Here is a 55,770-nt window from a genome sequence, read left to right as displayed (position 1 = left end):
GAGCAGGGCGTCCACGTCGACCGCGCCGGACGCCAGAACCTCGATGGCCTCCTCGAACCGGGTGCCCGGGCCCATCGACGCCTGCACGCTGAGGACCTTCAGCACGACGTGGTGCGGGGCCATCGGTCCGACCTCCTCCAGGCGGTAGCCGACGAGGCCGACGCGCCCGCCCGGCCGGACGGCCTCCATCGCCTCCTGTACCGCCGAGGGATAGCCGGAGGCTTCCAGGACCACGTCGGGTGTCGTCCGGGGGTCCCTGCGTGTCAGCCCCACCAGTGCGCCCGGTTCTCCCGACACCGCTACCGGCACACCGATCGCCCGTGCGGCGTCCCGCCGCTCGGGGACAGGCTCGGCGACCGCGGTGACGATGCCCCCCCGCAGGCGGGCCGCGAGGACGAGGAGAAGTCCGATGCCGCCGGCCCCGGTGACCGCGACCTTCTCGCCCGGAGCGACGCCGAACCGGTCGACCGCGTTGAGCGCGACCGCGAGGGCTTCCGCCTGGCAGGCGGAGCGCAACGGCAGCGTGTCCGGCAACCGCTTGAGGTTGGCGACCGGAATGGTCATGTACTCGGCGCAGGCACCGTCGCGGGTGAAGCCGAGTTCCTGGAGGTCCTCGCAGAGGGTGGGCGTACCGGCCACGCAGTGCGCGCATGCCCCACAGGAGCACGTCAGGTCCCCGACCACGTTGCCGCCGAGCAGTTCCGCCCCTTCCGGCCCGTTCACCTCGACGACCGTTCCGCTCCATTCGTGGCCCGGTACGACCGGATACGTAGAGCCGTGCCACACCCCTTTGTAGAACGACAGGTCGCTGCCGCAGATCGCGTTGTAGGCGATACGGACGAGGGCCTCGCCAGGAACCGGGGTGGGCATATCCCGGTGCGTGAGCACGGCTCGCCCGGGGGCTTCGAACACCAGAGCCTTCATCGAACCGAACCTCCATGGTCAGGAGCGTCCGGAGGTTCTCCGGACGGGGGTTTATTCGCTTAAGCGGATGAAGTCGGGAGCGATCGTAAGCTGAGAGGGCGTCAAGTTGTCAATGAGAGCTGGTAGTTGTCAAATAAATGGCTGAGTAACGCCCGCTGTAGCGGTCGGCCGTCCAGGAGTACAGTGGGTGCGCCCGCCGTCGACGAAGCGAGGGGAGTGGGGATGTCGGACAGCGGGAAGGCCGGACCAGGGTCCCGGTTGTCGCAGCGACCGCTCCTGCGCAAGTTCGATCAGCGTCTCAACGAACTGATCGCCGCCCTGTATCCGGACGAACGCAAGCGGCCGGGATACGCCCGCTTGGCGAAGGAGATCAGGGAGACCACCGGTGGCACCATCTCCGGCACCTACCTCTGGGAACTCGCCACGGCCCAGAAGTGCAATGTCACCCTCGAACTGCTGGACGTCCTGGCGGAGTTCTTCGGGGTGCCGGCCGAGTACTTCCTCAACGAGGACACGGCCGACCGGGTCAACGCGCAACTGCGGCTGGCCGTGGCGCTTCGCGACGCACGGGTGCGCAACCTCGCCCTGCGAGCCGAAGGGCTCTCCGCGGAAAGCCTCGACGCACTGTTGATCATGGTCGACGCGGCCCGCAAAGTGCAGAATCTCGCCTCCGTCGAGGACGAGGAACAGGCCACTGCGCCGGACGGGGACTGACCTCCCTTCCGTACGCGGCGGGAACCGGCCAGGGGCGTGGGGCAGGGCCGGGACGAACCACTGGGCAGACCAACGGGGGTACTGAACCATTGGCCGCAGGCGTCGGGGGCGAGAGACGCCATGCAAGGGGAGGCTGTCATTCTTTACCGCATCGACTCGTGGGGCCGTCGGACGAGACCAGCCGAGAAGCCTGCCCCGTGTCCTTTCCTCGGGCGGCCGGGACATCGAGGAATCTTCTTCTTCGACTCGTTCTCTCCGTAGCGCAGTCGCGGGCTGCCACAGGCACGCCGCGCGACCTGAACCCATGGCCGCCGCCGGCCATCCGCCCGCCTGTCTTCACCGCGATCCCACCCAGGAGCGCTCGCCGGCGTGACACCGGCGCGCCGACCATACGGGCCCGGCCCTCCGCTTCACCCCGGAGACCACCGGAACGGAGCGGCTCCGCAGCGCACGCCAGGCGCACGCACCCCGCCCGGAGTGGACCGGCCGTCTCGTCGCGTCGCACGGCAGCCCCGTCCTCGCCGGGCCGCCGCAACAGCGGACGACCGTACGCCGGGTCGATCGCGTGCTCGGCGAGATCGGGCACGGATGCAGGCAAGGCTCGCATGTCCACACCCGCATCGCCGAGGAAGGCCGAACGGTACACACCGGATGTCGTACAGAATCGCTATGCTGCGTCGGCGCTGCCAGCCGCTGCTGGCCCAGCTCGATCTCCCCCACCCCTTCGCCATCGAGACGACGCGGGCGCACCTCTCGGCGCGCAGGGGCCGCCCTCTGCACCTTCACCAGCTGCCCGGCAAGGCCGCCGCCGCCGGGGCCTGCGGCCTGTGGATAGCCACTGACACCGACGATCACATCTTCTACGAGCGGCGCACCGCTCGTTCCCACCAGGAGCACATCGTCCTGCACGAGATCGGGCACATGCTTCTCGATCACCACTCCACCACCGGATCCGGCCTGCCCGGCGGCCTGCCCGGCAGCCTGTTCAACGACCTCAGCCCCCATCTGATCCACCGCATCCTGGCTCGCGCAAACTACTCCACCCTTCAGGAGCAGGAAGCCGAGATGCTCGCCAGCCTCATCCGCACCGGCGAGACCGGGGCCGGGCACCGCGAACCGCTGGACACATATGGCAAGTTGCACGCCGCTCTCGGGGTGAGCAGCGACCATGAACTCTGATTTAGCGGACGGCTGGGGTCCCGCCCTGGCCGTGACGGGCGTCTGTCTCCTCTGGACGGCGGTGCTGCTGCGCTTCCGCGCCGCGATCCACCACCCCTACCAGCGCACCCTCTGGCTCGCGGTGCTCGCGGCGGCGTCCGCGATGACCCTCGCCCTGGATCCCGTGTGCGACCAGCTCGTCCAGTTCACCGGCTCCGCCCGATGGGTATCCGTCACCAGGAACCAGGTCGGCATCGTGTCAGCGGGCGCGGTCCTGTACTTCTCCGTGCACACCACCGGCTCCCGCCGCTGCGGCACGGTCCTGCTGGCCACCCTCGGCATCGTGGCCGTCCTGCTGGTGCTCGCCACCCTCGGATCCGGACCGCAACCCCACGGCCCCCCCTTCACCCTGACCCAGGCCCCCTCCGCCGCGTACTGGCTGATCGTCATCGTCACCCACCTGGTGGCCTGCGCCGCCTGCGTCCGCGTCTGCTGGGTGTACGGCCGGCACTGCGCCAGCCCCTGCCTCAGCCTGGTCCTCGGGCTGTTCGGTTGGGGCACCGCCCTCGCCGGAGTCTTCTGGCTCGGTCACCTCGTGCTGCTTGCCACCGGCGCCGTCCCTGGGCGCGCGCTGCATCTGCTGCTCTACCCGCACGCCTGTCTGCGCGCGGCCGCGCTGCTCGTCCCCACGGTCGTCGAGCTGCGCCGATCCCTCATCTGCGCCCGCACCATCTGGCGGATCTGGCCGCTCTGGCGGGACCTGGTGGACGCTGTACCTCAGGTCAAACTCGACGACAGCGGCAGCCGGGTGCTGGCCATTCTTCAGCCGCATCTCTCCTGGCGGCTCGTCGCCTACCGGAAGTCCATCGAGATCCGCGACGCCCTTCTCACTCTCGCTCACTATGCCGATCCGGCCATTTCTGACAGCGCCCGCGCCCAAGTGGCACGCCACTGCGACCCGGCCGACCGGCAGGACATTCTTGTGAAGGCGTGCGAACTCCGCCGCGCCCGCGCGGCCAAGCTCGCCGGCGCCGCCCCCAATCCAGTCGGAGACGGGCTCGCCCTCAGTCAGGACACCGGGGACATGGCAGCCGAGATGGCGTATCTGCAGCTCCTCGCGGTGGCCTACTTCTCGCCCTGCGTACAGTCGTTCGACCCGACGGATGAGGCGACGTTCGTGGCGCGCGCAGGTCGCCGCGACAACGAGTGTCCGAAACCGTACGGGGCCCGTCACAACCGCCCGGAAGGCGCTCCCCGCTCTGCCATGATGCCGTTCATGAACAGCACGTTACGCAGCAAATACCCGCACCACGAATGGACCCCCGTGAGTGAGGGGGACTCGGGCGCCTTCGTCTACCACCTCACCGGACACGGGCCCGAACTCTATGTGAAGGTCGCTCCACGCACCGCTGAGGACGCCCCCGGGAACTGGGCCTTCGACCTGGCCGGCGAGGCGGACAGGCTGGCATGGCTGGCCCGCCACGCCATCCCGGCTCCCCGCGTCGTCGAGCGCGGCGCCGACGACACCTCCACCTGGCTGGTGACCGAGGCGCTGCCGGGGGTGGCCGCCTCCGAGGAATGGCCCGAGCACCAACGCCTCTCGGTCGTCGAGGCGATCGCCGACCTGGCCCGGACCCTGCACGAGCTGCCCGTCGACGACTGCCCCTTCGACCACCGGCTGGACGTGGCCGTCGCCGAGGCCCGGCACAACGTGCGCGCCGGCCTGGTCGACCTCGACGACCTCCAGGAGGAACACGAGAACTGGACCGGCGAACAGCTCCTCGCCGAGCTCGACCGCACCCGTCCGGACTCCGAGGACATCGTCGTCTGCCACGGAGACCTCTGCCCCAACAACATTCTTCTCGACCCCGACACCTGCCAGGTCACGGGCGTGATCGATGTCGGCCGCCTCGGACGCGCCGACCGCCACGCCGACATCGCCCTGACCATCCGCGAACTGGCGATCGACGAGGACCCCTGGTTCGGCCCCGCATACGCGGAGCACTTCGTCGCTCGCTACGGCCACCAGCGCGTCGAGAAGGACAAGATGGCCTTCTACCAACTCCTGGACGAGCTCTTCTGACACGGCCGAAGGGCGACCGCTGACGCACTCACGACTCCGCGCCGCGCCCGCAGCGCGCCCCGACTCGCCAGGTAGTGCCACCTGCGACCTGACTGACCGGCCTCAGCAGCTGGTAAGCATGTCTTTCAGTGCTGCTTTCTCCTGCGTGGTGATCGTCAGCTCGTAGTGGTGCTTCACTTCGATCCAGTCCGTCGAGTACTCACACCAGTACGACTCCAGCGGAGGGCGCCACTCATCCGGCGCCCTGTCGCTCTTCGACTGGTTCACGTTGTCCGTCACCGCGAACAGTTGTGGACGCGTCAGGTCGTTCGCGAACGCCTGACGCTCTGCGTTCGTCCATGCCTTCGCTCCGCTGACCCAGGAGTTTCCCAGGGGCACCATGTGGTCGATGTCGACATCGGACGGGTCCGACCACGTCCCGCCGTCGTACGGGCTCTTCCAGGTGCCGCTGGTGGGGTAGCAGTTGCTGCCTGTTTCGACACCCTCGCCGTCGCGCTTCAGGACGACTTCCCGTGTGTTGCAGCTGTCGCCCTGATCGATCCAGTGGGGGTACTTGCTGCGGCTGTAACCATCCATCGATCCGCGGGCTGCCACGGTCAGTTGCTCCAGTTGCCGACCCGGGTCGGCGGCCGTCGCTGAGGTGGGGGCCGTGGGTAGCGTCTCGGAGTCGGCGGGGCTGACGGTTGAGCCGGTGTAGGCGACCAGCGCCGAGAGGGCAACGGCGGCCGTGGAGAGAACGTTCTTCATTCTTGCCTTCCTCCGCATGCTTGTTCAGGGAGTCCGTGCACTGGTGAAGGCGACGCGCGTAGACACCGGTACATACGAACTCCCTTGCTGTGGGGGGTGGTTGGGCGGGCGTGTGGAGCCCCGGCCATCGTGGCGACGTCAGGTTTCCGTGGGGTGGGTGTCAGGTAACAGACTGACGACATGTGCACGTCACATCAAGGGGTGTGCAGGGGGAGTGACGGATCGCGGGGGCGCGCGGAGCCGTCACGGGCGGTTTGCCCGGGTGGTGTTGGGCATCCCTCGGGGGCTCGGGGGCGCTCGCCGTCCCGGGCGCGCCCCCCGGGGCGGTCTCGGGAGCGGCCCTATCGTTGCCGCGTGCTGCTTCCGGTCTCCCCCGCCCTCGGCGTCGTGCTCGCCGTCCTGCTGGTCCTCGCCGCCGCCGTCGCCGCGTGGGCCTCGCTGGGCCGGTCGCGCGAGATCCTCGTCGCCGGGGTGCGGGCGGCCGTCCAACTCGCCGCCGTGTCCCTGCTCATCGGCTGGGTGGTCCGTTCCCTGGCGCCGCTTCTCGGGTTCGTGGCGCTGATGTTCGCCGTGGCCGTGTGGACCGCGGGTCGCCGGATCACCGGCAACCGCACCTGGCGGTGGGCGGCCGTGCCGATCGGGGCGGGCGTGCTGCCCGTGGTGGGGGTGCTGCTGCTGACGGGGCTCGTGCCGGTCCGGGGCCTGGCGCTCATCCCGGTGGCGGGCATCCTCATCGGCGGGGCGCTCACCGCGACCGTGCTCGGCGGGCGGCGCGCGCTGGACGAACTCGCCGGCCGGCGCGGGGAGGTGGAGGCGGGCATGGCCCTCGGGCTGCTCGACCGGGACGCCAGGCTGGAGATCGTGCGGCCCGCGGCGTCGGACGCGTTGCTGCCCGGGCTCGACCAGACCCGGACGGTCGGGCTCGTCACCTTGCCGGGGGCGTTCGTGGGCATGCTGCTGGGCGGCGCCTCACCCGTGGAGGCGGGCGCCGTGCAGCTGTTCGTCCTGGTGGCGCTGATGGCGGTACAGGTGGTCGCCGTCGCGGCGGTCCTGGAACTGGTCGCGCGCGGGCTGTTGCATCGGGAGTGAGCCCCGCTTCGAGCTGGGTCCCGCTTCCGGATGGCCCGCTTCCGGATGGCCCGCTTCGGTGTGAGGGGGGTGGCTCAGGCCTCGTCGACGTGCAGGCGGATCGAGCCGTCCTCGGCCGCCTCCACGCGCACCCGCGTCAGGTCCTCGACATGGGCGTCCGGCGCGAGGGCCGCGGCGCGCGGGCCGACCCCCACGACGCGCATGCCCGCCGCCCGGCCGGCCGCGATGCCCGCCTCGGAGTCCTCGAACACGATGCAGTCCGCCGCGTCGAAGCCCAGCTCCGCCGCGCCCTTGAGGAAGCCCTCGGGGTCCGGCTTGCTGGCCCCGACCTGGTCGGCGGTGACGCGGACTGCGGGCATCGGCAGCGCGGCGGCGCCCATCCGGGCCGTCGCGAGCGGGGTGTCGGCGGAGGTCACCAGTGCGTGCGGCAGCTCGGCGATCGCGGCCATGAACGCGGGCGCCCCGCCGATCGGTACGACGCCCTCGACGTCGGCGGTCTCCTCGGCCAGCATCACCCGGTTGTCCGCGTGGTTCTCCTCCACCGGCCGGTCCGGGAGCAGGACGGCCATCGTGGCGTACCCCTGACGGCCGTGGACCACCTTCAGCGCGGCCTCGGGGTCCAGCCCGTGGTCGGTCGCCCAGCGCCGCCAGCAGCGCTCCACCACCGCGTCGGAGTTCACGAGGGTGCCGTCCATGTCCAGCAGGAGGGCTTGTGCGGTGAGGACGGTGGGAGGCATCGGCTGCTCCAGAACGCGGGGAGGTGTGCGAACAGCCCGGGTGCGCGTGCCGCGGGGCGTGACGTGCACGGGCTGCGAAGGGTGCGCGGTACAAGGCGTGCGGTACCACGTGCGGCAAAGCAGAGCAACCCCCGCCCGCCGGTCAGGGAGTGCGGGCGGGAGCTACTTTGTTCCATCACGATACAAAAACCGGGGTCGGAACGCCAATCCCCCGGCGCGGCGCGCGGCCCCGAGGAGCTCGGTGCGCTCAGTGGGCTCGGTGGCGTCCGCGTCCGTTCGTCTCCGCCTCCAGCGCGCGCCGGGTGTTCGGCCCGTACACGCCCGTCGGATCGCCCTGGATCGCCTTGTACGACTGGTAGACCGCCACGGAGTACGCCACCTGGTCGCTGTAGGACCTCCCGTCGACCGGCCCCGAGTAGAGCCATTCCCCGACGGTCTGGAGCCGGCCCTGCAGCTCGGCGACCTCCGGGCCCCGGTCGCCCGGGCGCAGCGAGGAGCCGGCCGGCCCCGGGGGCGGATCGGCGGGCGGTGCGGCCGACGGAGCGCCGCCGTCCGCGGTGGACGACGCGCTCGCCGTCGGCGACGCGGACGGGGACGCGGTGGCGGTCGGCTCGGGCTCCCGGCTCTTCGTCGGCGAGGCGGACGCGGACGGTGATGTGGACGGGGTGGCCGAGGGGGACTGCGTGCGGGGTGACGTGGCCGAGGCGGAGGGGGACGGGGCCACCGAAGCGGCCGGTTCGTCCTCGGTGTCCGGGACGCTCGTGGTGGCCTCCGGAAGCGCCTCGTCCCCGCCGTCGTCGCCGCCGAACAGCCCGCCGGCGAAGGCCGCCGTGCCGACCACCGCGGCCACGGCCGCCCCCACGGCGAGTGCCCCGAGGGGGCGCCTGCGGCGCGGTCGCACGGGGTCGGGGGCGAAGACGGGGGCCGCGCCCGCGGTCCGCCTCCGGCTCTCGTCCGGCGCGGCGCCACTGCGGTCCGGGCCGTCCGGCGCGGAGCCCGTGCTCACGCCCAGGCCGCCGTCCGGGCCGTCGCCGCCCAGGAACAGCGGCATGGTGCTCGCCGCCGCCCCCGGATCGTTCGCGGCCCCCGTGGTCCCCGTCGCGGTCCTCTCGGCGTCGGGTGCCGACGGGCCGGTCCCGGCGGCCGCGCCCTCCCACGTACCGGACCCGGAGCGAGGCCCCCCGGCCTCGCCTCCGCCCGTCCCGGCGAGGTCCGTCAGCGTCACGTAGGGCCGGATGCGCAGCGGGTCGAAATCCTCGGCCGCGGCGATCTCCGCCGTACGGGCGGCGCGCTGTTCGTCCTCCGTGAGCTGCGGCGACGGCGTGCCGTCGCCGCACCGGCACGGCACCCGGCGCTCCGTGCCGGGCTGCCCGGCCGTCTGTCTCCCGCACTCCGGGCATGCGTGTCCGGTCATGGTGGGTCCCCTCCCCTTGAGCTGCCTGCGATTATGCAGCCCGCTCCGGGGAAGCCCAACGGCCCGCTGGGGCTCGGCCCGCCCCCGGCAGGCCATAACGGGGCGAAACGTCCAGGATGGGGGTGTAGTGGATCAGTGGACGCAGCGGATCGAGGAGACGCCCATGGCCCAGCAGCTGAGCCCGTCACCCCCGGCGCCCGGCGAGGGGCAGTCCCACCGGAGCGTCCTGGTGGCGATCGGTGCGCTGCTCCTCGGCATGCTGCTCGCGGCACTCGATCAGACCATCGTCTCCACGGCTCTCCCGACGATCGTCAGTGAGCTCGGCGGCCTCGACCACCTGTCCTGGGTGGTGACCGCCTACCTGCTGGCGGCCACCGCGGCGACCCCGCTGTGGGGCAAGCTCGGCGACCAGTACGGCCGCAAGAAGCTCTTCCAGACCGCGATCGTGATCTTCCTGATCGGCTCCGCCCTCTGCGGGGTCGCCCAGAACATGCCCCAGCTGATCGGCTTCCGAGCCCTCCAGGGACTCGGCGGCGGCGGACTCATGGTGCTGTCGATGGCCATCGTCGGCGATCTCGTCACACCGCGCGAACGCGGCAAGTACCAAGGGCTCTTCGGCGCGGTCTTCGGCGTGACGAGTGTCCTCGGGCCGCTCCTCGGCGGCTTCTTCACCGAACACCTCAGCTGGCGCTGGGTCTTCTACATCAACCTGCCGATCGGCGTCGTCGCCCTGGTCGTCATCGCGGCCGTCCTGCACATCCCGGTCCGCCGCGAGAAACACACCATCGACTACCTCGGCACCTTCCTCATCGCGGCCGTCGCCACCGCCCTGGTGCTCGTCGCCTCCCTCGGCGGCACGACCTGGGCCTGGAGCTCTCCGCAGATCATCGGGCTCGCGGTGCTCGCCGTCGTGCTGCTCGTGGCCTTCGTCGCCGTCGAGCGGCGCGCGGTCGAACCCGTACTGCCCCTGCAACTCTTCCGGATCAGGACCTTCGCCCTCGTCGCCGTGATCAGCTTCGTCATCGGCTTCGCCATGTTCGGCGCGATGACCTACCTGCCGACCTTCCTCCAGGTGGTCCACGACATCACCCCGACGATGTCCGGCGTGCACATGCTGCCGATGGTGTTCGGCCTGCTGATCACCTCGACCGGCTCCGGCCAGATCGTCAGCCGCACCGGCCGCTGGAAGGTCTTCCCGGTCCTGGGCACCGCCATCACCGCCGTCGGGCTGCTGCTGCTCCACCAGCTCGACGAGAACAGCTCCACCTGGCTGATGAGCGCCTTCTTCTTCGTCTTCGGAGCCGGTCTCGGCCTGGTGATGCAGGTCCTCGTCCTCGTCGCCCAGAACTCCGTCTCCTACCAGGACCTCGGTGTCGCCACCTCCGGCGTGACGTTCTTCCGGTCCATCGGCTCCGCGTTCGGCGTGGCCATCTTCGGGACCATCTTCGCCAACCGGCTGTCCGGGCAGCTCACGGACGCGCTCGCGGGGCAGTCGCTGCCGCCGGGTGTCGACGCGGGGCGGCTGGCCGCCGACCCCCGGGCCATCGGGCAGCTCCCGGCCGATCTGCGGCCCCCCGTCCTCGGCGCGTACTCCACCTCCATCACGGACGTCTTCCTGTACGCGGTCCCGGTGGTCCTCCTGGCCTTCGTCCTGGCCTGGTTCCTCCGTGAGGACAAGCTCCGGGGCTCGGTGACCGCCCCCGACACCAGCCAGACGCTCGCCTCCAACCCCGTCGAGCGCTCCTCGTACGACGAGTGCGCCCGCGCCCTGTCGGTGCTCGCGACCCGGGAGGGCCGCCGTGAGATCTACGAGAGGATCACCGCGCGGGCGGGGTACGACCTGTTGCCCGCCGCCAGCTGGCTGCTCCTGCGGATCAAGCGGCACGGTACCGTCGAACCCGCCCGGCTCGCTGAGACGGCACCCGTGCCCCTGCACGTGATCACCGATGCGGCCCGGCAGGTCGAGGAACGCGGACTGGCCCGCCGGGAGGGCCTGCAGATGATCCTCACCGACACCGGGGCCGAGGCCGTCGTCCGGCTCTCGCAGGCCCGCGAGGACTCCCTCGCCGAACTCCTCGGCGACTGGTGGGGCCCCGAGCGCCCCACCGACCTGGTCAGACTCGTCAGCGAACTGACCGCCGAGGTCAGCGGCTCGACCAGGGAGCGCCCCCACACCCCGCAGCCGCCCCGCGACCACGAGGCCCACCTGCGCCAGGACGAGCGCGAGGCCCACGAACGGCGTTTCGACGAGCGCGAGGGCCACGACCGGCGACCCGACGACGGCCATGAGGGCCAGTACCGGCGACCCGGCGACGGCCATGAGGGCCAGTACCGGCGGCCCGACGACCCTGACGACCTCGGCCACCGCCCCCCGCCCGCCTGAGCAATTGGCGCGTCCGCGCCTGTGCCCGGGCCCGCGCCCGTACGCAGCCGCCGCCGTCACAGCTCCTTGGCGAACCAGTGCTCCGCGTACTGATTGCGTCGGTGGAACGCCGGCACTTCCCGGTATCCGTGCTTCGTGTACAGCCCGCGTGCCTCGACCAGGTCGTCGCGGGTGTCCAGCCGCAGCAGCCGTACGCCGTACGCCCTCGCCGCCTCCTCCACCGCGGCCAGCAGCAGCCCGCCCCCGCCCGTGCCCCGGAACGCCGGGCGCACGTACACGCGCGTCAGCTCCGCCGTGCCCGGACCGGCGGACTCCGTCAGCACCAGCCCGGCGCAGCTCGCCGCCTTGCTCCCGTACCGGCCGACGACGAACTGCCCGGTCGGCGGTACGAGCAGGTCGGCCCCGTCGCCGTCGAGCCCGTCGTCGATCTCCTCGGCGGTGGCGGGCCGCTGCCAGTAACGGCTGGCGACCTCGTCGTAGTAGTCACGGCGCAGGGCGCTCGCGTCGGGGGAGTCGAATCGTTCGGCGGCCACGGTCCAGGTCATGTGGGGCATTCTTGCTGCCGCACGGCCGAACGACGACGCAATTTACCTGTAGGGGGCAGTAGTGACCGATGTGTCCGCGGCCACGACCGATGCCACGACCGACGCCATGACCGACGCCATGACCGACGCCATGACCGACGCCATGACCGATGCCATGACCGATGCCATGACCGACGCAGCGACCGATGCCACGACCGACGCCGCGTCCACGACCGGAGCCGTCCAGCGCCTCGCCGAGCGCTGGATACGGGACGGCATGGCAGCGGGAGAGGGGCCTGGCGGTACGGGGACGGGCACCGGCTTCGTGTGCTCGCCCGCCGGGCTCTGGCTCGCCCTGGCCGCCGTGGCCGCCGGTGCGCGCGGGGCGACCGCGGCCGAGCTGCGGGCGCTCCTCGGCACCGCGGACCGGGAGGCCGCGCCGGCCGTCACGGAGCTGGCCCGCGCGCTGGCCCGGACCGGGGCGCTGGGCGTGGCCACCCGGGTCTGGAGCCGGGTGGCCGTCCTCCCCGCGTTCCAGGAGGCGCTGCCGGACGTCCGCTTCGACCCGATGGACGCGGCGGCCGTCGACGCCTGGGTCCGCGAGGCCACCGGAGGGCTGATCGAGCGGCTGCCGCTGGAGATCACCGACGAGACCCTGCTCGCGCTGGTCAATGTCCTGGCGCTGAAGGCCCGCTGGGAGAAGCCCTTCGAGGCCCGGCGGACCCAGGACCTGCCGTTCACCGACGCGGCGGGGACGGTCGTTCCGGTGCCGACCATGGTCAAGGACGTGCCGCCGGCCGACGCCTGGACGGCCGGCGGGGCGTACGTCGTCGAGCTGCGCTGCGCGACGGAACCGGGTGGCGGCCCCGGGGCCCGGGTCCGCCTCGTCCTGGGGGAGCCGGGGGCCGGGGCAGGCCGGGTACTGCCGGTGGGCTGGGCGCCCCGGGCCGCGGGCGTCCCGCTGGACACCGACCGGGTGACCATCGGGCTGCCCCGGCTCACCCTGCGGACGCGGGTGCCCGTCACCGGGCAGCTGGCCTCCCTCGGCGTCCGGCTGGCTCTGACGGACGCCGCGGACTTCTCCGGTCTCTCACGTGAACCCCTCGCCATCTCCGACGTGGTCCAGGAGGCCGTGCTGAAGATCGCCGAGGAGGGCGTGGAGGCCGCGGCCGTGACGGTGGTCGCGATGCGGGCGGCGGGCGCCGCCCCCCGGCCGCGGCGGGTGCACCACATTGCCTTCGACCGCCCCTTCGGCATCGTCGTGCTGGCCGGGACCGAGGACACCCCGCTGTTCACCGCCTGGCAGGCCCAGGCCCCCGCCGGCCCGGACGCCTGAGACCTGTCAGCAGCCTCCCGTCATCCCCACGGACGACATCTTCCGGACCGAAGCAGGATGACAGTCAGGCAAAGAGGGGGTTGATTGTGTCTACCTCGTAGGGCAATGCGAGGCTTCATCCGGCATGGCCCCACTCGAAGGGGAGATGCATGGAACGGTGGGAGGGTCGGCGCAGCGTGGTGAATGCGGATCACAGTGTGCGCGGTGACGCGGCGACGGACACGGGAGGTAGAGCCGGGCTGGTCCGGGCCCTGCTCTGGCTGGTCGTGGCCGTGCTGGCGGTACGGCAGGTGGCGGTGGTGCTCCGGCAGCCACCGGGGGAACGGCTCCTCGATCTGGAGACCTGGATCGGGGAGAACGGTGTCCTGCACGTGACGGGCTCGCTGTACGACAGCGGCCGGTTCACCGGCACGCCCTTCGCCGGGCTGGTCCTGAAACCTCTCACCGCGTCGGCCCAGGAGGCCCTGGGCGTGGCGTGGACGTTCGGGTCCCTGCTGCTCGTCGTCGCCCTCGGCATCGTCGCGGCCCGGGCCCTGCCCTCGCCGGTGGGCCGCCGGACGGCTCTGCTCGCGGCCCCCGTCGCGATCAGCCTGCTCCTGCTGTCGCTGCCGGTCCGCAACACCCTGCACCTGGGCCAGACCAGCATCCTGCCCGTCCTCCTGGTGCTCCTGGCCTGCTTCGTCGTTCGGGAGCACCGGGCGGCGGGCGTCCTCGTCGGTCTCGCCGCCGCCTTCCAGCCGGTGCTGCTGCTCTTCGCCGCCCTGCTCTGGCTGACGGGCAGACGGCAGGCGTCGCTGAGCGCGGGCGTGACCTTCGCCCTCGCCACGGCCGCCGCCTGGGCGGCGGCGCCGAAGGACTCGTGGACGTACTGGGTGCACCATCTCGCGGGCGCCGGACTGGGGGAGCGGCCGGACAGCCTCGCCAACCAGTCCCTGCACGGGGCGCTGCTCAGGCTCGGCCTCGAAGGGCCCGCGGAGATCGCCGTGTTCCTGGTGCTCTCCGCCGCCGTCGTGGTCCTCGGACTGCGGCGCGCGGTGCGGTACGCGCAGGACGGGCAGATGCTCCTCGCGGTGGCCGTGACCGGCTGCGTCGTGGTCGCCGTCTCGCCGACCGCCTGGCAGCACCAGCTGCTCTGGGTACTCCTCGCGGTCGTCGGCAAGGTCGGCAAGCGGGCCTCCGACCGGCTGGTCTGGCCGTCCGTGGTGCTGCTGGCCGTCACCCTGCCGGGCACGATGCTGCTGCCGAACATCGAGGCGCTCTTCCCGGTCCGCGACAACGTGCTGCTCCTCGTGGCGCTCGGCGCGGCCTGCCTCGCCCCGTTCGTGCCCCGCACCTCGCCGTACTGGCAGCACCCGGTCCCCACCGACTACGCGAAACCGGTCGCGGCGCGCTGGAGACGCGTGCCGCTCCTGCCGTTCTGGCGCCGGGTCCTCACCCGCCCCAACCTGCTGCTGGAACTCCTGCTCATCCGGGTCGTCTACGACGCCTACGCCCAGGTCCGCCTCGCCGCCAGGGCGGGCCGCCCGCTCGCCGAGGAGCACGGCCGGCAGATTCACGCCATCGAGCAGTGGCTGCACATCGACATCGAGCACTGGGTCAACCACACGGTCGTGCAGATCACCTGGCTGCGTGAGTTCTTCGACTACTACTACTCCACGTTCCACTTCATCGTCCCGCTGACGATCCTCGGTGTGCTGTACGCGCGCCGCCCCGCCGACTACCGCTGGGTCCGCTCGTCCATCGGCTTCGCCACGCTGCTCGCGCTCGTCGGCTTCTGGCTCTACCCCCTGGCCCCGCCCCGGCTCATGCCCGGCCTCGGCTTCATCGACACCGTCCACGGGGTGCAGGACTTCGCGAAGCCCGACTACGGGACGCTGACCACCGTCACCAACCAGTACGCGGCGATGCCGTCGCTGCACTTCGGCTGGTCACTGTGGTGCGGGGTGGTCATCGTGATGCTGGCCCCGAAGCTGTGGATGAAGGCGCTCGGCCTGCTGCACCCGCTCTTCACGATCGCCGCGATCGTGGCCACCGCCAACCACTGGGTGCTCGACGCGGCCGGCGGCGCACTCGTCGTGGCGATGGGCTTCGGGCTGACGTATCTGCTGTCGGGGCCGCGGAAGCTCGTGACCGGGCAGGAGCAGGTGACCGGTACGGCGAAGGAACCGGCGGAGCCACCAGCGGCCGAGGCCTCCGTGGCCTCCAAGACCTCCAAAGCTGCCGAGGCCACGGAATCCGCCGAAGCCGAAGCCGAAGCCGAAGCCGAAGCCGAAGCCGAAGCCGTGGAATCGCCCGGACCCGCCCTCGTACCGGAGCATGAACCCGCCGAAAGAGTCGGCGGCAAGTAGCAGGCCGAAGCAGCGGCAGGCCGAAGGGGTGCCGGGACGGCTGGAATCCGTCCCGGCACCCCTTCGGCATGGACCGCCGCGTCCTCGCATGGTCCGCGCGCCGCGCGGCCGGTGTCAGGTGGCCGCGACCGTCGTCACCTGAAGCTGCTTGATCCCGTTGAGCCAGGCCGAACGCAGCCGCCGCGGGTCCTCCAGGAGCCGCAGGTCGGGCAGTACGTCGGCGATGGCGTTGAAGATCAGGTCGATCTCCATCACGGCCAGCGACTTGCCCAGGCAGAAGTGCGGGCCGCCGCCCCCGAACCCGAGGTGCGGGTTGGGGTCGCGGGTGATGTCGAAGGCCTCGGGTCCGTCGAACACCTCGGGGTCGTTGTTGGCCGAGGAGTAGAACAGCCCCACCCGCTCGCCCTTCCTGATCCGCTGACCGCCCAGCTCCAGGTCCTCGGTGGCGGTCCGCTGGAAGGAGACGACCGGCGTCGCCCAGCGCACGATCTCCTCGGCCGTAGTCTGCGGGCGCTCCCGCTTGTAGAGCTCCCACTGTTCGGGGTGGGTGAGGAAGGCGTGCATGCCGTGACTGATCGCGTTGCGGGTCGTCTCGTTCCCGGCCACCGCGAGCAGGATCACGAAGAACCCGAACTCGTCCGAGGACAGGTTCCCCTGGCCCTCCGCCGCGACCAGCTGGCTCACGATGTCCTGGGCCGGGCACTCCTTGCGGGCCGCCGCCAGGTTCATCGAGTAGGCCACGATCTCCATCGCCGCCTCGGCGCCGACCTCCTCGGTGATCGCGTACTCCGGATCGTCGTACGCGGCCATCTTGTTGGACCAGTCGAAGATCTTGGAGCGGTCCTCCTGCGGTACGCCGACGAGCTCGGCGATGGCCTGGAGCGGGAGCTCCACCGCGATGTCGGTCACGAAGTCGAAGGAGCCGTCGGCGTCGGCGGAGGCCAGGGCGGTCTCGACGATGGAGCGGGCCCGGGAGCGCAGGGCGGTCTCCAGGGAGCGCACCGCGCGCGGGGTGAAGCCGCGCTGGACGATCTGGCGGACCCGGGTGTGCTCCGGCGGGTCCATGTTCAGCATGATCAGCTTCTGGACGTCGATCTGATCGCGGCTGATCGTCTCGTTGAAGCGGATGACGGCGGTGTTGGTGTTCGAGGAGAACAACTCGGGATGCGTGGAGACGTACTTGACGTCCGCGTGACGGGTGACGGCCCAGTAGCCCTCGTCGCCGAACCCGGAGATGTTGCGGGGCTGGGTGCACCACCAGACCGGTGCGGTCTCCCGCATCATCGCGAACTCCGGGTGTGGCACGCGGGCTTGGAGGAGGTCGGGGTCGGTGAAGTCGAACCCGTCGGGCAGATGGGGGCAGCGCATGGGCACCTCTCCACTCCGGATCAGTCGGCGGACCGGCCGACGGCCGCGACTGTCTGACGCTCCATCAGAAGTTGCCCGCAAGGTAGTAACGAGTTCTACAAGTGGCAAGAGCCGTGGCCGGATCTCCTGCCCCGGGTGCCGGTGCGGGCCGTCGCGCCGCCGGAGGGGCGCACGGGCGGTGCGTGCACGCCCCTTGCGCAGCCGGGTCGCCGTCACGAGACTGCTAGCAGAACTAGAACGCGTACTAGTTTCTTCCGTGGGCGCCGGGACGCCCCCTGCGGAAGCGCGAGGAGAGGACGAGCTCATGGCCGCGGAACCCGTCATCGTCGAAGCCGTACGCACTCCCATCGGCAGGCGCGGAGGCGCACTCGCCAATCTGCACCCCGCCTATCTGCTGGGCGAGACCTACCGTGAACTTCTCGGGCGCACCGGCATCCAGGCCGACTGCGTCGAACAGATCGTCGGCGGCACCGTCACCCACGCCGGTGAGCAGTCGATGAACCCGGCCCGCAACGCCTGGCTGACCGTGGGGCTGCCGTACGAGACCGCCGCCACCACCGTCGACTGCCAGTGCGGCTCCTCGCAGCAGGCCTCCCACATGGTCGCCAACATGGTGGCCGCCGGGGTCATCGACGTGGGCATCAGCTGCGGCGTCGAGGCGATGTCCAGGGTGCCGCTGGGCAGCGGCTCCAAGCACGGCCCGGGAAAGCCCTGGCCCGACGAGTGGAACGTCGACCTGCCCAACCAGTTCGAGGCGGCCGAGCGCATCGCCCGCAAGCGCGGCCTGACCCGGGAGCGGGTCGACGCGCTCGGGCTGCTCTCCCAGCAGCGGGCCGCCGAGGCGTGGGCGGAGGAACGCTTCAAGCGCGAGACGTACGCCGTCCAGGTCCCGACCACCGAGGAGGAGCAGGCGGCAGGCCAGGGCATGTGGCGGCTCGTCGACCGGGACGAGGGGCTGCGCGACACCTCGATGGAGGCGCTCGCGGGGCTCAAGGCCGTCATGCCGAGCGCGATCCACACCGCCGGGAACTCCTCGCAGATATCGGACGGGGCCTGCGCGATCATGTGGTCCTCCAAGCGCATGGCCCGGGCCCTGAAACTCAAGCCCCGGGCCCGGATCGTGGCCCAGGCCCTCGTCGGCTCCGACCCGCACTTCCACCTGGACGGCCCGATCGACGCGACCCGGGCGGTGCTCGGCAAGGCGGGCATGACGCTGCGGGACATCGACGTCGTCGAGATCAACGAGGCGTTCGCTTCGGTGGTGCTGAGCTGGGCGCAGGAGTTCGAGGCGGACCTCGACGGCCTGGAGAAGGTCAACGTCAACGGCGGCGCGATCGCGCTGGGCCACCCGGTCGGCGCGACGGGCGCCCGGCTGATCACCACGGCCCTGCACGAGTTGGAACGCCGCGACAAGGAGTTCGCGCTCATCACGATGTGCGCGGGAGGGGCCCTGGCGACGGGCACGATCATCCAGCGGCTGTGACCCCGTGACGGCACTTCACGGTGAGCCCGGGGCCGTCCCCTCGGGCTGCTCCCCGGGCTGCTTCCCGGCTCTCCTCTCGGGCTGCCTCTCGGGCTCCTCCGGCTCCCCGAACGCCGCCCGCGCGTCGAACGCGGCGCGGCGGGTGGCCCGGCGCAGCGCCCTGAGCAGCGTCGGACCGAGCGTGACCGTCAGTACCACGGTCAGCGCCGCCCGCCCCAGGTCCCAGCCCAGCGAGGTCGTGACGTAGTACGCGAGGAAGCGCACCAGGTTCTCGTGCAGCGGGTCGTCCCCGTCGAACGAGATCCCCGAACCGAGCCCCGTGATGAGCGGCCAGCCCTGGAGGTTCATCACCACGCCGTACGCGAACGCCGCCACGCACCCGTACACCGCCAGCATCGTCAACTCGGCCCGCCCGCGCAGCCGGTCCGCCCCCGGCAGCAGCCCCGCGCCCATCGTGAACCAGCCCATCGACAGCATCTGGAACGGCATCCACGGCCCGACCCCGCCGGTCAGCAGCGCCGAGGCGAACATGGTCACCGAACCGAGGACGAAACCGAACCCCGGGCCCAGCACCCGTCCGCTCAGCACCATCAGGAAGAACATCGGCTCCAGGCCCGCCGTCCCCGCGCCGAGCGGGCGCAGCGCCGCCCCGACCGCCGCCAGCACCCCGAGCATCGCGACGGCCTTCGCGTCCATGCCGGACTCGGAGATCGTCGCCACCACCACCGCGACGAGCAGCGGCAGCAGCGCCGCGAACAGCCAGGGCGCGTCCTGCGCGTGCGCCAGCCCGGACCCGGCGTCCGCCAGCAGCGGCCACCCGAAGGCGACGACGCCGACGGCGCTGGTGAGCAGCAGCACGGCGACCGACTTCGGCCCGAGCCGCACCGGCCGGGCCGCCCGTTCCCGGACGTCGGCTTCCTTCCCGCTCATACGCCCGCCTCCAGCGCGCCGCGCACCTGGGACACGGTCAGCCACTCCTGCGGGGCCAGGATCTTCGCCGTCTGCGGGGCGAACGCGGGGGAGGAGACCACCACCTGTCCGGTCGGGCCGTCCGCGACGACCTCTCCTTCGGCGAGGATCACCACCCGGTGCGCCAGCTCCGCCGCCAGCTCCACGTCGTGCGTCGCCAGGACGATCGCGTGCCCCTCGGCCGCCAGGCGACGCAGTACGCCGACGAGCCGGGCCTTCGCCGCGTAGTCCAGACCGCGCGTCGGCTCGTCCAGCAGCAACAGCGGCGGGCGGCCCGTCAGCACCAGGGCCAGGGCCAGGGCGAGCCGCTGGCCCTCGGAGAGGTCCCGGGGGTGGATGTCGTCCCCGACGCCCGGCAGCAGCTCCGACACCAGCGCCCGGCAGGAACCCTCCGCCGCGCCCGCGTCCCGGTCGGCGGCGGCGCACTCGGCGGCCACCGTGTCCGCGTACAGCAGATCGCGCGGCTCCTGCGGTACGAGACCGACCCGGCGCACCATCGCCCGCGGGTCCGTCCGGGCCGGGGCCAGGCCGCCGACGCGCACGGTGCCCGCGGTGGGCTCGATCATGCCGACGAGCGCGCCGAGCAGCGTGGACTTGCCGGCCCCGTTGCGGCCCATCAGGGCCACCGTCTCGCCCGGGGCCACGGTGAGCGTCACCCGCCGCAGCGCCTCGACCCGGCCGCGCCGCACTCCGAGCCCGTCGACCCGGGTGACCGGATCGGCGACCGGGGCGGCCGGGGCGCCGGCCCCGCGCCCCAGGAGCCGGGCGAACCGGCCGGGCCGGGGGACGTGCACCACGGGCGGGGGCACGACGGACCGACCGGACGGCGCCTCCGGCATCCCCGGCACCTCCGGGGGCACGGGCGGCTCCTCGCCGGGGGGATCAGCCTCCGCCAGCCGCTCCCGCAGCCCGCCCGCCCCGCGCCGGGCGTCCCGTACCGACAGGGGCAGCGGGTCCCAGCCCGCGAGCAGTCCCAGCTCGGCCACCGGGGGCCGTACCGGCGACACCTTCATGATCTCGGCGGGCGGCCCCATCACGGGGGCGGCGCCCGGGGCGGGCAGCAGGACGACCTGGTCCGCGTACTGCACCACGCGCTCCAGCCGGTGCTCGGCCATCAGCACGGTCGTGCCCAGGTCGTGCACCAGCCGCTGGAGCACCGCGAGGACCTCCTCGGCCGCCGCCGGGTCCAGCGCGGAGGTCGGCTCGTCCAGCACCAGCACCCTCGGGTGCGGGGTGAGCACCGAACCGATCGCCACCCGCTGCTGCTGGCCGCCCGACAGGGTCGCGATCGGCCGGTCGCGCAGTTCGGCCAGGCCCAGCAGATCGAGCGTCTCCTCGACCCGGCGGCGCATCACGTCGGGGGCGAGACCCAGCGACTCCATGCCGTACGCCAGCTCGTCCTCGACGGTGTCCGTGACGAAGTGCGCGAGCGGGTCCTGACCCACCGTGCCGACCAGATCGGCCAGTTCGCGGGGCTTGTGCGTACGGGTGTCGCGGCCGCCCACCGTGACCCGGCCCGACAGCAGCCCGCCCGTGAAGTGCGGGACGAGCCCGGAGACCGTACCCAGCAGAGTCGACTTGCCGACACCGGAGGGGCCGACGAGCAGGACGAGTTCCCCCTCGGGGACCGTGAGATCGACGTCGGACAGCGTGGGGCGCTCCGTGCCCTCGTACCGCACGGAGACCCGCTCGAACCTGATCACGCCTGCTCCTTGCTGGGACGAGCCTGTTTGCCGGTCCCGTGCGCGGACGGCTTCCCGGCTCCGTGCGCGGACGGCTTTCCGGTCCCCTGCGCGGACGGCGGCAGGGGGGCGACCAGGGCGGGCAGCAGCCCGACCAGCACCGCCGCGGCGGGCCACAGCGGCAGCACCGGCGCGACCAGCGGTACGACACCGGGGCGCATCGCGTCCGGATTCACCGCGCCCGCCCAGATCATCGCCGCCGCGACCACCGCACCCGAGCACGCCACCAGCCAGGCCCGAACGCCCCACCGGTCGGGCCGGTACCGGGTGCGCACCGAGCGCCGCCCGCCGAGCCGCAGCCCGGCCATCGCCGTGACCAGACCGGCCAGCAGCAACGGCAGCCCGTACACCGCCCCCTGCGCGGCCAGCAGCCCGTACGTGCCGGCGCACACGCCGAGCAGCCCGCCCAGGGTGAGGACGTTGGTGGTGTGCCGGACGGCGGCCGGTACCTGCGCCGTACGCCCGTACCCGCGCGCGTCCATCGACGCGGCCACCGCCACCGACCGCTCCAGCGCCCCCTCCAGCACCGGCAGCCCGATCTGCGCCACGGCCCGCACACCTCCGGTCGGCCGGCCCCGCAGCCGGCGCGCGGTGCGCAGCCGGACCACGTCGGCCACCATGTTCGGCGCGAACGTCATCGCGACCACGACGGCGACCCCCGCCTCGTACAGCGCACCCGGCAGCGACTTCAGCAGGCGCGCCGGGTTGGCCAGCGCGTTCGCCGCACCGACGCAGATCAGCAGCGCGGCCAGTTTCATCCCCTCGTACAGCGAGAAGACCAGCTGTTCGGCGGTGACCCGGCCACCGATCCGGACACCCTGCGCCCAGTCGGGCAGCGGTAGCTCGGGGAGCGTCAGGACGGTGTGCGTCCCGGGGATCGACGATCCGAGGAAGACGGAGAACAGCAGCCGCACCGCCACGACGAACAGCCCGAGCTTGACGAACGCGCCGTACGAGCGGGCCCACGGCGCATCCGTCCGCCGCGCCGCCACCACATAGCCCGCCACCCCGACCAGCAGCCCGAGGAGCAGCGGGTTCGTCGTCCGGGACGCGGCGGTGGCCAGACCCAGCGCCCACAGCCACCACGCCCCGGCGGGCAGCGCGTTGCCGCGGTCCGCCTCGGGGGCGTGCAGGGCGCGGCGCAGCAGCCGGGCCGGAGCCGGGGCGGGGGAGGCGGTCACCGGCGGCGGCGGGCCTGGACCACGGCGGCGACGCCCAGCAGCAGGACGGCGACGATGCCGACGAGGAGCCCGACGGACGGACCGCCGGCACCCTCGGATGACCCGTCGTCCGATCCGTCGGCGGGCTTCGACGCGTCACCCGTCTCCGTGGGGGCGGACGGCTTCGCGCTGCCGTCCTCGCCGGACACCTGTTCGCCGCAGCCGGCCTTGGGGTAGCCCGAGATCGCGCAGAGCATGGCGCTGCTGTCGTACCGCAGCGGCTTCGCCACCGCGGCGAGCGCCTCCGCGCTGCTGGCGTCCGGTGCGACCTGCGCGCACGCGGTGCGCGGGGCGGGCGGCTTCTCCCCGTCAGGGGCGTCCGCCGCCGTACCGGGGTCGATCGCCAGCGCCACCCGCTTCTGCCCGTCCTTCGCCGGCGTGCCCGCGCAGATCGCCCCGAAGTCGGGGGCGCGGCGCGGCTGCGCGGCATCGCCCGAGTCCTCGCTCACGGCGAACCGGAAGCCCTGGACCGCACCGTCGTCCGGGCGCAGCAGGGACGGCCCCTGGGTGGCGTACTCCCAGTTCTTGCCGTTGCCCTCCCAGAAGGACCAGTAGCGGTAACCGGCGGCCTCGGCGCTGCCCGCCCCGAGGAGGACGGCCGAGGCGGCGACCAGGGCGGCCAGCAGGGCGACGAGAGGATTCCGCAGCCGGGCGACGGCGGGATTCCCCAGCCGTACGGCGGCGGGGTTCCGAAGCCGGGCGACGGCGGGGTTCCGCGGTCGCGCCGGGACCGTCGTACGGCTCACGGCTGCTGCTTCTTCCGGCGCATGCTCAGCACGAAGCCGATGCCCGCCCCGGCGACGAGACCGAAGCCGATCAGCCACCCCAGGCTCAGCCCGCTGTCGTCGCTGTCGGTGCCGCTGGAGGGCTGCGGGCCGGTCGGCGTGGGCGAGGGGAGGGCGGTGGCGGCCGGGGCGGGGCCCATCGTGTTGAGCTGCTTGACGAGGTTGACGCCGCCGAAGCTGCGGGCGTCCGCGCCGGTGGCGTGCGCCGCGAGGATCAGCTGTGCGGTGGCGGCCGGGCCGCTCTGCTTCGCCCAGTCGGTGGCGTTCTTCTGGAGCCAGGCGACTGAGGCCTCGGCCTTGTCCGTGTGCCCGGAGGCGGCGAGCGCGACGACCGCGTCCGCGGTGTTGCCGTAGTCGGGCTGCGGCTCGGTGTTCTCGGCGCCCGGCATCGGGGCCTGCTCCAGGTACGGCGACTTCTTCAAGGCGTCCGCGAGGAAGAAGGAGCCGTTCTGGGCGGTCTGCTCCGGGCTGAGGTCGTCGCCCTTCGTGCAGGAGGGGTCCTTGACCGCGTTGGACGTGCCCGAGGCGATGCCCTTGCCCATCAGGCCGAGCACCGAGGCCGCGGTGGCGTCCAGGTTGGCGGTCAGCTCGCCCTTCTTGCCCGGCTGGTACGCGAACGCGCCGCCGTCCTCGTCCCCGCAGGGGATGGCCAGCGACTGGAGCGCGGTGTACGGGGTGCTGCCGTCGGCGGTGGTGAGCTCGTTGACCGGGACACCGGTGCGGGCGAGCGCGCCGATCACGATGGACGTGGAGTTCGCGTCGCTCGGGCTGCCGGGGTTGTAGCCCCAGCCGCCGTCCTCGTTCTGTACGGACTTCAGCCAGTCGGCCCCGTTGTTGGCGTCGTCGCGGCGCTGGTTGATCTCGACGAGGGCCTGCACGGCGACGGCGGTGGCGTTGGTGTCCATCACCGTGGAGGCGTCACAGGGCTTGGAGGCGTCGCGGTACGAGGTGAACGCGCCGCTGTCGCACTGCTGGCCCGCCAGCCAGTCGACGGCGGCGGTGGACGGCGTGACGTATTCGATCTTCTGCGCGAGGAAGGCCAGCGACTGCCGCCACACCCCGTCGTACGTGGGGTCCGTGGTGCCGTAGAGCCCGGCCGGCAGCTCCGCCGACGGGGAAGGACTCGGCGCGGCGACCGCTACAGGTGCGGCCGCGCCCAGAAGCACGGCGGTGGTCGCGAGCGCGGCTGCGCTGCGGCGTACGGTCATGGCTGGCTGGGCCTCTCCTGCGAGGGCCGGACTCCCCGGGCACACGAGGCCCCGGGCTCCGGCCCCGTATGCCTCGACGGTGCCGGCCACCGGGGTTCCGGTGGCCCGAGCCGGTCACGCTCCGCGGCGGGCGGTCCGGCTGCCGTCGGGCGGACGGGTCACGGCTGGGGCACTGCGCCGGATTCCCACCGGCTTCCCCCTGTACGGGCATGATGACGACCTGCCCACTCTACCGGTCCGCAGCCGGCGGGCGGGGGCGTGGCCGGGGGCGCGGCCGGGGGCGTGCGCCACGGCGGTGATCGGACGGCGGCGTACGTCGCCGGGGGCGTGCGCCATGGCGGTGATCGGTCGGACGGCGGTGTACGTCGCCGGGGTGTGCGCACGGCGGTGACCGGACGGCGGCGATCAGACGGCGAGGTCAGACGACGACGTCAGACGGCGACGTCAGACGGCGATGTACGTCGCCGGGGGCCCGCCCGGCACGGCCTCCGCGCGGCCGAGCTTCACGAGCCGCCGCAGATGGGACTCGGCCTCGGAGACGGCGATGGACCGGGAGCCGTGCGGGATCTGTTCCCAGGGCCGGTTCCACTCCATCCGCTCCGCGAGCTGCCACGGGGTGAGGGGCGTGGCGAGCAGCGCGAGGAGCCCGGTCAGCCGCTCCTCGTGGTGGGCCAGCAGCTCCCGCACCCGCCCGTCCGCGTCGGTGAACGCGTACTGGTGCGCGGGCAGCACCTCGGCGACTCCGAGGCGGCCGATCCGCTCCAGCGAGGCGAGGTAGTCGCCGAGGGGATCGGTGACCGCCGTGTCGTCGGGGTCCTCGTACAGCCCGATGTGCGGACTGATCCCCGGCAGCAGATGGTCCCCGGAGAACAGCCGCCCGTGCCCCGCCAGATCCGCCGGATGCCGCTCCTCCAGATGGAGGCAGACGTGCCCCGGGGTGTGTCCGGGGGTCCAGACGGCCCGCAGCCGCCGCCCGGCGAGGCCGAGCAGCTCGCCGGGCACGATCTCCCGGTCGGGCAGGGCGGCGCGCAGACCCGGCAGGGTCCCCAGCCGCCCTCCGCTACGGGCGGCGCGCAACGGGGCGAGGTGTTCCTCCGGCGCGCCGACGGCGGCGAGCTTGCGGGTGAGGTAGTCGAGCCAGGTGCCGGGCTCGGATTCCCGGGTGCGCCGGACGATCGCGGTGTCGGCCTCGTGCATCGCGATCCAGGCCCCGGACGCCTCGCGGACCCGGCCGGAGAGACCGTGGTGGTCGGGATGGTGGTGCGTGATGACGACGCCGTGGATGTCGGCGACGGCGGTGCCGAGGGCGGTCAGCCCGGCGACCAGGGTCTCCCAGGAGGCCGGGTCGTCCCAGCCGGTGTCGATGAGGACCGGCCCCCGGTCGGTGTCGACGAGGTGGACCAGGGTGTGGCCCAGCGGGTTGTCGGGGATGGGGACCTTGATGCTGTGGACGCCTCCGCCGTGGTCGGTCACCTGCGTCACCTGCGTCATGGGCTCCCCATCTCCGTACCGGCCTCCACTGTAACGAGAACTTGTTCCAGTGGTAGCCCAGGTCTCCCAAATATTCGCCCCTGGGTGCGGTCCACGCCGTGGACTCCTCGAACGAGAACTGATATCAGTTCTGACGAACAGTCAGTCACGGTCGCGGTTACGGGTGCGCGGGTTCGCGGGAGGCAACAGCCATGACGGAACTTACGGAGCTTGCGGAGCCTGTGGAACACGGACAACTCTTCATCGGCGGGGAGTTCACCGATCCGCTCGGCACCGAGGTCATCGAGGTGATCTCCCCGCACACCGAACAGGTCATCGGCCGCGTGCCGCACGCCTCCGGGGGCGATGTGGACCGGGCGGTCGCCGCCGCCCGCCGCGCCTTCGACGAGGGCCCCTGGCCGAGGATGGGCCTGGACGAGCGGATCGCGGTGATCACCCGGATCAAGGACGCCTTCGCCGTACGCCACGAGGAGTTCGCGCGCCTGATCAGCGCCCAGAACGGCACCCCGTACAGTTCGAGCGTCATGGTGCAGGCGCTGGCCGCGATGATGGTCTGGGACTCGGCGATCACGGTGGCGCGCGACTTCCCGTACGAGGAACGCCGCGACGGCGTCCTCGGCCCCCTCCTGGTCCGCCGCGAACCGGTCGGCGTGGTCGCCGCGGTCGTCCCGTGGAACGTCCCGCAGTTCACGGCCGCCGCCAAGCTGGCCCCGGCCTTGCTGGCGGGCTGCACGGCGGTCCTGAAGGTCTCACCGGAAACCCCCCTGGACGCCTACCTCCTGGCGGAGATAGCGGCGGAGGCGGGTCTGCCGCCCGGGGTCCTCTCCATCCTCCCGGCCGACCGGGAGGTCAGCGAATACCTGGTGGGCCACCGGGACGTGGACAAGGTCTCCTTCACCGGCTCGGTGGCGGCCGGCCGCCGCGTGATGGAGGTGGCTTCCCGCAACCTGACCCGCGTCACCCTGGAGCTGGGCGGCAAATCGGCGGCGATCGTCCTCCCCGACGCCGATCTGGAGGCGGCGGTGGCGGGCATCGTCCCCTTCGCCTGGATGATCAACGGCCAGGCGTGCGTGGCGCAGACGCGCATCCTGGTCCCGAACTCCCGCTACGACGCGATGGCGGAAGCCTTCGCGGCGGCGGCGGGAGCCCTGCGCGTGGGCGACCCCCTCGACCCCACGACCGAACTGGGCCCGCTGGTGGCCCGACGCCAGCAACAACGCTCCCTCGACTACATCCGGTTGGGCCAGGAGGAAGGCGCCAAGATCCTCACCGGCGGCAACCGCCCCCCTTCCCAGGAGCGAGGCTGGTACGTCGAACCCACCCTCTTCGGCTCGGTGGACAACTCCATGCGCATCGCCCGCGAGGAGATCTTCGGCCCGGTGATCTGCCTGATCCCGTACGAGGACGAGGCCGAGGCCGTCCGCATCGCCGACGACTCCCCGTACGGCCTCAGCGGCAGCGTCTGGACAGCCGACACGGAACGCGGCATCGACGTGGCCCGCCGGGTCCGCACGGGCACGTACAGCGTGAACACCTTCAGCCTCGACATGCTCGGCCCCTTCGGCGGCTACAAGAACTCCGGCCTGGGCCGCGAGTTCGGCCCCGAGGGGTACGGCGAGTTCTTCGAGCACAAGATGATCCACCTGCCCGCCGGCTACCGGGAGGCGTGATGGGCGACCGCTGGCACGTGGAGGTCGACCGCTCGGTCTGCATCGGCTCCGGCATGTGCGTCAACCACGCGGGGGACGCCTTCCACCTGGACTCGGCCCGCCAGTCCCACCCGACCGCCGAGGACCGGGACGCGGGCGAGGAGGTCCTCGCGGCGGCGGAGGGCTGCCCGGTGGAGGCGATCACGCTGACGCTGGCGGGGTCGGGGGAGGTGGTTTTTCCGCCGGAGGAGTGAGGGGGTGGACCGCTACGGGCGGTTACTCGGATCGGGTCAGCGTTCGCCCACCGGTGGGGTGAGAGATCCTAAGGATCCGAAATCACTCTCGTTCGCGCAGTGCTCGTGCTATTTCGATGTCCTTTTGGAGTGCGCTGAGGCGAGGCGGCTCTCTCGTTTCATCCAGTACGACTGCATGCAATTGGTCACCGACCTGCGGTGGGGCTACGTCCTCCGACCACCAGGAAGGATGCTTGACCTGGTCGATAAATCCTGTGATGCCATCGGCGTAGACTTGAGATCCGACCGGCGCGACAGCGGTGATCACGACGGCTACTTCCTCTTCGTTCTTCCAAGCCATTACGGACCTCCAAAGATCGAAACCCAAGATTTCTTCTGGGTCAATTCGTTGAATCTTTCCAGTTTTCGCAGCGTCCTCGAACGCGTCCGCCGCGCGCAGCCAGTCGGTGGGAAGCGTAGAGAAATTCGCCCGGAAGGCGTCCGCCGCCTCCCCACGCCACTGACCGGCGTCGAGCTTCTTCATCCCGCCGCCGACGAGATCGAAAGCCTTCTGGAAGTCCCGGAGGTTCTTCACCGTCGCGGTGATCTTCTCCGGCATTCCATGAACCAGCTCGTCGGCTTCCTCGCTCTGCCCCAGCTGCTTCTCCCCGACCTCCGCGCCCAGCGAGGACGCGGTCTCGTCACCCCAGTCCTCGACCTTGCCGGCCCAGTCGTTCGCGCCGACCTTGTCCAGCCCCGCGCCGACCTTGTCCGTCGCCGCGTCGACGCCCTTGCCCAGGAGTTCCTTGCCCTTGTCGAGACCCCGGAGGGTCCCGTCGACGACGCCGTCGAACCCTCCTCGCCAGTCCACCATCAGCGGTCCTGCCCCCAGCGCGGCTCCTCGGCCTGAGCCACGGTCTCCTGTGACGGATCGAGGTGCTCCTCAGCCCATGCGTCGATTCCTTCACGCTGTGCAGCGTCGGCCCCCGAAGCGTCCAGCAGCGCGTCCCCGACGTCGTATCCGGTGTCCTTCCACTGCTGCTTCACCTCGCCGTGGGCCTCGGTGAACGAGTCCACGCTCCAGTCCGGGTCGTCCCAGGCGTGCTGGTTGCTGATCGAGTCCCAGCTCATGCCCTTGACCTCGTCCTCGGACAGGTAGGGGTTCCCGTTGGTGGAGTTCACCACGATCTTGAGCGAGTCCTTGACGTACTGCTCCTGCTCCGCGAACGACCCCACCGACAGGCCCAACCCGGCAGCGAGGCCGTTGCCCCGCTGGGACAGCGCTCGCACGCCCCACTCCCACCGGTTGCAGAACGCCTCGAACTTCGACGTCAGCCCGCCGTGCCCCAACTCCAGCCCGGAGAGTGCGAGATCCGAGAAGCCGCGGCCCGCCGTCGCCTGCCCGGTCATGCCGAGTTCTTTCAACTCGGTGTGCGCCAGGTCGATGCCCTTCGCGATCTGCGCCAACGTCGCCGACGGCACGTTCAGATCGGCGTTCTCCCCGCTCATCCCGTCTCCCCCAGATCGACCGCGACATGGTCGGGCACGATGCCCGCGACCGGCGGAAACAACACGCCGTCCGTGCTTCCGGCATCCAGCGCGACCCCCGCCGGACCCGGCAGCATCGGCACCATCACATCCAGCAGGCGCGCACCGAGAATCGTGCGGTACGTCCACTCCCGCTTGCCGTCGCCCTGTGCTTGAGCGAACCGTGCGAGCGCCTGCTCGTTCGAGAACGCGCAGATCCAGCGGACGCCGTTCTGATCCGCCGTCCACAGACTCCCGTACGCGTCGAACGGAACGAGGACCGCCGTACGCCGGAACTCGCCGAGCAGAATCGCGAACTCGCGCCGGGCGGAGGACAGAGCCTGCTCCGGCTCTGGCTCCGGAGGTGCGGCCTTCACCGGGGCCTCGGACACGGTCCAGTCGGCCAGATCGGCGAGCCTGGACCGGCGGCCGGGCTCAGGTATGTCATCCCCGTGGTCAGTCACCCACGGATGCTGTCACTGTGCTCTTACCTGGAGTAACGTCGAAAAGCAGTCAGGCGGGGAGGGTGAACATACCGGTCATGCAGGTCTGATCGGTACGTCCCACCCGCCCCGCAAAGTCCGGCCTCTACGCCGTACCCCGGTGGAACGAGTCAGACCGCCGGTTCGGCCTCCGGTTTGCTCAACAGCCCCTCCGGCGCCCGCCGCAGTGCGCGGATCGCCGGGACGCTCAGCATCACCGCCAGCAGGGCGAACGACATGACCGACGAGAAGATCAGCACCTCGTTCGCGCCGAACGTGTCGGCAGCCGGGCCCGCCAGCGCGCGGCCGAGCGGGATGACCATGATGGAGCCCGCGACGTCGTACGCGGAGACGCGGCTCAGGACCGTCAGCGGGATGTGCGACTGGACGCTGGTCGCCCACATCACGCCCCAGAACGCGAAGCCGTAACCCGCGATCACGTGGGCGATCGCCGTGGCCGCGAAGGACCATTCGAGCGCCGGGGCCAGGGGGTTGAGTGCGAAGCAGAGCATGGCCAGCGCGCCGGCCACCAGCGGGCGTCTCGGGCGGACCCGCATGCCGATCAGGCCGCCGATGATCGTCCCGGCGCCGTCCGCCGAGGCGATCCAGCCGTAGCCGCTCGCCCCGTGCTGCTCGATCATCAGCGCCGCGCCGAGCGGTAGCGCGGGGCCGAACACGAACAGGCCGTAGACGGACCAGACCGCGATGACGCCCCACAGCCACTGCCGGGACCGGAACTCCTGCCAGCCCGTCGCGAGCCTGCGCCACATCGGCGCGTCGCCCTCGTCGCGGACCGTGTGCAGCTTCCGCAGGGGCAGCAGGACCAGGGCGCTGAGCGCGTACGCCGCCGCGATGACCAGGTACGAGCCCGACACCTGCCAGTACGCGACGAGGATGCCCGCCAGACCGGGGCCGAGCAGCGTGCTCAGGGCCTCGGATATGCGCAGCAGCGCGTTGGCCTTCTGGATGTCCTCCGCGACCCGGGGGACCATGCTCGCCATACCGGGCTGGAACATCGCGGTCGCGGCGCCGCTGAGCGCCATCAGCGCCATGATCTGCCACAGCGGGACGCGGTCGGAGGAGAAGAGCAGCGCCGCCAGCGTGATCATGGCGAGCATCCGCACCAGGTCGGCGCAGATCATCATCAGCTGCGGGGTGAACCGGTCGGCCAGCACTCCGCCGAACAGCACCAGCAGGACGATCGGGGTCATCCAGGCGGCCAGGGCGTAGCCGACGCCGGTCGCCCCGTGGCCCGCTCCCAGCACGGCCGTGGTGAGGGAGACCATCAGCATGCCGTCGGCCAGCAGCGACGCGCTGCGGGCCGTGAAGAACAGCCGGAACCGGCCCGACCGCCAGGGGCTGGGCAGTGATTCCCGCTGCTGCGGAAGGGGTGTGCCGTCAACGCTCATGTCGTACCTGCCGGCCTCTGCCGGTCCCTTCCTCGATGATCTCCAGTCGACGCCAGGCGTCGCTCCGGTCCGGCTCGGCGGGTGGGTTCTCGACGAGTACGTAGCGGTGGGGTGCCAGGACCCCCGAACCGGCGGCCGGGATGAGGGCGGTCAGCGTCCGGTGGGCCTCCTCGGGCGTCAACGAGGTGGCGCCGCGGGCGATGTACGCCGTGAGGTGCGGTTCCGCGCCGGGCACCCCCTCCGCGGCGCCGTCCCCCGTTCCGTCCGGTCCGAGCTCCTCGGCCACCCGCACCGGCAGTCCGCCCGCCGCCCGGCCGAGGGTCTCGCGCACCGCGGCGGGCGAGACCCAGCAGCCGTCCACGCGGAGCCACGTGGGCCCGCGTTCGGCGGGACGGACTCCCGTCACCTCGGACAGCGCCTCCATCGGCACGTCCCCGGCGGCGGCAGCCTCCAGGAGGAGGGCCAGTCCGGAGAGGAACCCCTCCGCCTCTTCGGGGGTGAAGAGCGTGGGGGCCGCCCACAGAGAGATGTGCAGCTGGGGCGCTGTCCGGTACGTGAAGGCGAGCAGCCGGGTCGGCAGCGTCTGGGGCGGCCCCCAGGTCAGCTCGTGCTCGGCGTCGTCGCGGTCCTGCGTGTCGGTGCCCAGGAGCGGGGCGGGCAGGGCGCTCACATCGTTGAACACCACGTCCCGGCCGAAGTGGCTGCCGCGCTCTGCGGTGACCCGGTCGATCATCTCCCAGAGCCGTACGGAGTCGAACTGGCTGTGCCGGTAGGCGTTGAGCACCGCCCCCCAGGTCCGGGCGACCAGGGCGTCGAAGCCGGGCACCCGGACATCCAGGTGGAGCAGAGCGTCCTGGGAGGTGGTGGTCACCGAACGGGCGACCCGGGGGTGGAACCGGTTGGCGCTCGGGACGGCGGTGACACAGCTGTCCTGGCCCGCCCGGTGGGCCACCAGGGCGCACCAGGCGGCCATCAGCACGGTGGCCTCGGGGTGCCCGGTGCGGCGGGCCGCCCCGGCGAGCGCCCGGCCGCCCCGGCGGGAGCGGAGCGTCAGCCGCCGGGCCTCCTCGTCGGTCCCCGGCCTCCTGCCGCGCGGCTCCGCGAACATCTCCTGCGGCCCGGTGCGGATGATCCGCTCCCAGTACCGCAGGGAGGCCTCCGACTTCCGCAGCCCGGCCGGGGACGCCTCCACGGCGGCCAGGTCGACCGGGGGCAGGGACGTGAGCCCCGGTAGCTCCTTGCCCGCCAGCAGCTCGGCGAACTCCTCGCGCAGGATGGCCATCGCGCTGGCGTCCGCCACCGCGTGGCTCAACGCCAGCGCGACGTGGACCGGGGCTCCGGCCACGGTGAGCAGGGAGATCCGCAGCGGGAACTCCCGCTCCAGGGCGAAGCGCCCGGCCCGGGCCGCCCGGGCCACCGACTCGGCATACCGCGCGGGCTCCTCGGGGAACGCCGCGTGGTCCAGGACCGTCACCGTGAACGTGCCCTCGGCCGCCACGACCTGCTCGACCGGTGCGGACCCGGGGGCATGCGGAAACGTGGTGCGCAGCCCTTCGTGGCGCCCGGCCAAGGCGCGCAAGGCGTCGGTGACGGCCTCCACGGTGGTGCCCTCGGGGACGGGCCACACATCGTGGATGTTGATGTGGGTGGGGTCGTCCCGCAGGATGCAGCGGATCATGTTGGCCTGGCCCATGGTGAGGGGGCCCCGGCGCTCCTCACCGCCCGCGTATGCGACGGTGACCGTGGTCGTGGTGGTGTGCGGGGGGTTCGGGCGCATGGTGTCCTTGCCGGCTGCGGAGTTCATCGGTTCACGGCCCGGGCGCCCCTCGGGCCCACGTCCGCGCTCGCACGGGTCAACGCCTCCCAGCGGTCCATCAGGAGCGCGAAGTCGGCCATGTCGTCGCGGGCCTCGTCCAGGAGCCGGGAGCGGCGCTCGACGAGGACGTCGGCGACCGTCTTGTAGCGGTCGCCGAGCCGCCGGTAGGCGTCGTCGATGACGTCGAGCCGGTGGGCTCCCGACGCCCGGTCCAGGCCGGTGCTGTCCCGGACGAACCGGGCGACCTCACGGGCCCGGATGTGGCCCTCGGCGTCGAGCAGCGCGTCACCCGCCGCCGCCGTCCTCGCGTACACGGCGTTGAGATACGCCTTGGACAGCAGGAACTTCACGAAGCGCACCTGGTACGCGAGGAACCCGTCGTCCGTACGCCGTTCTGCCGTATGGAAGTTGACGATGTGCCGGTTGTGCTGGACGCCGGGCATGCGGGCGTCGTGGAGGAGGTGGATCAGGAAGTAGTCGCTGCCGATGGTGTCGGTGGCGGGCGGCAGCGGGACACGGCGGTAGACCTCGTGGTCGAGTGCGATGTTGCACATGTCCACGCGCATCGGGCTGACGGGGGCGAGCGTGGTGCGATCGCCGTCGAACGCCGTGTCCCCGGCGCCCCGGAAGGACGCGTCGATCAGATGTCCGCGCCAGATCTCCGGGTACCCCTCGGGGATCGACAGGCCGATCAGTTCGCGGTACGTGTCCGGGTCGCGTTCGCGGATCTCCGCGACGTCCACCGACATCTCCCCCACGAAGGAGCCGCCGGCCATCGTCACCCGCCGGCTCCCGGTCCCCGGCGGCAGCTTGCTCCGGGTCGTCGACTCGCGTACACCGTCGGCGCGTTGGCCCAGATAGGTGAGCTCCTCGTGGAGCGGGAAGACCGGTTCGCCGTCGAACCGCTGGTAGCGGCTGTCGGAGTCCCGGCGGTGGACGGACGTGCAGCCGAGGGCCTGGGCGATGAGGAACGCCCGGTTGGTGCAGGCGCCGTAGGAGACGCGGGACGGCAGCATCAGTTCCAGCAGCCGGTCCGGCCGGTCTCCGCCGGACCGCCCGATCACCGCGCGCAGGAAGTCCCGTTGCTCGTCCTCGTCGTGGTGGTGGACGGTGACACCGGGGGACGGGGGCAGCGCGGCGACCGCCCGCCGGTGCTCGGCGAGCACCGGCGCGGGGGAGGAGTCCAGGACCAGGAGATGCACCTCGACGCCGAACCGCCGTGCCCCGTACGCCGCTTCCTCGCCGACCGCGGCGATGGTGCCGGCGCAGGCCCGGTGCGTGGGCAGGGTCAGACAGACGCGGCGCACGAGGGCTCCCCGCTCCGCGCGGGGGGTGCCGTGTACTCGGCGTCCTCGACCGGGTCCTGCCACGAGGCGAGCCCCAGCAGCCGGCTGCCCAGGGGGTTCAGCCCGGCCGTGGGGTAGCGCTTGGCCTCGGGCAGCACCGGGTCGCCGACCAGGGTCCGGTTCCAGCGCGGGGTGCGCAGGTGGCGCCAGGACTCCACGCGGGACCTGCGGAGCCGCTCGTGCTCCTCCAGCGCGGGCATCATCGACAGGTACTGCACGGCCCGCACCCCGCTCTCGGAGAGGTTGCGCGCCACACCGTGGGCCAGCAGACCGTTCCAGATGAGCAGGTCCCCGGGGCGCAGATCCGGTCGCACGACGGGGAGTTCGCCCCGGTCGATGGTGGGGCGCAGGGGGTCCCGGCCGGCGGGCTGAGCGGTCTTCCAGGTGTCGAACTGCCGGAACAGCTCCGGGCAGCACTGGAAGCCGCCCGTCTCCGGCCGGGTGTCGTTGAGCGCGATGATGCCCTGCACCCGCTGCGGCGGGACGGCGAGCGTGGTGTCGATGTCCCAGTGGAGCTCGATGTCGAAGCCCCGGTCCGTCGGCTCGATCAGGGCGCGGTCACGGTTGCCCCGGTTGGGCGGGTTGAGGTTGAGCCGGTCCAGGGTGACCCACAGCTCCTCGCAGTCCCATACGTCGACGAAGGCGTCGTAGACCCGCTGCGACTGCCGGTTGTCCCAGAGGAGCTGGTGGTGGTAGGCCTCCACGAAGCCGTAGATGCGCAGCTGCTGGTCCAGCTCGGAGCGCAGCGGCCGGTCCTCGTACCAGCTGTCCGGCCGCTCCGGGTCCAGGCCCTGGAACTCCCACGTGAAGTCCAGCAGTCGACGCGCCACCGGGGCCGGGATCGCTTCCCGGACGATGACGTAGCCGTACGTCTGCCAGTGGGCGAAGTCCTCCTCGGAGAGCACTCGCAGCGGGCGTGACTTGTCGAGCTCCCGCAGAGCGGTCTGTGCGAGGTAGGCCTCGCCGTCCGCGCTGAAGTACGGGATGTCGGACGCCGCGCGGTGCAGGCGGGGCCGGCGGCGAGGGGCAGGGGTCGTCATGAGGTTGATGGCAGGTCCTTCTCCTCGGCCGGCCGTGCGGCGACCCCGGGGGAGCGGGGTCGCCGCGGACGGCGGGACGGATGGCAGTGCCGTGGCGGGAGGAGCCATGACCACGTCGATCAGCAGGATTGGTCCAGACCGCCCGGACTGTCAAGTGCCATCCACATATGGGGATATGAGGTGCCGTCCTGTCCCCGGCGGCCACGAAATCGATACCTGCCGTTCGGTTTCTTTGGTCTAGACAACAGGTGAGCGACAGGCCTAATGTCCAAGGGCGCGGTCGGGTTCGTGACGGGTTGTCATCTGTACTTCTGTCCGTACTCCGGACAGTCACGGACCTGTTCGGGACCTGCCGCCGTCACGGCGATGTGGTCCGTACGCCCGAGGGGTGTCCCCGATTGCCGGCCCACGCCGAGAAAGACGCGGTTCCATGAACACATCCAGCATCACGGCTCTGCCGGGTATCACGCTGAAGAGTCCCGGTGCGGGGCTGATCACGCTGGACCCGGTCCGCACCGCACTGCTGCGGGGCCTGGACGATCTGCTGACCGGCCTCGCCGCGCGGCTCGCCGCCCCCGAGGTGGTGGGGCCGCCACTGCTGTCCGTCGAGGGGCTGGCGCGGCTCGACTTCTTCCGGAACTTTCCCCATCTCGGCGTTTCCGCGGGGAGGTTCGGCCCGGAGGCGCTCGACGGTCTGGCCTCCGGCGGGTCGCCCCAGGACCTGCCGTTGCACCCGACCGGCCATGTGCTGCCGTCCGCGACCTGCTACGGGCTGCTGCTCTCCCTGGAGGGCGAGGACGTCGGCGAGGACGGGCTGAGGCTCTCGGCGGTCGGCCGCTGCTTCCGCAACGAGACCCACTACGACGGCCTGCGCCGCCTGTGGGGGTTCCACATGCGCGAGGTGATCTACCTCGGCACCAAGGACGGTGCCACCGAACACCAGGAACGCGGCGGGGAGTTCGTCCAGGAGGTGGCCGGACGTCTCGGCCTGACCCTGACCCGGGCGGCGGCCGACGACCCGTTCTACGACAACGGGGGGTCGCGGGCCCGCCTGATGGCACTGGACCCGGTGAAGTACGAGTACAGCGCCCCCGACGGCACGGCCATCGCCTCCGTCAACCGGCACCGCAACTTCTTCGGCGAGCGGCTGGGCATACGGGCCGGCTCGCACGGTCCCGCGTACAGCTCCTGCGTCGCCTTCGGCATGGAGCGCTGGGTGCACGCGATGATCCTCGCGCACGGCACCGCCGAGCAGGCCCTGGAGCGGCTCCGCGCCGCCGGTTCCTGAACCGATCCTCAGCCCTGGCCGACCGGCCGTCACCCGAACAGAAGCGCCGTCAACAGAAGCAAAGCCGTCAACAGAAGCGCCGTCAACAGAAGTGAAGAGGAGCGATTTCTCCCATGGAACGTGTCGTAGCGTGGCTCAACGAGAAGAACCCCGGACTCGACGGACCGATCGGCGTCGAGGAGGACCTCATCGAGGCCCGCCTCATCGACTCGATGGACTTCCTGGAGTTCATCGACCTCCTGGAGGAGATCTCGGGCAGCGGCATCGATCTGCAGGAGGTCACCATCGACGACTTCCGCACCCTGGCCCGCGTCAAGGAGCGCTTCCTCGCCGCCGGCGACCTGGCGGAGGCGCCGGCCGGCTGAGTCCGGGCCGGTGGCCCCTTCCCCGCCGCCCCGCGAACACGGCACGGCCCCCGCGCCGTCGGCGGCCGCAGGCGCCTTCGTGCTGGTGGCCACCACCGCGGAGGTGCTGGCGCACCCGGAGCTCGACGAGCGCCTGCTCGCCCCGTGGGAGCGGCGGCGGCTCGCGGGGATCCGGGTGCCGGCCCGCCGCGACGACGTGGTGGCGGCCCGCCTGCTGCTGCGGCTGTGCGCCTCCCGGGCCACCGGGCTGCCGCCGGACGCGGTGGAACCGGCCCAGCGCTGCCCCGGTTGCGGGCGGGACGGGCACGGCCGGCCGTATCTCCCGGACCACCCCGGCCTGGGGGCGAGCTTCAGCCACGCCGACGGCCTCGCCGCGGCGGCGGTCGGACCCGGCACGGTCGGTATCGACGTGGAACCCCTGACGCGCCGGCCGGGGCCTCTGTCCGTACTGCGGCGGCTGCTGCCCGGGGACGCGGTGGACGCCGCCTGCGCCGAGCCGGACCCCGGCCCGGCGCTGCTGCGGCTGTGGGTCCGGCGGGAGGCGCTGTTCAAGGCCGGATTCGAGGGCGGGGTCGAGACTGGATTCGAGTCTGGGCGGGACGACGCGCGGCTGACCGAGTGGACGGACCGCCGCCGTGCGGCCGTGGTGGCACTCGCGGGCGTCGAGGGCGTGTTTCGAAAGTAGCGCCGTAGTAGCGCCCTCCGCCCGGAGGCCGCCGAGCAGGCGGGACGTTCGAAACCCGCCCCAGGCCTCGGCGGCCCGCCCCGCCGACGGGCCGCTCCTCAGCGCCGGCCCGGCTCCGCCGTCAGGTCGATGAGGCGGCAGACCGTCTCGATGTCGATCTTCACCTGGGCGATCGAGGCCCGGCCCGACAGCCAGGTGATCAGCGCCGAGTGCCAGGTGTGCTCGATGACCCGGACCGCGGACAGCTGCTCCGGGGTCGGGTGCTCCAGGCCCATCGCGTCCAGGATGATCGCCGTGGTCAGCCGGGAGACGGTGTCCACCTCAGGGCTCACGCTGCGGTCCGCGAAGGTGAGGGCGCGGACCATGGCGTCCGCGAGGTGCGGTTCGCGCTGCAGGGCGCGGAAGGCGCGCATCAGCGTCTCGGCCACCCGCTGGGCGGCGTCGTCGCCGGCCGGCGGACGTTTGCGGAGCGTGGCGTGCAGGTGCTGGAGCTGGTCCTGCATGGTCGCGACCAGCAGATGGATCTTGGACGGGAAGTAGCGGTAGAGGGTGCCCAGCGCGACTCCGGCGGCCTCGGCCACCTCCCGCATCTGCACTGCCTCGAACCCGCCCCGGCCGGCCAGCTGGGCGCTGGCGTGCAGGATGCGACGGCGACGGGCCTCCTGGCGCTCGGTCAGCGGAGGCGCTGCCGGTCTGGCGTCCGCGGTCATGCTGTCCCCGATCCACGATCCGTGATCCATGGCTTGATCCCGCGCCCGATGGACGAAGCGGTCCGGGCGGGCGCGCACAGCATGCCAGGGCGTCCGTCGTGGCGCGAATCACCTGATCCGGCTCTCGCGCCGACGCTACCTGCCGGTAGATTCGATGCACGTCGAACGATCAAGTATGCGACTTGTTCTATCAAGTCTGAAACTTGTTCTAGATTAGCGCGACCGGTTACGCTCCGGCGAACACGCAGTCAGAAGGGGGCCGAGTGTGACCGCTGAGGCCATAGAGACAGGCCCCCGCACGGGCGACGGCAGCTCCACCGGGACCGGCGACCGGCCGTTGCGCATCGCACTCCTCACCTACAAGGGCAATCCGTTCTGCGGCGGCCAGGGCGTGTACGTCCGCCACCTCGGCCGGGAGCTCGCCCGCCTCGGCCACAGCGTCGAGGTGATCGGGGCGCAGCCCTACCCGGTGCTCGACGAGGGCGTTCCGCTCACCGAACTGCCCAGCCTCGACCTCTACCGCCAGCCCGACCCCTTCCGCACCCCGAAGCCCGGCGAGTACCGCGACTGGATCGACCTGGCCGAGGTCGCCACCATGTGGACCGGCGGCTTCCCCGAGCCGCTCACCTTCAGCCTGCGCGCCCGCCGCCATCTGCTGGCCCGGCGTGGTGAGTTCGATGTCGTCCACGACAACCAGACCCTCGGCTACGGTCTCCTCGGCGACCTCGGGGCCCCGCTCGTGACGACGATCCACCACCCCATCACCGTGGACCGCAGGCTCGACCTGGCGGCCGCGCCGAGCCGCCGCCGGCGCGCCTCCGTACGCCGCTGGTACGCCTTCACCCGGATGCAGAAGCGGGTCGCCCGCAAGCTGGACACCGTCCTCACCGTCTCCGGCTCCTCCCGCGACGAGATCGTCGAGGACCTCGGCGTACGCGCCGACCGGATCAGCGTCGTCCACATCGGCGCCGACACCGACCTGTGGTCCCCCGACCCCTCCGTTCCCGAGGTGCCCGGCCGCATCGTCACCACCTCCAGCGCCGACGTCCCGCTCAAGGGCCTCGTCCACCTCGTCGACGCGCTCGCCAAGCTCCGCACCGAGAACCCCGCCGCCCATCTCGTCGTCGTCGGCAAGCGCGCCGAGAACGGCCCGGTCGCCCGCGCGATCGAGCGGCACGGGCTCGCGGACGCCGTCGAGTTCGTCAAGGGCATCAGCGACGCCGAGCTGGTCGACCTCGTGCGCGGCGCCCAGGTCTCCTGCGTGCCCTCGCTGTACGAGGGGTTCTCGCTGCCCGCCGCCGAGGCCATGGCCACCGGCACCCCGCTGGTCGCGACGACCGGCGGCGCGATCCCCGAGGTCTCCGGCCGCGACGGGGAGACCTGCCTCGCTGTGCCGCCCGGCGACGCGGACGCGCTGGCCGGAGCACTGGCCCGGCTGCTGGACAGCCCGGAGCTGCGCGCCCGGCTCGGCGCGGCCGGCCGCGAGCGGGTGCTGGCCAACTTCACCTGGGCCCGGGCGGCGGCCGGGACGGCCGAGCTGTACCGTCAGGCGATCATCGCCCGCGGAATCCGCAGGTGACCGCGCGCCCCCGGGCGACCGCGGACCCGATCGTCGCCATCCGTACCTCCGACCTCGAAGGCAGGCCCCCGTGCTGACCGTCGACTTCACCCGCTTCCCGCTCGCCGCCGGCGATCGGGTGCTCGACCTGGGCTGCGGTGCCGGCCGGCACGCCTTCGAGTGCTACCGGCGCGGCGCGCAGGTCGTCGCGCTCGACCGGAACGGCGAGGAGATCCGCGAGGTCGCCACGTGGTTCGCCGCGATGAAGGAGGCCGGAGAGGCCCCCGAGGGCGCCACCGCCACCGCGATGGAGGGAGACGCCCTCAACCTGCCCTTCCCCGACGACTCCTTCGACGTCGTGATCATCTCCGAGGTCATGGAGCACATCCCGGACGACAAGGGCGTCCTCGCCGAGATGGTCCGGGTGCTCAGGCCGGGCGGCCGGATAGCGATCACCGTCCCGCGCTACGGCCCCGAGAAGGTCTGCTGGACCCTCTCCGACGCCTACCACGAGGTCGAGGGCGGCCACATCCGCATCTACAAGGCCGACCAACTCCTCGCCCGGATCCGCGAGGCCGGACTCAAGCCGTACGGCACCCACCACGCCCACGCCCTGCACTCGCCGTACTGGTGGCTCAAGTGCGCCTTCGGCGTGGACAACGACAAGGCGCTGCCGGTGCGGGCGTACCACAAGCTGCTGGTCTGGGACATCATGAAGAAGCCGCTCGCCACCCGGGTCGCCGAGCAGCTCCTCAACCCGGTCGTCGGCAAGAGCTTCGTCGCCTACGCCACCAAGCCGCACCTTCCGAAGGCCGAGGCGTGAGCACTCCCGAGCAGACCGAACACCTCGTCCTGCCGGGCGTCCTGACGGCGGATCAGGCGATCGAGACGGTCGCCGCGCTCGCCGCCGTACAGCGGGAGGACGGGGCGCTGCCCTGGTTCCGGGGCCACCACCTCGACCCGTGGGACCACACCGAGGCCGCGATGGCCCTGGACGCGGCCGGCGAGCACGGGGCGGCGGCCCGCGCCTACGACTGGCTCGCGCGCAACCAGAACGCCGACGGCTCCTGGTACGCCGCCTACCACGACGGCGATCCGCGGCAGCCGACCGACCGGGGGCGGGAGAGCAACTTCTGCGCGTACGTGGCCGTCGGCGTCTGGCACCACTACCTCGCCACCGGCGACGACGCGTTCGTCGACCGCATGTGGCCCATGGTCTTCGCGGCCGTCGAGTTCGTCCTCGGGCTCCAGCAGCCCGGCGGGCAGATCGGCTGGAAGCGGGAGCCCGACGGAACGCCCGTGAACGACGCGCTGCTGACCGGCTCGTCCTCGATCCACCAGGCGCTGCGCTGCGCGCTGGCCATCGCCGAACGCCGCGAGGAGCCGCAGCCCGACTGGGAGTTGGCGACCGGCGCGCTGGCCCACGCGATCCGCAGCCACCCCGAGCGCTTCCTCGACAAGAGGCGCTACTCGATGGACTGGTACTACCCGGTCCTCGGCGGCGCGGTCACCGGGGCCGAGGCCACCGCCCGCATCCAGGAGGGCTGGGACCGCTTCGTCGTCCCCGGTCTCGGGGTGCGCTGCGTGCTGCCCAACCCCTGGGTGACCGGCGGTGAGAGCTGCGAACTCGCCCTGACCCTCTGGATGACGGGGGAGTCGGACCGGGCGCTGGAGATCCTCCAGTCCGTCCAGCACCTGCGCGCCGAGGGCGGGTTGTACTGGACGGGTTACGTCTTCGAGGGCGACCGGGCCTTCTGGCCCGAGGAGCTCACCACCTGGACGGCGGGCTCCCTGCTGCTCGCGGTGGCCGCGCTCGGGGGGGACGAGGCGACCACCGCGGTCTTCGGGGGCGAGCGACTGCCGGTCGGCCTGGAGCCGGACTGCTGCGGCTGAAAGCGCCGGCCTGCCGCTGAACACACCCTGGGACGGGCTCTGTTCAGCCGCGGCGGAGTCGGCCCGCCACCGCGTGTCCGATGAAGAGGTAGACCACGGCTGCCAGGCCGTATCCGGTGACGACGTTCGCCCATGCCCTGTCGAACGTGAACAGGTCGTACGACCAGCCCGCCAGCCAGCGGGCCGCGTCGTGCACCCACTGCACGAAGTCGTTGCCGCGGTTGGCGTCCAGCAGGTACATCAGGATCCAGAGGATGATGACGAAGGCCAGAACGTCGGCCACGACGGCGATGACACGAGCCGCTGAACTGCTTCCTGAACGGGTTCTGGGAGACATGGAACTCTGGTTGCCGCTTTACGCAGGGTGAAACCCGTACTGCCCGTGCCGGGTGGCGGCCGGTGGGGGCCGTGCGGGGTTGAGAGGGAGTGCCGACCTTCGTCACCCACTGTGACACGCTCGGACGGTTCGGCCCGGTTCAGCGGGCCCGGCCGGTCAGGCCCGCCCGGTCAGGAGAACCGCCGTGCGGGCCCCGCCGGGGTCAGAGCAGATCGTCACCCGTGCCGTCGTAGTCCATCTCCTCGCCCTCGGGAAGCAGGGGGTCCGCGCCGGTCAGGGCGAGGACCAGATAGGCGCCGTAGGACGAGCCGTCGTGCTCGTCCCGCACCTTCAACGTTCCGCCGACGCCGTCCTCGTCGGTCTCGAACCCCGCCGGGTCCAGGCCGAGGCGTCGGGCGAGCTCGTCGACCCCGGCGAGCAGCCGGCCGCGCGCGCTCCCGCCCTCCCGCGCCCCGCCCTCCGGAGGCCGGAGGACCACGAGGAGATCGGCGAGGAACCCCCGGCGCACTCCGTCAGGACTGGCCGCCTCGAACGCCACCGACGCCGGCCGGAGCTCGGAGACCAGCGGCAGCCAGGCGCGCAGCGCTTCCTCGGCGGTGCGCACCCGCCGCAGGTTCAGAGAGACGCGGCAGACCACGTCGTCGGGGGAGAACCTCATCAGTGGGTCACGTATCCGTTCATCGCGATGGCTTCGACTCGTTGGCGTGGGGGCGTGGGGGCGTGGGGGCGTGGGAGCAGCCCTTGCCTTCATTCTCCCTCCGTCGACGTCCGGCCCGTCGGCGCCCGGTCGACCTGCGGAATCCGGGTGATCGATCCGGGCCCCGCCGGTTAGGGTGCGCCGCATGACCTCTCTCTCCCACGACCGTTACTGCTACGAGATCCTGGCCCAGAACGACGCCCTGCGCGCGGCGCTGACCGGCGCAGACCTCACCGCGACCGTCCCCACCTGCCCCGACTGGACCCTGCGGGAGCTGGCCGTACACGTCGGCGGCGCGCACCGCTGGGTCGGCGAGATCGTCCGCACCCGGGCCGTTGAGGCCATCCCCGAGGACAAGGTGCCCGGCAGTGAGGGCCCGGACGGCGACGACCCGGCCGAGCTGGACGCCTGGCTCGCCGAGGGGGCCGCGGCCACGGTCGCCGCGCTGCGGGAGGCGGGGCCCGACGCCGAGGTGTGGACCTGGGGATGGGAGCGGCGTACGGCCTTCTGGGCGCGGCGCATGACGCACGAGACCGTTGTGCACCGGGCCGACGCGGCACTCGCCGCCCGCGCCCCGTACGAGGTCGACGCCGAGGTGGCCGCCGACACCATCGAGGAATGGCTGCGCATCGTCTCCTTCTCGCAGGAGGGCGGCGACCCGGAGGCTGCCGAACTCGTCGGAGGCGGGCGCTCGTTGCATCTGCACGCCACCGACGTGCCCGGCGCCGAGTGGCTGATCGAGTTCGGCGACGACCGTTTCACCTGGCGGCACGCGCACGACAAGGCCACGGTCGCGCTGCGTGGGCCGCTCACCGACCTGATGCTGGTCTTCAACCGCCGACTGGAGCCGACGAGCCCGCGGGTCGAGGTGCTCGGCGACGCCGCGCTGCTGGACTTCTGGCTGGACCGGTCGTCGTTCGGCTGAGCGTCGGAAGCCCGGACACGCCCTTGCGGGCTTGGCTGTCCCTCAGGAGTTCAGCTCCGCCAGGACCCGCAGCGTGTGCGGGTCCGGGGCGGTGACCAGCAGATCCGTCACCGGGCCCGTACGCCACAGCTCCAGCCGCTCCGCGATGCGGGCGCGCGGCCCGATCAGGGAGATCTCGTCGGCGAACGCGTCGGGCACCGCCCGCACCGCCTCCTCCTTGCGGCCCCGAAGGAACAGCTCCTGGATCCGCCGGGCCTCCTCCTCGAACCCCATGCGGGCCATCAGGTCGGCGTGGAAGTTGCGGGCCGCGTGCCCCATCCCGCCGATGTAGAAGCCGAGCATCGCCTTCACCGGCCACAGCCCCTCGGCCACGTCGTCGCAGACGTGCGCGCGGGCCATCGGCGCGATCATGAAGCCGTCCCGGAGTCCGGCGAGCGAGGCCCCGTAGACGTCTGCTCGCAGCGGCGACCAGTACAGCGGCAGCCAGCCGTCCGCGATCTCCACCGTCTGCGCGATGTTCTTCGGGCCCTCCGCGCCCAGCAGGACGGGGAGCGAGGCCCGCAGCGGATGCGTGATCGGCTTCAGCGGCTTCCCGAGCCCGGTGGCGTCCGGGCCGGTGTACGGATGGGAGTGGAAGCGGCCCGCCAGCTCCACCGGAGCCCGCCGTGCCAGTACCTGCCGGATCACCTCGACGTACTCGCGGGTCGCGGTCAGCGGGCTGCTGGGGAACGGCCGCCCGTACCACCCCTCCACCACCTGCGGCCCGGACAGGCCGAGGCCGAGCAGCATCCGGCCGCCGGAGAGATGGTCCAGGGTCAGGGCGTGCATGGCCGTCGCGGTGGGGGTGCGGGCCGCCATCTGGACGATGCCGGTGCCCAGCCGGATCCGGGAGGTGTGAGCGGCGATCCAGGTCAGCGGCGTGAAGGCGTCCGACCCCCAGGCCTCCGCCGTCCACACCGAGTCGTAGCCGATCCGCTCGGCCTCCTGGACCAGGGCGAGCTGGCCGGGGTCCGGGCCGCGGCCCCAGTATCCGAGCGCGAGTCCGAGCCGCATTCCGAGCCCTCCAGCCATAATTGACGAGACGTCAGGTAGGGGTGGCCGGGTTGGACTGTACGACAACGGCCCCCCGCCCGGAAGGGCGAGGGGCCGAGACGTGTGCTGTGGCGTACGGATCAGCCGCGCTGGATGCCCGTGGTGTCCTGGAGAACACCACGACGGCCGTCCTGCGTCTGGGCGATGAGGCTCTGGCCGCGCTGCTCCACCGCGAGGTACCAGGTGCCCGGCGCCAGCTCGGCGATCGGGTTGGGCGAACCGTCCTCGCCGTACAGCGGGCGGGCCACCGGAACGGCGAACCAGAACGGGGTGAAGTCGCCCGCCGGGGCCGCGCCGCCCTGCGAGGGCTGCTGGGCCTGCGCCTGCTGCGCCTGCGCCGGGTCGGCCTGGGCGGGCTGGCCCTGCTGCGGAGCGCCGGGGTAGCCGTAACCCTGGCTCGGCTGGGCACCGTACGGCTGCTGCTGCTGCTGCTGGCCGGCCGGGAAGCCATAGCCCTGGCCGGGGCCCGCGCCGTACGGGGCCTGTCCGGCTCCTACACCCTGCGCGGGGGAGGCCGGGCTGACGAGCGGGGCCTTGAGCGCGGGGATCATCGGACCGGCGACTGCACCCGCGACGAGCACGATGGCGGCCAGCAGGCCGAGGATCAGGCCCGCGCCGGCGCTGTTGACGTCGAGGATCGTCCAGAAGGCGGTCCACAGCGCGAAGACGGTGAGCGCCGCACCGAACTGGCCGAGGTCGAGGCCGACGACCTTGCGGCCCGGCATCGCACGGCTGACGATCAACAGCGCCGCGCCGATGACTCCGGCGAGGAAGACGCTCATCAGGAGTCCGAGCGAGTCCCAGGCGTTCGGGCTGTCGAACCGGGAGCAGTCGACGCCCTGCGGGCAGTCGTAGCTGGAGAAGTCGAGGAAAGAGGCGATGAACAGCACGACCGCTGCTCCGATCACCACGCCGTCGCCTCGAGTGAGGGATCGGATATTCACGTGAAGGTCCTTAGTCGGTCGTCTCGTCGGGGCGGTCGTCGCTGCCGCCGGTGCGGCTCGAAGCTCGGGAGCGGCTCCCCATCGTACGGATGAATCTATCGTCTGCCCGGGCGGGTTGTGCCCGTGCCCGGATCATGAGCGGTTATCCCCCCAATATCACCGCAGAACTACCCCTTCAGGTAGCTGCCAATGCCGTCGGCCATGCCCTGGGCCGCCTTCTGCCGCCAACTCCCGCTGGTGAGCAGGGCCGCGTCCTTCGGGTCACGCATATTGCCGCATTCCACGAACACCTTGGGCACGGTCGACAGATTCAGTCCGCCGAGATCATTACGCGTGTCCAGACCGGTCTTTCCGCCGATGTAATTGGAGGGCTCGCTTCCGGTCGTACGGACGAAGTGTCCGGCGATCCTGGCGCCGAGATCGGCCGAACTCTTCACGATCTTCGAGGTGTCGGCCCCGCCGCCCTTCACCCCTGCGGGCAGGATCACGTGGAAGCCCCGGTTGCCCACGGCCGACCCGTCGGCGTGCACCGAGACCACGGCGTCGGCCTTCGCCTCGTTCCCGATCCGGGCCCGCTCGTCGATGCACGGCCCGAACGGCCGGTCGCCGTCGTGGGTCAGCCGGACCCGGGCGCCCTCGGCCTCCAGCAGCGTGCGCAGCCGGTGGGACACGTCGAGGGTGAACCGGGCCTCCGCGTAGCCGTCATCGGTGGACGTACCGGTCGTGTCGCACTCCTTGCGGCCGGTGCCGATGTCGACCTTCTCGTTGATCTCCCGGGTGTGATTCCGGTTGCCCGGATTGTGTCCCGGGTCGATCACCACGGTCCGGCCGGTCAGCGGGCCCTTCGGCAGCGGCTTCGCGGAGCCGGAGGGGGGAGCGGTTCCGGCCGGTGCCGGAGCCGTCGGGGAGGCGGCGTCCGCGCCGGGCCGGGGCGGGGCCGCACCGGACCCGTCGGCTTCCGGGCCGCCGCCGCAGCCGGCTGCGGTCAGGCATACGGCGGCCAGCGCGGCGGCCACGGAGAGGGGCCGGGCGCGGCGGGTGGGGGGAGGGCTGTCGTCGTACGGCACGCGGCGATGCTACCCACCCGCCTGTCCGAAGGGCTCGGACCGCGGCCCGTGCGACCCGGATCCCGCTTCCGTACGGCTCAGATTCCGGCGCCCGTGCGACCCGGGCCCCGCTTCCGTACGGCTCAGATTCCGGCGCCCGTGCGACCCGGGCCCCGCTTCCGTACGGCTCTGATTCCGGCGCCCGTGCGACCCGGATCCCGCTCCCGTACGGCTCAGATCCCGGCCCCCGTGCGGCGCAGCACGCGCAGCGAGTCCGTCACCGACACCTCGGTGAACGCCCCGGAGGTCAGCGCCCGCCGGTAGATCCGGTACGGGGCCTGCCCGCCGTCGGCCGGGTCGGGGAACACGTCGTGGATCGCCAGCAGCCCGCCCTCGACGACATGCGGGGCCCAGCCCTCGTAGTCGGCGTTCGCGTGCTCGTCGGTGTGCCCGCCGTCGACGAAGACGAGCCCGAGCGGCCCGGCCCACACGGCGGCGACCTGCGGGGAGCGCCCGACGAGCGCCACCACGTGGTCCTCCAGGCCGGCCCGGCGCAGGGTGCGGCGGAACGTCGGCAGGGTGTCCATCAGCCCGACCTCCGAGTCCACCACGCTCGGGTCGTGGTACTCCCAGCCGGGCTGCTGCTCCTCGCTGCCCCGGTGGTGGTCGACGGTGAGCGCGCTGATCCCGGCTCCCCGCGCCGCGTCCGCGAGCAGGATGGCGGACCGCCCGCAGTACGTGCCCACCTCCAGCAGCGGCAGCCCGAGCGCACCGGCCTCGGTGGCGGCGGCGTACAGGGCGAGGCCCTCGTGGACCGGCATGAAGCCCTTGGCGGCCTCGAACGCGGCGAGGATCTCCGGCGTGGGCCCGGCCGGTGCGGCGGGCCCGGCCGGTGCGGCGGGTCCGGCCGGTCCGGCGGACGCGGCGGCGGAAGCGGCGGCGGACTCGGCGGTCACGGGGTTCCTCCAGGTGGGGCGGGGTACGTGCGGAACGGCGCCCCATCGTGCCGTACGCCCCCGCCGAAGGGATCGGCGGGGGCGTACGTGGGGTGAGCCCGGGTCGGGGCGGGCCCCGGCGAAGCGATGGCCCGTGAGGTCAGCAGCTCTGCCAGAGTCGGGTCATGACGCGGACGCCGAAGCGCAGGCCCTCCAGCGGGACGCGCTCGTCAACGCCGTGGAAGAGGCGCCCGTAGTCCAGGTCGTGCGGGAGCTTCAGGCCCTTGAAGCCGAAGCAGCGGATGCCCAGGTGGGTGAAGGCCTTGGCGTCGGTGCCGCCCGGGTTGCAGTACGGGACCGGGTGGCCGTCCGGGTCCTCGGCGCGGACGGCGTCGCACATCGCGTCGACCAGTGGGCCGTCGAACGTCGTCTCCATCGCGATGTCGTGGTTGACCCACTCACGGCTGACGGAGGGGAGCAGGAGCCGGTCGATCGTGTCGATCAGTTCCTGCTCGTGACCGGGGAGGAACCGGCCGTCGACGCGGGCGGTGGCCTTCCCGGGGATGACGTTGGTCTGGTAGCCGGCGGTGAACATGGTGGGGTTCGCCGAGTTGCGCAGCACCACCTGCATGAAGTCCGCGACCGGGCCGAGACGGGCGAGGCTCGACTCGATGTCGTTCTCGTCGAACTCCACGCCGTAGAGCCGGGCGGCCTCCTCCAGCAGGGCGCGGACCGGTTCGATCAGCCGGACCGGGAAGGTCTCGCGGCCGATCCGGGTGAGCGACTCGGCGAGGTCGGTGACCGCGTTCTCGTCGTTGGGCGACGAGCCGTGGCCGGCCCGGCCGTTTGCGGTGAGCTCCATCCAGGCCATGCCGCGCTGGGCGTTCTCGATCGGGTAGAGCCGGCGCGTGTCGTCGAGGGCGAAGGAGAAGCCGCCACCCTCGCCGATCGCCTCGGTGACCCCCGAGAAGAGGTCCGGCCGGTGCTCGACCAGCCAGTGGGCGCCGAACGTGCCGCCCGCCTCCTCGTCGGCGAGGAAGGCGAGCACCACGTCGCGGGCCGGCCGCGTGCCGGTGCGGGCGAAGTGCCGGGCGGTGGCGAGCATGACCGCCACCGTGTCCTTCATGTCGATCGCGCCCCGGCCCCAGAGGTAGCCGTCGCGGATCTCGCCCGAGAACGGCGGGACCTGCCACTCGGAGGCGTCGGCGGGGACGACGTCCAGGTGGCCGTGGACCAGCAGGGCTCCCCGGGTGGGGTCGTCCCCGGCGATCCTGGCGATGACGCTGGCCCGGCCCGGGGCGGACTCGACCAGTTCGGAGACGATGCCCACCTCGGCGAGGCGGTCCACCACCCAGTCGGCGGCGGCGCGCTCGTCGCTGGTCGGGTTGGAGGTGTCGAACCGGATCAGTTCGGCGCAGAGGTCCACGACCTCGGTCTGGGCCTGCTCGGAGGCGGGGGTGAGGCTCATGCTGCTCCTGCCGGAGTGGTCGCGCGGGCGGCGGGGGCGGGGGCGGGGCCGTCCTCGTCGTCCAGGGTGGAGGTGCCGTACGGCTTGACCCAGCCCAGCAGGCCGAGGGCGCAGTACAGCAGGAAGGCGGTGGCCAGTGAGTTGAGGGCCGGTATGCCGCCGTCGTAGAACTTGCCGACACAGAACGCCACGACCCAGATGACCAGGGACATCGGCACCCAGGTGGGCGAGGTCAGCGGCAGGGTCTCCGCCTCCCGGGTGTCGTCCAGCGGCTTGCGCATCCGCTTCACGACCCAGTACTCGGCGACGATGATCCCGCCGATCGGCGGGATCATCACGCCCAGCAGGGAGAGGAACTCCGTGAAGTGGGTCATGATGCCGACCGCGGACAGGAGCGTGCCGGCGATGCCGAGGACGACGGTGACCACGCCGCGGTGCAGCCGCTTGCGGAAGACGACCTGGAAGAAGTTGACGACGCCGAGCGAGGAGCCGTACAGGTTCCAGTCGTTGATCTTCGCGGTGGACATCAGGACCACCATCACACCGAAGGCGCCCGAGGTGGAGAGCACGATGTGGGAGACGTCGCTCGACTTCACCAGGTGGCCGAGCAGCACACCGACCATGCCGACGATGTACTCGGACAGGATCATCGAGGAGGCGCTCTGCACGAAGACGTGGGAGCCCTTCTTGTTGTAGCGGGTCATCTCCGGGGAGACGATGGCGCCGGTCATGTAGCCGCCCGCGATGGCGGTGGCGGCGACGGCCAGCGGGATCGCCTCGCCGGGCGGCGGCGAGCTGATCAGCTCACTGATCGAGTGGTCGTTGAGCGTGGTGATGATCGACCAGGCGACCATGCCGAAGAACAGCGGGGTGACGATCTTCGCGAAGAGGGCCATGTACTTGAAGCCGAAGATCACCAGGCCCGTGATGGCGATGCCCGCGATCACGCACCACATCCAGGACGGTCCGCCGACGAGCGCCGAGACGCTGTTGCCGAAGATCGTGTTCTGGACGCCGAACCAGCCGACCAGGCTGACCGCGATGACGAAGCTGACCAGCGCCGAACCGTTGCGGCCGAAGCCCGTCCAGCGGGTGAGCATCGGGGTCGCCAGACCCTCGCGCATGCCGGCCAGACCGATCGCGAAGATCACGATCTCCAGGATCACCGCGCCGAGCGTGAAGGCGAGGAAGGCGTCCCCGAAGGTCATGCCGACGCCGATGGTGGCGCCCAGCGTGAACTGGGAGATCGAGCCGGACTGGGCCAGCCACTGCAGGAGCATGGACCAGAACCCGAAGCGCTTGTCGCGCGGGACCCGCGAGAGGGAGTAGTCGTCGCTGCCGATGCTCTTGGCTTCGGGGGCCGTGGCGTCGGCCCGGTGGGCGGATGCCATCAGGACTCCTGGGTGGTGCGGCCGAGGGTCTGGAGGTGAGCCAGCGACCCGTAGCGGTTGACGAGGTTGTCGAACTCCACCGCGTCGTGGAAGTCCAGCTGCCCGGCGCCGAAGCCCTTGGCGACCTCCACGGCGTAGCGGGCGGCGGACGCGATGTCGCTCTCGTGACTCGCGCCCGTCTGGCAGCCCGGTACCGCGGCGGCCGAGGTGACCGCGAGACCGACGACGGGAGCGGCGGTCGCGGTGGCGGGCTGGAGGATCGAATTGATGTGGTGTGCACCGTTACCGTACGGCGTGATGTCCTGGGTGGTCACCGGGTATGTGACCAACGGCTCACCGGTCACCACGGCCAGCAGCTCGCCGAGCTGCTCGCTGACCCGGAGCACCCAGCCCTCCTTGACGGTCGGCGACAGGGCGAGGCCCTTGTGGTTGATGATCCGGTTGCCCTTGGTGGTGTCGATGGAGAGCACGGCCTCCATGTCGGCGGTCACCTCGTGCCGGTTCATCGTGGCGATGTCCACGGGCGAGCCCATGAACGGCACCGGGTCGTGCGGCTCGGTCGGCGCGTTCGGGCAGATGTGCGTGGCGACGATCACGTCGCCGGGCAGCACGTCGCCGCGACGGCGCATGTCGAGCAGCTTGGCGGCCGTGGCGATGGCCGCGGCCGCGCCGTCGGCGTCGGAGACCAGACCGGTCACCTCGGGCCGGGCGCCGATACCGCCGAGCCGGCCCACCACACCGAGGGTGCGGGCGCTGCCGCCCGCCGTCCGGCCGTGGGAGCCGGGGATGCGGACGAGCACGAAGTCCGTCGAGCCCTGATCACCCGTGACGGTGGTGACCTGCGCGGACGAGCCCTCGGCCCCCGCTGCGGCGTCGAGGTACCCGACGACCGTCTTGCCAGTGACCTGGGGATCGTCCAGCAGCTCGACGATGTCCAGTACGTACTTCAACATGGGGGCATTTCTCCTGATCCTGACACCCGCCCGGCGCTCGACGGGGGAGAGCGCGGGGCGGGGTGCTGAGGCAACATTCGGGATCGGATAGCGTTGAGCGCAACTGTTTCCCGCTATATGCAATTCTGGTCTGAATGGTGAGATGACGATGGCCGAATTCGATCTGGACCGGCGTACGCCCGCCGGGGCGCTGCAGACCGTCGACCGGGCGCTCCTGGTGCTGCTCGCCTTCGAGCGCACCCGGCCCGACTGGGGCGTCACCGAGGTCGCCGAGGAGTTCGGCTGGGACACCTCCGCCGCCCAGCGGCTGCTCGCCACCCTGGCGGGCCGGGGCTTCCTGGTCTCCGACCCGGCCACCCGCCGCTACCGCATCGGCCCCGCCGTGCTGCGGCTCGGCCGGCTCTGGGAGCGCTCGGGCTCACTGGAACTGCTGGCGGGTCCGGTCCTGGAGGAGCTGCGCCGGACCACCGGCGACACGGTCCTCTTCTGCCTCCCGGACAGCTTCCACATGCGCTGCGTGGCCGCCGAGGAGGGCGAGACCGGACCGCTGCGCTACTACCCGCTGGTCGGCGAGCTCTACCCCGCACACGCGGGCGCGACCAGCAAGTCGTACTACGCCTATCTGCCCGACGAGCAGCGCCACCGGCTCTTCCGGGGCCGCCCCATGGCCCGCTTCACCGACCGCACCGTCACCGAACCGGACCTGCTGGAGCGGGAGTTCATCAAGATCCGGGCCCAGGGCTACGCCTGGACGGTCGGCGAGTACGACACCGGGATCGCCACCGTCGCCATACCGGTGTTCCTGGGGCGCGAGCCGTACGGAAGCCTCAGCCTCGGCGGCGGGGAGGACCGGTTCCGGGGGGCGCCCGAGGACCGGCTCGACGCGCTGCGCCACGCGGCCCAGCTGCTGGAGCAGCGCCTCACCCACCCGCCGCAGCGGCCGAAGCCCCGCGCCCGGCGGCCCCGATCCGCCTGACCGGTCCCATGCGCTTGGCCGATGCGCACCACCTGACCGATCCGATCCACCTGACCGACCCGATGTGCCCGATGTGCCCCACGTACCCGAGGAACCCCGTGAATCTGCTGCTGCTCTCCAACTCCACCCAGTACGGCTGCGGTTACCTGGAACACGCCCTGGACACCGTCACCGCGTTCCTCCCCGCGAACGCGCGACTCGCCTTCGTTCCGTACGCGCTCGCCGATCACACCGCGTACACCACCCGGGTCCGCGAGGCGCTGGAGCCGTCCGGCGTCACCGTGCGCGGCGTCCACGAGAACCCCGACCCGGTCGCCGAACTCGCCGCTTCCGACGCCGTGTTCATCGGCGGCGGCAACTCCTTCCGGCTGCTCGCCGCCCTCTACTGCACCGGTCTGCGCGAGGCCGTGCGCGACGCGGTGCGGGGCGGGCTGCCCTACATGGGCGCCAGCGCCGGGACCAACATGGCCGCCCCGACCCTGCGGACGTCCAACGACATGCCCATCGTGCAGCCGCCGTCCTTCGAGACGCTGGGCCTGGTCCCGTTCCAGATCAACCCGCACTATCTGGACCCGGACCCGGCCAGCACCCACAAGGGCGAGACCCGCGAGGAGCGGCTCGCCGAGTTCCTGGAGGAGAACGACGTACCCGTGCTCGGGCTGCGCGAGGGCTCCTGGCTCCGTGTCGACGGGAAGCGGGCCCACGTCCAGGGCGCCCGCCCCGCCCGGCTGTTCTCCCGCGCGGCCGAGCCTCAGGAGCTCCGGCCGGGGTCGGAGGTGTCCCGGCTGCTCACGACGGTGCCGCGGTTCGATACTCCGGTGCGCTGACCGCGCCCGGCCCCGGCCCGGGCGGCTCGCGCGGTCTGCGCGGTCTGCGCGGTCCGCGCGGTCTGCGCGGCCCGCGCGTCGTCCGCGCTGCTCGCCAGGAGCACCGGGTGGGCGGAGGGCCGTTGCGAGGGCAGGAACGCCGCCAGCACCAGGCCGATCAGCACCGCCCCCATGGCGATCAGGAACGAGATCCGGAAGCCCTCCATGGACGGCACCTGGACCGAGCCCGTCGTCACGGAGGTGTTGGCCAGCACCATGCCGATGACGGCGCTCGACACCGAGGTGCCGATGGACCGCATCAGGGTGTTGAGGCCGTTGGCCGCGCCGGTCTCCGACGGGTCGACGGCCCCGATGATCAGGGCGGGCAGCGAGGAGTAGGCGAGGCCGATGCCGGCGCCGAGCACCACCGCGATCAGCACGGTCTGCCAGGCGGCGGAGAGCAGCCCGAGGCCGGCCCCGTAACCGACCGCGATGACCAGCATGCCGAGCATCAGCGTGGTCTTGGGGCCGCGGCGGGCCGAGATCCGCGCGTACAGCGGGGCGACGAACATCATCGTCACGCCGAGCGGGGCCACGCAGAGCCCGGCGACCACCATCGACTGCCCGAGGCCGTAGCCGGTGGAGGTGGGCAGCTGGAGCAGTTGCGGCAGGACCAGGGAGACCGCGTAGAAGGCGACCCCGACCATGATCGAGGCGAGGTTGGTGAGGAGCACCTCGCGGCGGGCGGTGGTGCGCAGATCGACGAGCGGCGCCGGGATGCGCAGTTCGAACAGGCCCCACAGCACCAGCGTGGCGACGGACGCGGCGAGCAGCCCGAGGGTCGGGGCCGAGGTCCACCCCCAGTCGCTGCCCTTGGTGACCGGCAGCAGGAGAAGGACCAGGCCGAGCGAGAGCCCGAGGGCGCCGACCACGTCGAAGGTGCCGGGCGCGCGCAACGGCGGCTCGGGGACCAGTGCGTACGTGAGCGCCATCGCGAGCAGTCCGAGCCCTGCCGAGCCGAGGAACAAGGCGTGCCAGTCGGCGTGCTGGGCGACCAGTGCGGCGGTGGGCAGCGCGAGCCCGCCGCCCACCCCGATCGACGAGCTCATCAGGGCCATCGCCGAGCCGAGCCTCTCGCGCGGCAGCTCGTCGCGCATGATGCCGATGCCGAGCGGGATGGCGCCCATCGCGAAGCCCTGGAGCGCACGGCCGGTGATCATCACGACCAGGTCGTCGGTGGAGGCGCAGATCAGCGAGCCGACCACCATGACGGCGAGCGAGGCGAGCAGCATCCGCCGCTTGCCGTAGAGGTCGCCGAGCCGCCCCATGATCGGGGTCGAGACGGCGCCCGCGAGCAGCGTGGCGGTCATCACCCACGTGGCGTTGGCCGGGTCGGTGTCCAGCAGGACCGGCAGGTCCTTGATGACCGGGACGAGCAGGGTCTGCATGACCGCGACGGTGATGCCCGCGAAGGCGAGGACGGGCACGAGGAGGCCGGAGCGCGCGTCGCGCGGCTCGGAGAGCTCCCCGGTGAGCCGTCCCTGCTTGGTCCGTATCTGTTTCGTCCGTCGCATACGTGGGGCCTCCGGGCAGCGTCACCACCCGGGCTCCCCCCAAGTGCATGCATGGTGAACGCTTCCCGGCCGTGCCCTATTCCGGTCCGGATCCACCGGTCTCCTGACCTTCCGTCAAATTGAAACGTGTTCTACTCTTGCGCCGTTCCCACGGCCCCGACCGGCGAGGACTCGCATGGGCATCGGCACAGGCACAGGCACAGGCATCGGCACAGGCACAGGCACAGGCACAGGCATCGGCACAGGCACAGGCACAGGCGCAGGCACCCGCATCGGTACCTGCATCGGGATCACCGAGGAGCACCGCGCGCTGGCACACTCCGTGCGGGGATGGCTGGCCCGCGCCGCACCACCCGGCGAGGTGCGCAGGATCCTCGACGCGGGGAGCCCGGCCGCCCCCGGCGTACGCCCGGCCCACTGGGAGGGGCTCGCCGCGCAGGGGCTCACCGGCATCCATCTGCCCGAGGCGTACGGAGGTGGCGGCGGGGGCCTCCTCGACCTCGCCGTCGTCCTGGAGGAGGCCGCGTACGCCTCGCTGCCCGGCCCCTACCTCGCGACCGCGCTCACCTCCGCCGTGCTGCGCCACGCGGTGGCCGCCGGGGCCGAGGAGCTGGGCGGACCGCTCCGGGAGCTCGCCGCGGGGGACCGCACCGCCGCCCTCGCCCTCGCGCCCGGCACCCTCACCGCCACCCCCGCCGAAGGCGGCCACCGGCTCTTCGGCGCGGCCCCGCCCGTCCTGACGGCCGAGGCGGCCGACCTGCTCCTGCTGCCCGCCGCCACGTCCGACGGCGAGCGCTGGTTCCTCGTGGACGCCGGGGCCGAGGGGATCGCCGTGCGCCCGCACCGCAGCGTCGACCCGACCCGGCCCACCGCCGAGGTGCGCGCCGACGCCGTCCTCGTAC

51 protein-coding genes and 1 pseudogene (2 of these 52 cut by a window edge) are annotated in these 55,770 nt (G+C 72.1%); 21 read left to right on the top strand and 31 right to left on the bottom strand.

The window, feature by feature from the left end:
- On the bottom strand, positions 1 to 924 hold the 5' portion of the coding sequence (locus tag D581_RS1000000138980; RefSeq protein WP_018958274.1) for an alcohol dehydrogenase catalytic domain-containing protein. 99 nt of this gene lie to the left of the window's left edge; the window shows 924 of its 1,023 coding nt (coding positions 1–924); it begins with the start codon at positions 922 to 924; its stop codon lies off the left edge, out of view.
- 222 nt (positions 925 to 1,146) lie between these two features.
- On the opposite strand from D581_RS1000000138980, the gene D581_RS0116210 reads away from it, so the two are divergent.
- The 4 genes and pseudogenes from D581_RS0116210 (at position 1,147) to D581_RS0116195 (ending at position 4,879) form a co-directional block, all read left to right on the top strand.
- The gene (locus D581_RS0116210) at positions 1,147 to 1,638 is read left to right on the top strand and encodes a hypothetical protein (protein ID WP_199787802.1); all 492 of its coding nucleotides are present in this window, start codon (positions 1,147 to 1,149) and stop codon (positions 1,636 to 1,638) included.
- Positions 1,639 to 2,307: 669 nt separating this feature from the next.
- Positions 2,308 to 2,817, top strand: a complete 510-nt coding sequence (locus D581_RS0116205) for a hypothetical protein (protein ID WP_018958272.1) — start codon at positions 2,308 to 2,310, stop codon at positions 2,815 to 2,817.
- Positions 2,807 to 3,913, top strand: a pseudogene (locus D581_RS1000000142115) (MAB_1171c family putative transporter); the annotation flags it as partial. The gene D581_RS0116205 and the pseudogene D581_RS1000000142115, both read left to right, overlap by 11 nt.
- 150 nt (positions 3,914 to 4,063) lie before the next feature.
- Complete coding sequence (locus tag D581_RS0116195) at positions 4,064 to 4,879, top strand: APH(3')-V family aminoglycoside O-phosphotransferase (protein ID WP_486585841.1); 816 nt, start codon at positions 4,064 to 4,066, stop codon at positions 4,877 to 4,879.
- A gap of 102 nt (positions 4,880 to 4,981) precedes the next feature.
- Here D581_RS0116195 and D581_RS0116190 read toward each other — a convergent pair whose 3' ends face one another.
- Entirely contained in the window at positions 4,982 to 5,626 is a 645-nt protein-coding gene (locus D581_RS0116190; protein WP_018958270.1) for an HNH endonuclease family protein, read from the bottom strand.
- 354 nt (positions 5,627 to 5,980) lie between these two features.
- Here D581_RS0116190 and D581_RS0116185 point away from each other — a divergent pair, with 354 nt between their 5' ends.
- Entirely contained in the window at positions 5,981 to 6,715 is a 735-nt protein-coding gene (locus D581_RS0116185; protein WP_018958269.1) for an ABC transporter permease, read from the top strand.
- A gap of 74 nt (positions 6,716 to 6,789) precedes the next feature.
- On the opposite strand, the gene D581_RS0116180 is transcribed toward D581_RS0116185, so the two are convergent.
- Positions 6,790 to 7,452, bottom strand: a complete 663-nt coding sequence (locus D581_RS0116180) for an HAD-IA family hydrolase (protein WP_018958268.1) — start codon at positions 7,450 to 7,452, stop codon at positions 6,790 to 6,792.
- Positions 7,453 to 7,699: 247 nt separating this feature from the next.
- Positions 7,700 to 8,866 (bottom strand): peptidoglycan-binding protein, encoded by a 1,167-nt coding sequence (locus D581_RS0116175; RefSeq protein WP_078625850.1) that lies wholly within the window; start codon positions 8,864 to 8,866, stop codon positions 7,700 to 7,702.
- A gap of 163 nt (positions 8,867 to 9,029) precedes the next feature.
- On the opposite strand from D581_RS0116175, the gene D581_RS0116170 reads away from it, so the two are divergent.
- Entirely contained in the window at positions 9,030 to 11,249 is a 2,220-nt protein-coding gene (locus D581_RS0116170) for an MFS transporter (RefSeq protein WP_051114592.1), read from the top strand.
- A 56-nt stretch (positions 11,250 to 11,305) separates the two neighbouring features.
- Here the strand turns inward: D581_RS0116170 and D581_RS0116165 are convergent, their stop codons facing one another.
- A complete protein-coding gene (locus tag D581_RS0116165) occupies positions 11,306 to 11,794 on the bottom strand; it encodes a GNAT family N-acetyltransferase (protein WP_018958265.1) in 489 nt (162 codons plus the stop codon).
- Between the two features lie 166 nt (positions 11,795 to 11,960).
- Between D581_RS0116165 and D581_RS0116160 the strand changes: the two genes are divergently transcribed.
- Complete coding sequence (locus D581_RS0116160; protein WP_026290566.1) at positions 11,961 to 13,109, top strand: serpin family protein; 1,149 nt, start codon at positions 11,961 to 11,963, stop codon at positions 13,107 to 13,109.
- On the opposite strand, the gene D581_RS1000000142110 is transcribed toward D581_RS0116160, so the two are convergent.
- Entirely contained in the window at positions 13,066 to 13,173 is a 108-nt protein-coding gene (locus tag D581_RS1000000142110; RefSeq protein ID WP_469220323.1) for a hypothetical protein, read from the bottom strand. The genes D581_RS0116160 and D581_RS1000000142110 overlap by 44 nt on opposite strands.
- A gap of 85 nt (positions 13,174 to 13,258) precedes the next feature.
- Here D581_RS1000000142110 and D581_RS0116155 point away from each other — a divergent pair, with 85 nt between their 5' ends.
- Positions 13,259 to 15,457, top strand: coding sequence for a bifunctional glycosyltransferase 87/phosphatase PAP2 family protein (locus tag D581_RS0116155; RefSeq protein WP_486585837.1), 2,199 nt, complete (start codon positions 13,259 to 13,261; stop codon positions 15,455 to 15,457).
- 114 nt (positions 15,458 to 15,571) lie between these two features.
- On the opposite strand, the gene D581_RS0116150 is transcribed toward D581_RS0116155, so the two are convergent.
- Complete coding sequence (locus tag D581_RS0116150; RefSeq protein WP_018958262.1) at positions 15,572 to 16,825, bottom strand: cytochrome P450; 1,254 nt, start codon at positions 16,823 to 16,825, stop codon at positions 15,572 to 15,574.
- A gap of 304 nt (positions 16,826 to 17,129) precedes the next feature.
- Here D581_RS0116150 and D581_RS0116145 point away from each other — a divergent pair, with 304 nt between their 5' ends.
- Positions 17,130 to 18,308, top strand: coding sequence for a steroid 3-ketoacyl-CoA thiolase (locus D581_RS0116145; protein ID WP_018958261.1), 1,179 nt, complete (start codon positions 17,130 to 17,132; stop codon positions 18,306 to 18,308).
- A 15-nt stretch (positions 18,309 to 18,323) separates the two neighbouring features.
- Here D581_RS0116145 and D581_RS0116140 read toward each other — a convergent pair whose 3' ends face one another.
- The 6 genes from D581_RS0116140 to D581_RS0116115 form a co-directional block, all read right to left on the bottom strand.
- Positions 18,324 to 19,238, bottom strand: coding sequence for an ECF transporter S component (locus D581_RS0116140; RefSeq protein ID WP_018958260.1), 915 nt, complete (start codon positions 19,236 to 19,238; stop codon positions 18,324 to 18,326).
- A complete protein-coding gene (locus tag D581_RS0116135) occupies positions 19,235 to 20,980 on the bottom strand; it encodes an ABC transporter ATP-binding protein (protein WP_018958259.1) in 1,746 nt (581 codons plus the stop codon). The genes D581_RS0116140 and D581_RS0116135 overlap by 4 nt, the downstream gene beginning before the upstream one ends.
- A complete protein-coding gene (locus D581_RS0116130) occupies positions 20,977 to 22,200 on the bottom strand; it encodes an energy-coupling factor transporter transmembrane component T family protein (protein WP_018958258.1) in 1,224 nt (407 codons plus the stop codon). The genes D581_RS0116135 and D581_RS0116130 overlap by 4 nt, the downstream gene beginning before the upstream one ends.
- Entirely contained in the window at positions 22,197 to 22,910 is a 714-nt protein-coding gene (locus tag D581_RS0116125) for an SCO2322 family protein (RefSeq protein ID WP_026290565.1), read from the bottom strand. The genes D581_RS0116130 and D581_RS0116125 overlap by 4 nt, the downstream gene beginning before the upstream one ends.
- A 71-nt stretch (positions 22,911 to 22,981) precedes the next feature.
- Complete coding sequence (locus tag D581_RS0116120; RefSeq protein ID WP_018958256.1) at positions 22,982 to 24,232, bottom strand: SCO2321 family membrane protein; 1,251 nt, start codon at positions 24,230 to 24,232, stop codon at positions 22,982 to 22,984.
- A 444-nt stretch (positions 24,233 to 24,676) separates the two neighbouring features.
- Positions 24,677 to 25,723: a Strvi_7410 family MBL fold metallo-hydrolase gene (locus D581_RS0116115; protein ID WP_018958255.1), complete on the bottom strand. Its 1,047-nt coding sequence runs from the start codon at positions 25,721 to 25,723 to the stop codon at positions 24,677 to 24,679.
- Between the two features lie 191 nt (positions 25,724 to 25,914).
- On the opposite strand from D581_RS0116115, the gene D581_RS0116110 reads away from it, so the two are divergent.
- Positions 25,915 to 27,393, top strand: a complete 1,479-nt coding sequence (locus D581_RS0116110; RefSeq protein ID WP_026290563.1) for an aldehyde dehydrogenase — start codon at positions 25,915 to 25,917, stop codon at positions 27,391 to 27,393.
- Complete coding sequence (locus D581_RS0116105; protein ID WP_018958253.1) at positions 27,393 to 27,626, top strand: ferredoxin; 234 nt, start codon at positions 27,393 to 27,395, stop codon at positions 27,624 to 27,626. The genes D581_RS0116110 and D581_RS0116105 overlap by 1 nt, the downstream gene beginning before the upstream one ends.
- Before the next feature lie 82 nt (positions 27,627 to 27,708).
- Here D581_RS0116105 and D581_RS1000000142105 read toward each other — a convergent pair whose 3' ends face one another.
- From D581_RS1000000142105 to D581_RS0116070, 7 genes are all read right to left on the bottom strand, one after another.
- Positions 27,709 to 28,479: a putative T7SS-secreted protein gene (locus tag D581_RS1000000142105; RefSeq protein WP_018958252.1), complete on the bottom strand. Its 771-nt coding sequence runs from the start codon at positions 28,477 to 28,479 to the stop codon at positions 27,709 to 27,711.
- The gene (locus D581_RS0116095) at positions 28,479 to 29,114 is read right to left on the bottom strand and encodes a hypothetical protein (RefSeq protein ID WP_018958251.1); all 636 of its coding nucleotides are present in this window, start codon (positions 29,112 to 29,114) and stop codon (positions 28,479 to 28,481) included. The genes D581_RS1000000142105 and D581_RS0116095 overlap by 1 nt, the downstream gene beginning before the upstream one ends.
- Positions 29,111 to 29,596, bottom strand: coding sequence for an SseB family protein (locus D581_RS01000000137295; RefSeq protein WP_018958250.1), 486 nt, complete (start codon positions 29,594 to 29,596; stop codon positions 29,111 to 29,113). Before D581_RS01000000137295 ends, D581_RS0116095 begins: the two co-directional genes overlap by 4 nt.
- Positions 29,597 to 29,745: 149 nt before the next feature.
- Positions 29,746 to 31,023, bottom strand: a complete 1,278-nt coding sequence (locus tag D581_RS0116085) for an MFS transporter (protein ID WP_018958249.1) — start codon at positions 31,021 to 31,023, stop codon at positions 29,746 to 29,748.
- Positions 31,013 to 32,827 (bottom strand): condensation domain-containing protein, encoded by a 1,815-nt coding sequence (locus D581_RS0116080; RefSeq protein ID WP_018958248.1) that lies wholly within the window; start codon positions 32,825 to 32,827, stop codon positions 31,013 to 31,015. Before D581_RS0116080 ends, D581_RS0116085 begins: the two co-directional genes overlap by 11 nt.
- Positions 32,824 to 34,146, bottom strand: coding sequence for a DUF6271 family protein (locus tag D581_RS0116075; RefSeq protein WP_018958247.1), 1,323 nt, complete (start codon positions 34,144 to 34,146; stop codon positions 32,824 to 32,826). Before D581_RS0116075 ends, D581_RS0116080 begins: the two co-directional genes overlap by 4 nt.
- The gene (locus D581_RS0116070) at positions 34,128 to 35,225 is read right to left on the bottom strand and encodes a phytanoyl-CoA dioxygenase family protein (protein WP_018958246.1); all 1,098 of its coding nucleotides are present in this window, start codon (positions 35,223 to 35,225) and stop codon (positions 34,128 to 34,130) included. The genes D581_RS0116075 and D581_RS0116070 overlap by 19 nt, the downstream gene beginning before the upstream one ends.
- Before the next feature lie 430 nt (positions 35,226 to 35,655).
- Here D581_RS0116070 and D581_RS0116065 point away from each other — a divergent pair, with 430 nt between their 5' ends.
- The 3 genes from D581_RS0116065 (at position 35,656) to D581_RS0116055 (ending at position 37,563) form a co-directional block, all read left to right on the top strand.
- Entirely contained in the window at positions 35,656 to 36,513 is an 858-nt protein-coding gene (locus D581_RS0116065; RefSeq protein ID WP_018958245.1) for a class-II aminoacyl-tRNA synthetase family protein, read from the top strand.
- Positions 36,514 to 36,626: 113 nt separating this feature from the next.
- Positions 36,627 to 36,878: a hypothetical protein gene (locus tag D581_RS0116060; protein ID WP_018958244.1), complete on the top strand. Its 252-nt coding sequence runs from the start codon at positions 36,627 to 36,629 to the stop codon at positions 36,876 to 36,878.
- A gap of 10 nt (positions 36,879 to 36,888) precedes the next feature.
- Complete coding sequence (locus D581_RS0116055) at positions 36,889 to 37,563, top strand: 4'-phosphopantetheinyl transferase superfamily protein (RefSeq protein ID WP_018958243.1); 675 nt, start codon at positions 36,889 to 36,891, stop codon at positions 37,561 to 37,563.
- 98 nt (positions 37,564 to 37,661) lie between these two features.
- Here the strand turns inward: D581_RS0116055 and D581_RS0116050 are convergent, their stop codons facing one another.
- Positions 37,662 to 38,273 (bottom strand): TetR family transcriptional regulator, encoded by a 612-nt coding sequence (locus D581_RS0116050; RefSeq protein ID WP_026290562.1) that lies wholly within the window; start codon positions 38,271 to 38,273, stop codon positions 37,662 to 37,664.
- Between the two features lie 265 nt (positions 38,274 to 38,538).
- Here D581_RS0116050 and D581_RS0116045 point away from each other — a divergent pair, with 265 nt between their 5' ends.
- The 3 genes from D581_RS0116045 to D581_RS0116030 all read left to right on the top strand — a co-directional run bounded on the left by D581_RS0116045 (position 38,539) and on the right by D581_RS0116030 (position 41,724).
- A complete protein-coding gene (locus D581_RS0116045) occupies positions 38,539 to 39,852 on the top strand; it encodes a glycosyltransferase family 4 protein (RefSeq protein ID WP_018958241.1) in 1,314 nt (437 codons plus the stop codon).
- Positions 39,853 to 39,922: 70 nt separating this feature from the next.
- Complete coding sequence (locus tag D581_RS0116035; protein WP_018958240.1) at positions 39,923 to 40,654, top strand: class I SAM-dependent methyltransferase; 732 nt, start codon at positions 39,923 to 39,925, stop codon at positions 40,652 to 40,654.
- Complete coding sequence (locus tag D581_RS0116030) at positions 40,651 to 41,724, top strand: prenyltransferase (protein WP_018958239.1); 1,074 nt, start codon at positions 40,651 to 40,653, stop codon at positions 41,722 to 41,724. The genes D581_RS0116035 and D581_RS0116030 overlap by 4 nt, the downstream gene beginning before the upstream one ends.
- A gap of 43 nt (positions 41,725 to 41,767) precedes the next feature.
- Here the strand turns inward: D581_RS0116030 and D581_RS0116025 are convergent, their stop codons facing one another.
- Both D581_RS0116025 and D581_RS0116020 read right to left on the bottom strand, forming a co-directional pair.
- Positions 41,768 to 42,061, bottom strand: coding sequence for a hypothetical protein (locus tag D581_RS0116025; RefSeq protein WP_026290561.1), 294 nt, complete (start codon positions 42,059 to 42,061; stop codon positions 41,768 to 41,770).
- Between the two features lie 202 nt (positions 42,062 to 42,263).
- On the bottom strand, positions 42,264 to 42,719 hold the full coding sequence (locus D581_RS0116020) for a hypothetical protein (protein WP_018958237.1): 456 nt from the start codon (positions 42,717 to 42,719) through the stop codon (positions 42,264 to 42,266).
- Positions 42,720 to 42,903: 184 nt separating this feature from the next.
- On the opposite strand from D581_RS0116020, the gene D581_RS0116015 reads away from it, so the two are divergent.
- Positions 42,904 to 43,683: a maleylpyruvate isomerase N-terminal domain-containing protein gene (locus D581_RS0116015; RefSeq protein ID WP_018958236.1), complete on the top strand. Its 780-nt coding sequence runs from the start codon at positions 42,904 to 42,906 to the stop codon at positions 43,681 to 43,683.
- Positions 43,684 to 43,725: 42 nt separating this feature from the next.
- Here D581_RS0116015 and D581_RS0116010 read toward each other — a convergent pair whose 3' ends face one another.
- From D581_RS0116010 to D581_RS0115980, 7 genes are all read right to left on the bottom strand, one after another.
- A complete protein-coding gene (locus D581_RS0116010; protein WP_018958235.1) occupies positions 43,726 to 44,736 on the bottom strand; it encodes an LLM class F420-dependent oxidoreductase in 1,011 nt (336 codons plus the stop codon).
- Between the two features lie 119 nt (positions 44,737 to 44,855).
- Positions 44,856 to 45,719, bottom strand: coding sequence for a hypothetical protein (locus D581_RS0116005; RefSeq protein ID WP_026290560.1), 864 nt, complete (start codon positions 45,717 to 45,719; stop codon positions 44,856 to 44,858).
- A gap of 167 nt (positions 45,720 to 45,886) precedes the next feature.
- The gene (locus tag D581_RS0116000; RefSeq protein ID WP_018958233.1) at positions 45,887 to 46,786 is read right to left on the bottom strand and encodes an N-acetylmuramoyl-L-alanine amidase; all 900 of its coding nucleotides are present in this window, start codon (positions 46,784 to 46,786) and stop codon (positions 45,887 to 45,889) included.
- 212 nt (positions 46,787 to 46,998) lie between these two features.
- The gene (locus tag D581_RS0115995) at positions 46,999 to 47,586 is read right to left on the bottom strand and encodes a class I SAM-dependent methyltransferase (protein ID WP_486585840.1); all 588 of its coding nucleotides are present in this window, start codon (positions 47,584 to 47,586) and stop codon (positions 46,999 to 47,001) included.
- A 274-nt stretch (positions 47,587 to 47,860) separates the two neighbouring features.
- A complete protein-coding gene (locus D581_RS0115990; RefSeq protein WP_018958231.1) occupies positions 47,861 to 49,168 on the bottom strand; it encodes a M20/M25/M40 family metallo-hydrolase in 1,308 nt (435 codons plus the stop codon).
- Entirely contained in the window at positions 49,165 to 50,559 is a 1,395-nt protein-coding gene (locus D581_RS0115985; RefSeq protein ID WP_018958230.1) for a cytosine permease, read from the bottom strand. Before D581_RS0115985 ends, D581_RS0115990 begins: the two co-directional genes overlap by 4 nt.
- Positions 50,559 to 51,512: a DUF1177 domain-containing protein gene (locus tag D581_RS0115980; protein ID WP_018958229.1), complete on the bottom strand. Its 954-nt coding sequence runs from the start codon at positions 51,510 to 51,512 to the stop codon at positions 50,559 to 50,561. The genes D581_RS0115985 and D581_RS0115980 overlap by 1 nt, the downstream gene beginning before the upstream one ends.
- Before the next feature lie 148 nt (positions 51,513 to 51,660).
- Here D581_RS0115980 and D581_RS0115975 point away from each other — a divergent pair, with 148 nt between their 5' ends.
- Together D581_RS0115975 and pepE are read left to right on the top strand one after the other, a co-directional pair.
- Complete coding sequence (locus D581_RS0115975) at positions 51,661 to 52,488, top strand: IclR family transcriptional regulator (RefSeq protein WP_018958228.1); 828 nt, start codon at positions 51,661 to 51,663, stop codon at positions 52,486 to 52,488.
- 98 nt (positions 52,489 to 52,586) lie between these two features.
- Positions 52,587 to 53,315 (top strand): dipeptidase PepE, encoded by a 729-nt coding sequence (gene pepE, locus D581_RS0115970; RefSeq protein WP_026290558.1) that lies wholly within the window; start codon positions 52,587 to 52,589, stop codon positions 53,313 to 53,315.
- On the opposite strand, the gene D581_RS0115965 is transcribed toward pepE, so the two are convergent.
- Positions 53,240 to 54,868, bottom strand: coding sequence for an MFS transporter (locus D581_RS0115965; protein WP_018958226.1), 1,629 nt, complete (start codon positions 54,866 to 54,868; stop codon positions 53,240 to 53,242). The two genes, pepE and D581_RS0115965, sit on opposite strands and share 76 nt — an antisense overlap.
- A 175-nt stretch (positions 54,869 to 55,043) precedes the next feature.
- Here D581_RS0115965 and D581_RS0115960 point away from each other — a divergent pair, with 175 nt between their 5' ends.
- Positions 55,044 to 55,770, top strand: partial view of an acyl-CoA dehydrogenase family protein gene (locus D581_RS0115960; RefSeq protein WP_018958225.1) — the 5' end (the start) only. The gene runs 1,685 nt beyond the window's last position; 727 of the gene's 2,412 nt are visible here — the first part of the coding sequence; its start codon is at positions 55,044 to 55,046; the stop codon falls past the right edge of the window.

Source organism: Streptomyces sp. CNB091 (genome assembly GCF_000377965.1).
The sequence above is the reverse complement of the archived record's forward strand: the minus strand, read 5'-3'. Positions and strand labels throughout refer to the sequence as shown.

Excerpts from the sequence above, each read along its gene's own strand:
- D581_RS0116085 (WP_018958249.1), bottom strand. The coding sequence starts at position 31,023 with ATGAGCGTTGACGGCACACCCCTTCCGCAGCAGCGGGAATCACTGCCC.
- D581_RS0116105 (WP_018958253.1), top strand. The coding sequence starts at position 27,393 with ATGGGCGACCGCTGGCACGTGGAGGTCGACCGCTCGGTCTGCATCGGC.
- D581_RS0116205 (WP_018958272.1), top strand. The coding sequence starts at position 2,308 with ATGCTGCGTCGGCGCTGCCAGCCGCTGCTGGCCCAGCTCGATCTCCCC.
- D581_RS0116110 (WP_026290563.1), top strand. The coding sequence starts at position 25,915 with ATGACGGAACTTACGGAGCTTGCGGAGCCTGTGGAACACGGACAACTC.
- D581_RS0116145 (WP_018958261.1), top strand. The coding sequence starts at position 17,130 with ATGGCCGCGGAACCCGTCATCGTCGAAGCCGTACGCACTCCCATCGGC.
- D581_RS0116175 (WP_078625850.1), bottom strand. The coding sequence starts at position 8,866 with ATGACCGGACACGCATGCCCGGAGTGCGGGAGACAGACGGCCGGGCAG.
- D581_RS0116190 (WP_018958270.1), bottom strand. The coding sequence starts at position 5,626 with ATGAAGAACGTTCTCTCCACGGCCGCCGTTGCCCTCTCGGCGCTGGTC.
- D581_RS0116140 (WP_018958260.1), bottom strand. The coding sequence starts at position 19,238 with ATGAGCGGGAAGGAAGCCGACGTCCGGGAACGGGCGGCCCGGCCGGTG.
- D581_RS0116095 (WP_018958251.1), bottom strand. The coding sequence starts at position 29,114 with ATGAGCGGGGAGAACGCCGATCTGAACGTGCCGTCGGCGACGTTGGCG.
- D581_RS0116160 (WP_026290566.1), top strand. The coding sequence starts at position 11,961 with ATGACCGACGCAGCGACCGATGCCACGACCGACGCCGCGTCCACGACC.
- D581_RS0116120 (WP_018958256.1), bottom strand. The coding sequence starts at position 24,232 with ATGACCGTACGCCGCAGCGCAGCCGCGCTCGCGACCACCGCCGTGCTT.
- D581_RS0116195 (WP_486585841.1), top strand. The coding sequence starts at position 4,064 with ATGCCGTTCATGAACAGCACGTTACGCAGCAAATACCCGCACCACGAA.
- D581_RS0115975 (WP_018958228.1), top strand. The coding sequence starts at position 51,661 with ATGGCCGAATTCGATCTGGACCGGCGTACGCCCGCCGGGGCGCTGCAG.
- D581_RS0115990 (WP_018958231.1), bottom strand. The coding sequence starts at position 49,168 with ATGAGCCTCACCCCCGCCTCCGAGCAGGCCCAGACCGAGGTCGTGGAC.
- D581_RS0116065 (WP_018958245.1), top strand. The coding sequence starts at position 35,656 with ATGAACACATCCAGCATCACGGCTCTGCCGGGTATCACGCTGAAGAGT.
- D581_RS0116155 (WP_486585837.1), top strand. The coding sequence starts at position 13,259 with ATGGAACGGTGGGAGGGTCGGCGCAGCGTGGTGAATGCGGATCACAGT.
- D581_RS0116070 (WP_018958246.1), bottom strand. The coding sequence starts at position 35,225 with ATGACGACCCCTGCCCCTCGCCGCCGGCCCCGCCTGCACCGCGCGGCG.
- D581_RS0116010 (WP_018958235.1), bottom strand. The coding sequence starts at position 44,736 with ATGCGGCTCGGACTCGCGCTCGGATACTGGGGCCGCGGCCCGGACCCC.
- D581_RS0116165 (WP_018958265.1), bottom strand. The coding sequence starts at position 11,794 with ATGACCTGGACCGTGGCCGCCGAACGATTCGACTCCCCCGACGCGAGC.
- D581_RS0115995 (WP_486585840.1), bottom strand. The coding sequence starts at position 47,586 with ATGCCGGTCCACGAGGGCCTCGCCCTGTACGCCGCCGCCACCGAGGCC.
- D581_RS0115980 (WP_018958229.1), bottom strand. The coding sequence starts at position 51,512 with ATGTTGAAGTACGTACTGGACATCGTCGAGCTGCTGGACGATCCCCAG.
- D581_RS0116180 (WP_018958268.1), bottom strand. The coding sequence starts at position 7,452 with ATGCCTCCCACCGTCCTCACCGCACAAGCCCTCCTGCTGGACATGGAC.
- D581_RS0116210 (WP_199787802.1), top strand. The coding sequence starts at position 1,147 with ATGTCGGACAGCGGGAAGGCCGGACCAGGGTCCCGGTTGTCGCAGCGA.
- D581_RS1000000142105 (WP_018958252.1), bottom strand. The coding sequence starts at position 28,479 with ATGGTGGACTGGCGAGGAGGGTTCGACGGCGTCGTCGACGGGACCCTC.
- D581_RS0116150 (WP_018958262.1), bottom strand. The coding sequence starts at position 16,825 with ATGCGCTGCCCCCATCTGCCCGACGGGTTCGACTTCACCGACCCCGAC.
- D581_RS0116170 (WP_051114592.1), top strand. The coding sequence starts at position 9,030 with ATGGCCCAGCAGCTGAGCCCGTCACCCCCGGCGCCCGGCGAGGGGCAG.
- D581_RS0116025 (WP_026290561.1), bottom strand. The coding sequence starts at position 42,061 with ATGTCTCCCAGAACCCGTTCAGGAAGCAGTTCAGCGGCTCGTGTCATC.
- D581_RS0116050 (WP_026290562.1), bottom strand. The coding sequence starts at position 38,273 with ATGACCGCGGACGCCAGACCGGCAGCGCCTCCGCTGACCGAGCGCCAG.
- D581_RS0116015 (WP_018958236.1), top strand. The coding sequence starts at position 42,904 with ATGACCTCTCTCTCCCACGACCGTTACTGCTACGAGATCCTGGCCCAG.
- D581_RS0115985 (WP_018958230.1), bottom strand. The coding sequence starts at position 50,559 with ATGGCATCCGCCCACCGGGCCGACGCCACGGCCCCCGAAGCCAAGAGC.
- D581_RS0116115 (WP_018958255.1), bottom strand. The coding sequence starts at position 25,723 with ATGACGCAGGTGACGCAGGTGACCGACCACGGCGGAGGCGTCCACAGC.
- D581_RS0116020 (WP_018958237.1), bottom strand. The coding sequence starts at position 42,719 with ATGAGGTTCTCCCCCGACGACGTGGTCTGCCGCGTCTCTCTGAACCTG.
- D581_RS0116080 (WP_018958248.1), bottom strand. The coding sequence starts at position 32,827 with ATGAACTCCGCAGCCGGCAAGGACACCATGCGCCCGAACCCCCCGCAC.
- D581_RS0115965 (WP_018958226.1), bottom strand. The coding sequence starts at position 54,868 with ATGCGACGGACGAAACAGATACGGACCAAGCAGGGACGGCTCACCGGG.
- D581_RS0116060 (WP_018958244.1), top strand. The coding sequence starts at position 36,627 with ATGGAACGTGTCGTAGCGTGGCTCAACGAGAAGAACCCCGGACTCGAC.